The sequence below is a fragment of the Candidatus Amarolinea dominans genome, assembly GCF_016704685.1.
GTDB lineage: Bacteria > Chloroflexota > Anaerolineae > SSC4 > Amarolineaceae > Amarolinea > Amarolinea dominans.
The window spans coordinates 1-57,671 of record NZ_JADIZS010000044.1 but is presented as its reverse complement, the minus strand read 5'-3'; the positions used below and the strand labels follow the sequence as shown (position 1 = coordinate 57,671).

At 63.4% G+C, this 57,671-nt stretch carries 41 protein-coding genes, 5 tRNA genes and 1 pseudogene (1 of these 47 running past the window's edge); 34 read left to right on the top strand and 13 right to left on the bottom strand.

All coding sequences use genetic code 11. The features are described 5' to 3' along the window. The 9 genes from IPF85_RS21545 to IPF85_RS21505 form a co-directional block, all read left to right on the top strand. Window positions 1–98, top strand: the 3' end of a protein-coding gene (locus tag IPF85_RS21545; protein ID WP_343410114.1) for a hypothetical protein. It extends 1,441 nt beyond the left edge of the window; only the last 98 of its 1,539 coding nucleotides appear in the window; its start codon lies beyond the left edge, outside the window; it ends in the stop codon at window positions 96–98. Window positions 99–133: 35 nt separating this feature from the next. After that, window positions 134–1,420: a serine--tRNA ligase gene (gene serS, locus IPF85_RS21540; RefSeq protein ID WP_343410113.1), complete on the top strand. Its 1,287-nt coding sequence runs from the start codon at window positions 134–136 to the stop codon at window positions 1,418–1,420. Window positions 1,421–1,496: 76 nt separating this feature from the next. After that, window positions 1,497–1,587: transfer RNA gene (locus IPF85_RS21535), tRNA-Ser, on the top strand. 11 nt (window positions 1,588–1,598) lie between these two features. Further along, a tRNA-Ser gene (locus tag IPF85_RS21530) sits at window positions 1,599–1,690 on the top strand. Between the two features lie 204 nt (window positions 1,691–1,894). Next, window positions 1,895–3,112 (top strand): YgeY family selenium metabolism-linked hydrolase, encoded by a 1,218-nt coding sequence (locus IPF85_RS21525; RefSeq protein ID WP_343410112.1) that lies wholly within the window; start codon window positions 1,895–1,897, stop codon window positions 3,110–3,112. Window positions 3,113–3,127: 15 nt separating this feature from the next. Beyond that, the gene (locus IPF85_RS21520; RefSeq protein WP_343410111.1) at window positions 3,128–4,108 is read left to right on the top strand and encodes an ornithine carbamoyltransferase; all 981 of its coding nucleotides are present in this window, start codon (window positions 3,128–3,130) and stop codon (window positions 4,106–4,108) included. Between the two features lie 175 nt (window positions 4,109–4,283). Beyond that, window positions 4,284–5,474, top strand: a complete 1,191-nt coding sequence (locus tag IPF85_RS21515) for a hypothetical protein (RefSeq protein ID WP_343410110.1) — start codon at window positions 4,284–4,286, stop codon at window positions 5,472–5,474. Between the two features lie 227 nt (window positions 5,475–5,701). Next, window positions 5,702–9,658 (top strand): hypothetical protein, encoded by a 3,957-nt coding sequence (locus IPF85_RS21510; protein WP_343410109.1) that lies wholly within the window; start codon window positions 5,702–5,704, stop codon window positions 9,656–9,658. A gap of 202 nt (window positions 9,659–9,860) precedes the next feature. After that, window positions 9,861–10,697 (top strand): hypothetical protein, encoded by an 837-nt coding sequence (locus tag IPF85_RS21505; protein WP_343410108.1) that lies wholly within the window; start codon window positions 9,861–9,863, stop codon window positions 10,695–10,697. Window positions 10,698–10,734: 37 nt separating this feature from the next. On the opposite strand, the gene IPF85_RS21500 is transcribed toward IPF85_RS21505, so the two are convergent. Both IPF85_RS21500 and IPF85_RS21495 read right to left on the bottom strand, forming a co-directional pair. Next, window positions 10,735–11,064 (bottom strand): type II toxin-antitoxin system PemK/MazF family toxin, encoded by a 330-nt coding sequence (locus IPF85_RS21500; RefSeq protein WP_343410107.1) that lies wholly within the window; start codon window positions 11,062–11,064, stop codon window positions 10,735–10,737. Next, window positions 11,061–11,321 carry a hypothetical protein gene (locus tag IPF85_RS21495; RefSeq protein WP_343410106.1) on the bottom strand — a complete coding sequence of 87 codons (261 nt, stop codon included), beginning with the start codon at window positions 11,319–11,321 and terminating at the stop codon, window positions 11,061–11,063. Before IPF85_RS21495 ends, IPF85_RS21500 begins: the two co-directional genes overlap by 4 nt. A 207-nt stretch (window positions 11,322–11,528) precedes the next feature. Between IPF85_RS21495 and IPF85_RS21490 the strand changes: the two genes are divergently transcribed. Continuing rightward, window positions 11,529–13,589: a hypothetical protein gene (locus IPF85_RS21490; protein ID WP_343410105.1), complete on the top strand. Its 2,061-nt coding sequence runs from the start codon at window positions 11,529–11,531 to the stop codon at window positions 13,587–13,589. A gap of 34 nt (window positions 13,590–13,623) precedes the next feature. Here IPF85_RS21490 and IPF85_RS21485 read toward each other — a convergent pair whose 3' ends face one another. The 4 genes from IPF85_RS21485 to IPF85_RS21470 form a co-directional block, all read right to left on the bottom strand. Further along, the gene (locus tag IPF85_RS21485; RefSeq protein ID WP_343410104.1) at window positions 13,624–14,754 is read right to left on the bottom strand and encodes a M20 family metallopeptidase; all 1,131 of its coding nucleotides are present in this window, start codon (window positions 14,752–14,754) and stop codon (window positions 13,624–13,626) included. A gap of 177 nt (window positions 14,755–14,931) precedes the next feature. Continuing rightward, window positions 14,932–16,044: an o-succinylbenzoate synthase gene (gene menC, locus IPF85_RS21480; protein ID WP_343410130.1), complete on the bottom strand. Its 1,113-nt coding sequence runs from the start codon at window positions 16,042–16,044 to the stop codon at window positions 14,932–14,934. A 216-nt stretch (window positions 16,045–16,260) separates the two neighbouring features. Next, window positions 16,261–16,698, bottom strand: coding sequence for a polymer-forming cytoskeletal protein (locus tag IPF85_RS21475; protein ID WP_343410129.1), 438 nt, complete (start codon window positions 16,696–16,698; stop codon window positions 16,261–16,263). A gap of 58 nt (window positions 16,699–16,756) precedes the next feature. Next, window positions 16,757–17,734 carry a ribose-phosphate diphosphokinase gene (locus tag IPF85_RS21470; protein ID WP_343410103.1) on the bottom strand — a complete coding sequence of 326 codons (978 nt, stop codon included), beginning with the start codon at window positions 17,732–17,734 and terminating at the stop codon, window positions 16,757–16,759. Window positions 17,735–17,833: 99 nt separating this feature from the next. On the opposite strand from IPF85_RS21470, the gene rdgB reads away from it, so the two are divergent. The 3 genes from rdgB to IPF85_RS21455 all read left to right on the top strand — a co-directional run bounded on the left by rdgB (window position 17,834) and on the right by IPF85_RS21455 (window position 20,692). After that, entirely contained in the window at window positions 17,834–18,466 is a 633-nt protein-coding gene (gene rdgB / locus IPF85_RS21465; protein ID WP_343410102.1) for an RdgB/HAM1 family non-canonical purine NTP pyrophosphatase, read from the top strand. Continuing rightward, complete coding sequence (locus IPF85_RS21460) at window positions 18,459–18,908, top strand: thioesterase family protein (RefSeq protein ID WP_343410101.1); 450 nt, start codon at window positions 18,459–18,461, stop codon at window positions 18,906–18,908. Before rdgB ends, IPF85_RS21460 begins: the two co-directional genes overlap by 8 nt. 104 nt (window positions 18,909–19,012) lie before the next feature. Continuing rightward, window positions 19,013–20,692, top strand: coding sequence for a diguanylate cyclase (locus tag IPF85_RS21455; protein WP_343410100.1), 1,680 nt, complete (start codon window positions 19,013–19,015; stop codon window positions 20,690–20,692). 29 nt (window positions 20,693–20,721) lie between these two features. Here the strand turns inward: IPF85_RS21455 and IPF85_RS21450 are convergent, their stop codons facing one another. Next, the gene (locus IPF85_RS21450; RefSeq protein WP_343410099.1) at window positions 20,722–23,109 is read right to left on the bottom strand and encodes an RCC1 repeat-containing protein; all 2,388 of its coding nucleotides are present in this window, start codon (window positions 23,107–23,109) and stop codon (window positions 20,722–20,724) included. Between the two features lie 302 nt (window positions 23,110–23,411). Here IPF85_RS21450 and IPF85_RS21445 point away from each other — a divergent pair, with 302 nt between their 5' ends. The 11 genes from IPF85_RS21445 to IPF85_RS21395 all read left to right on the top strand — a co-directional run bounded on the left by IPF85_RS21445 (window position 23,412) and on the right by IPF85_RS21395 (window position 41,421). Continuing rightward, a complete protein-coding gene (locus IPF85_RS21445; protein ID WP_343410098.1) occupies window positions 23,412–24,134 on the top strand; it encodes a lysoplasmalogenase in 723 nt (240 codons plus the stop codon). Window positions 24,135–24,218: 84 nt separating this feature from the next. Next, complete coding sequence (uvrC, locus tag IPF85_RS21440; protein ID WP_343410097.1) at window positions 24,219–26,108, top strand: excinuclease ABC subunit UvrC; 1,890 nt, start codon at window positions 24,219–24,221, stop codon at window positions 26,106–26,108. Window positions 26,109–26,112: 4 nt separating this feature from the next. After that, complete coding sequence (locus IPF85_RS21435) at window positions 26,113–27,354, top strand: MFS transporter (RefSeq protein WP_343410096.1); 1,242 nt, start codon at window positions 26,113–26,115, stop codon at window positions 27,352–27,354. A 22-nt stretch (window positions 27,355–27,376) separates the two neighbouring features. Beyond that, window positions 27,377–28,279 carry a DMT family transporter gene (locus IPF85_RS21430; protein ID WP_343410095.1) on the top strand — a complete coding sequence of 301 codons (903 nt, stop codon included), beginning with the start codon at window positions 27,377–27,379 and terminating at the stop codon, window positions 28,277–28,279. A 101-nt stretch (window positions 28,280–28,380) separates the two neighbouring features. Beyond that, complete coding sequence (locus IPF85_RS21425) at window positions 28,381–31,095, top strand: cyclic nucleotide-binding domain-containing protein (protein ID WP_343410094.1); 2,715 nt, start codon at window positions 28,381–28,383, stop codon at window positions 31,093–31,095. Between the two features lie 629 nt (window positions 31,096–31,724). Beyond that, window positions 31,725–37,733, top strand: coding sequence for an RHS repeat-associated core domain-containing protein (locus tag IPF85_RS21420; protein ID WP_343410093.1), 6,009 nt, complete (start codon window positions 31,725–31,727; stop codon window positions 37,731–37,733). Window positions 37,734–37,744: 11 nt separating this feature from the next. Next, window positions 37,745–38,566: a hypothetical protein gene (locus IPF85_RS21415; protein ID WP_343410092.1), complete on the top strand. Its 822-nt coding sequence runs from the start codon at window positions 37,745–37,747 to the stop codon at window positions 38,564–38,566. Window positions 38,567–38,720: 154 nt separating this feature from the next. Then, complete coding sequence (locus IPF85_RS21410; RefSeq protein WP_343410091.1) at window positions 38,721–40,151, top strand: RHS repeat-associated core domain-containing protein; 1,431 nt, start codon at window positions 38,721–38,723, stop codon at window positions 40,149–40,151. Beyond that, a complete protein-coding gene (locus tag IPF85_RS21405; protein ID WP_343410090.1) occupies window positions 40,148–40,639 on the top strand; it encodes a hypothetical protein in 492 nt (163 codons plus the stop codon). The genes IPF85_RS21410 and IPF85_RS21405 overlap by 4 nt, the downstream gene beginning before the upstream one ends. 78 nt (window positions 40,640–40,717) lie before the next feature. Next, complete coding sequence (locus tag IPF85_RS21400) at window positions 40,718–40,849, top strand: hypothetical protein (RefSeq protein ID WP_343410089.1); 132 nt, start codon at window positions 40,718–40,720, stop codon at window positions 40,847–40,849. 203 nt (window positions 40,850–41,052) lie between these two features. Beyond that, window positions 41,053–41,421, top strand: coding sequence for a hypothetical protein (locus IPF85_RS21395; RefSeq protein WP_343410088.1), 369 nt, complete (start codon window positions 41,053–41,055; stop codon window positions 41,419–41,421). A 70-nt stretch (window positions 41,422–41,491) separates the two neighbouring features. On the opposite strand, the gene IPF85_RS21390 is transcribed toward IPF85_RS21395, so the two are convergent. After that, on the bottom strand, window positions 41,492–42,424 hold the full coding sequence (locus tag IPF85_RS21390; protein ID WP_343410087.1) for a DUF4349 domain-containing protein: 933 nt from the start codon (window positions 42,422–42,424) through the stop codon (window positions 41,492–41,494). Window positions 42,425–42,617: 193 nt separating this feature from the next. Further along, window positions 42,618–43,397 (bottom strand): metallophosphoesterase family protein, encoded by a 780-nt coding sequence (locus IPF85_RS21385; RefSeq protein ID WP_343410086.1) that lies wholly within the window; start codon window positions 43,395–43,397, stop codon window positions 42,618–42,620. 230 nt (window positions 43,398–43,627) lie between these two features. Here IPF85_RS21385 and tsaE point away from each other — a divergent pair, with 230 nt between their 5' ends. From tsaE to rimI, 3 genes are read left to right on the top strand one after another with little or no spacing between them, the layout of a single operon-like run. After that, entirely contained in the window at window positions 43,628–44,125 is a 498-nt protein-coding gene (gene tsaE, locus IPF85_RS21380) for a tRNA (adenosine(37)-N6)-threonylcarbamoyltransferase complex ATPase subunit type 1 TsaE (RefSeq protein WP_343410085.1), read from the top strand. After that, a complete protein-coding gene (gene tsaB, locus IPF85_RS21375) occupies window positions 44,122–44,826 on the top strand; it encodes a tRNA (adenosine(37)-N6)-threonylcarbamoyltransferase complex dimerization subunit type 1 TsaB (protein ID WP_343410084.1) in 705 nt (234 codons plus the stop codon). Before tsaE ends, tsaB begins: the two co-directional genes overlap by 4 nt. Further along, window positions 44,813–45,373, top strand: a complete 561-nt coding sequence (gene rimI / locus IPF85_RS21370) for a ribosomal protein S18-alanine N-acetyltransferase (RefSeq protein ID WP_343410083.1) — start codon at window positions 44,813–44,815, stop codon at window positions 45,371–45,373. Before tsaB ends, rimI begins: the two co-directional genes overlap by 14 nt. Here rimI and IPF85_RS21365 read toward each other — a convergent pair. From IPF85_RS21365 to IPF85_RS21350, 4 genes are all read right to left on the bottom strand, one after another. After that, window positions 45,352–46,212, bottom strand: a complete 861-nt coding sequence (locus IPF85_RS21365; protein WP_343410082.1) for a PHP domain-containing protein — start codon at window positions 46,210–46,212, stop codon at window positions 45,352–45,354. The genes rimI and IPF85_RS21365 overlap by 22 nt on opposite strands. 38 nt (window positions 46,213–46,250) lie before the next feature. Then, window positions 46,251–48,239 (bottom strand): alpha-amylase, encoded by a 1,989-nt coding sequence (locus IPF85_RS21360; protein ID WP_343410081.1) that lies wholly within the window; start codon window positions 48,237–48,239, stop codon window positions 46,251–46,253. A gap of 151 nt (window positions 48,240–48,390) precedes the next feature. Next, window positions 48,391–50,181 (bottom strand): SDR family NAD(P)-dependent oxidoreductase, encoded by a 1,791-nt coding sequence (locus tag IPF85_RS21355; protein ID WP_343410080.1) that lies wholly within the window; start codon window positions 50,179–50,181, stop codon window positions 48,391–48,393. 25 nt (window positions 50,182–50,206) lie between these two features. Further along, on the bottom strand, window positions 50,207–51,538 hold the full coding sequence (locus IPF85_RS21350) for a hypothetical protein (protein ID WP_343410079.1): 1,332 nt from the start codon (window positions 51,536–51,538) through the stop codon (window positions 50,207–50,209). Window positions 51,539–51,861: 323 nt separating this feature from the next. Between IPF85_RS21350 and IPF85_RS21345 the strand changes: the two genes are divergently transcribed. The 7 genes and pseudogenes from IPF85_RS21345 to IPF85_RS21315 form a co-directional block, all read left to right on the top strand. Beyond that, window positions 51,862–53,499, top strand: a complete 1,638-nt coding sequence (locus tag IPF85_RS21345) for a DUF5107 domain-containing protein (RefSeq protein ID WP_343410078.1) — start codon at window positions 51,862–51,864, stop codon at window positions 53,497–53,499. After that, a complete protein-coding gene (locus IPF85_RS21340; RefSeq protein WP_343410077.1) occupies window positions 53,496–55,427 on the top strand; it encodes a hypothetical protein in 1,932 nt (643 codons plus the stop codon). The genes IPF85_RS21345 and IPF85_RS21340 overlap by 4 nt, the downstream gene beginning before the upstream one ends. A gap of 68 nt (window positions 55,428–55,495) precedes the next feature. Next, window positions 55,496–55,568 (top strand) — tRNA-Pro (locus IPF85_RS21335). A gap of 6 nt (window positions 55,569–55,574) precedes the next feature. Then, a tRNA-Gly gene (locus IPF85_RS21330) sits at window positions 55,575–55,645 on the top strand. Window positions 55,646–55,663: 18 nt separating this feature from the next. Continuing rightward, window positions 55,664–55,736: transfer RNA gene (locus IPF85_RS21325), tRNA-Ile, on the top strand. 152 nt (window positions 55,737–55,888) lie between these two features. Then, window positions 55,889–57,235, top strand: coding sequence for a CpXC domain-containing protein (locus IPF85_RS21320; protein ID WP_343410076.1), 1,347 nt, complete (start codon window positions 55,889–55,891; stop codon window positions 57,233–57,235). A 116-nt stretch (window positions 57,236–57,351) separates the two neighbouring features. Then, a pseudogene (locus tag IPF85_RS21315) lies at window positions 57,352–57,671 on the top strand (tetratricopeptide repeat protein); the annotation flags it as partial.

The window sequence follows — 57,671 nt, the reverse complement described above, 5'->3', positions numbered from 1 at the left end:
CCTGCTACCTGCCCGCGGCCGATACCAATCAAGATGGCGCGGTGGACATTGATGACGTGCAGCTCGTCAGCGCCTGCTTCGGCTGGGCCTTGCCTTGACGGAGCGGCCAACTCTTGCTAGAATTGGGCCAACTATGTTAGACATCAGATTTGTGCGTGACAACCTGGAGATGGTCAAGCAGGCCATGCAGGATTTACAGGCGCTCGACGTGCCGCTCGACGCGGCCCTGGCGCTGGACGACGAGCGGCGCAAGGTTCTGACGGAACTGGAGACCCTGCGCGCCCGCCGCAACACCGACAGCCGGCGCATCGGCCAACTGCTGCGCGAGGGGCAGCACGAGGCGGCTACGACTCTCAAAGCCGAGCTGGCCGCACTGCCCAATGGTATCGCAGCCCTGGAGGAGCGCCTGGCGCAAATTGACCCGGCCCTGCGCGACGCGTGGCTGCGCATCCCCAACCTGCCGCTGCCACAGGTGCCGGTGGGCAAGGATGAGAGCGAGAACATCGTCACGCGCGTCGAAGGCCAGCCGCGCGCGTTCGATTTCAGCCCGCGGCCGCACTGGGAAATCGGCGAGGCGCTGGGCATCCTGGACTTCGAGCGCGGCGTCAAGCTCTCCGGCTCGCGCTTCTACGTGCTGAAGGGCCTGGGCGCCCGCCTGCAGCGCGCGTTGATTAGCTGGATGCTCGATGTTCACATCATGGATCATGGCTACACCGAAATCTATCCGCCCTATATCGTCAAGGCTGAGTGCCTGGTGGGCACGGGCAACCTGCCCAAGTTTGCTGATAATCTCTACCATGACGCGGAAGAAGACTACTGGCTGATCCCCACGGCCGAGGTGCCGGTGACGAATCTGTATCGCGACGAGATCTTGCCGCCCGGCGCGTTGCCCATCTATCACGTGGCCTACACGCCCTGTTTTCGGCGTGAAAAGATGAGCGCCGGGCGCGACGTGCGCGGCATCAAGCGCGGGCATCAGTTCGACAAGGTGGAAATGGTCAAGTTCGTCGAGCCGGCGCAAGGCGAAGTCGAGCTACAAAAGCTGATAGACAATGCCGAAGACATCGCGCGCCGCTTGCAGATTCCGCACCGCATCATCCAAATGTGTACTGGCGACCTGGCATTTTCTGCAGCCGCCAAGTACGATGTCGAATTGTGGGCGCCCGGCGTCAACGAATGGCTGGAAGTCAGCTCCTGCTCGCTCTTCACCGACTTTCAGGCACGGCGGGCCAACATCCGCTACCGGCCAGACGCCAACAGCAAACCGCAGCACGTCTTCACCCTGAACGGATCGGGCCTGGCGTTGCCGCGTGTGATGATTGCCGTGCTCGAAAATTACCAGCAGGCCGATGGCTCGGTGGTGGTGCCCGACGTTCTGCGCCCGTACATGGGCGGCGCCGAGGTGATCCGTCAGCCATAGCGTCCGCTGAACGGCCAGAATTTTTGACAGTCACCCCCGCGGATGGTATACTGGCGCCGCTTGACAAGAGGTGTCAGGAGGGATGGCCGAGCGGTTGATGGCGGCGGTCTTGAAAACCGTTGTGGCGCTCTGCGTCACCGGGGGTTCGAATCCCTCTCCCTCCGCCAGGTGCCAACCGGGGGAGGTCGCATAGCATGGTCTAGTGCGCCCGCCTGCTAAGTGGGTACACCCGCAAGGGTGTCGCGGGTTCAAATCCCGCCCTCCCCGCCATAGAAAGAGCCAACCTGGATCAGGTTGGCTCTTTTGCTTTGGCCCGGCGACTGCAAGTCGCTGCTACCATTGCGAAGTCCACCTGCGCAGGCTGTGATGCATCCTCATGGTTGACCTTCTTTGATGTTCTTTGACCGGTGACGCGCTTCGTGCTACAATGTAGCATATGTCTGACAAGATTACAAGCAACGAGGTCAATTGATTATGTCAAAAGATCCTTCACAAACCACGGTGACGGAGATTCAGCGGCGCGTGGCTGCGCAGTGGGAACCGATCAGCACCTTCTTCCGTGAGCTGTGCGCCATTCCGAGCATGGCCGGCCAGATCGAGGCGGTTGGCAAACGCATGGCCCAAGAGATGGAGAGCCTGGGGTACGATGAGGTACGCTTCGATAAGATGGGCAACATCATGGGGCGCATCGGCAGCGGCCCGCGCGTCATCGTCTATGACACCCACATTGACACGGTAGGCATTGCCGATCCTGACGCCTGGAAATGGGATCCCTTCCAGGGCAAGATTGAAGACGGCGTCCTCTTCGCCCGCGGCGCCGGCGACGAAAAAGGCTCGGCGCCCGGCATGGTCTATGGCCTGGCCCTGGCCCGCGACCTGGGTCTGCTGGACGGATTTACCTGCTATGTGTTCGGCAACATGGAAGAGGACTGCGATGGCATTGCCCCCAATACCTTCGTCGAAATTGATCCGCAGGTGCGCCCCGATTTTGTCGTCATCGGCGAACCAACCAGGATGAAGGTCTATCGCGGACACAAAGGCCGCGTGGAGATGAAGGTGGTGGCCAAGGGCCGCAGCGCGCACGCCGCGTCCAATCACCTGGGCGACAACGCCATCTACAAACTGCTGCCCGTCATTGCGGCCATTCGCGACATGGAACCGCAGTTGGGCGATGACCCTTTCCTGGGGCATGGCAAGATCACCGTTTCAGACATCAGAGCGCAGACGGCCAGCCTGAACGCGGTGCCCGATGAGGCGACGATCTTCATTGATCGCCGCGTCACCTTTGGCGAATCCAGGGACGAGGCCATCGAGCAGGTGCGGCGCTTGATCCCGGCCGCCAACCAGGCCGCCGGTGATATCAAGGTGGATATGCTCTTCTACGACATCCCAAGTTACACCGGCTTCGTTTACCCCGTGGACAAGTATTACCCGGCCTGGGCGTTGGACGAAAATCACGCGCTGGTGCAGGCCGGCCAGGCGGCGCGCACAGCCCTGGGGCTGCCCGCTGCGCCCACCGGCAAGTGGGACTTCAGCACCAACGGCACCTACTGGATGGGCAAGGCCAACATCCCCAGCATCGGCTTCGGCCCCGGAGATGAAACCACCGCCCACACCGTCAACGACAGCAACCGCCTGGATGACGTGGTCAAGGCCACAGAATTCTACGCCCTACTGCCCGCGCTGCTATAAGGAGATTCCGAGACTATGCAAACCAACTTACGCGGACGTGACTTCATTGGCGACACCGACTGGACGCGTGAAGAGATCGAGACGGCGCTCGACGTGGCTTTTGACTTGAAGCGCATGCGCGCCTTGAACCTTCCCCATGCCTACCTGCGTGACAAAGTGCTGGCGATGCTCTTCTTCTTCACCAGCACGCGCACGCGTGGCTCCTTCGAAGCGGGCATGGCGCAGTTGGGCGGCCATGCCGCGTTCATCGAATCGCAGACCACCCAAATCAGTCACGGCGACACGGCGAAAGAGATCGGCGAAATCTATGGCCGCTACTTCGACGGCATCGCCATCCGCCAGTGTGACTGGAACTACGGCAACAGGTACATCCGCGAGGTGGCCGCAGCCAGCCGCTCCCCGGTGCTCAACATGCAGTGCGATGTCTACCATCCCTTCCAAATCCTGGCCGACCTGATGACCATCATGGAAAAGAAGGGCAAAGACCTGCGGCGCAAGAAGATCGCCGTCTCCTGGGCCTATGCCGCCAGTTACGTCAAGCCCATCTCGGTGCCGCAGTCTCTCATCATCCAGATGAGCCGCTTCGGCATGGATGTGGTCCTGGCGCATCCGCCGGAGTACAGTCTGATGCCGCACCTGCTGCAAGAGGCGCAGGATAATGCCAAACGCTACGGCGGCAGTTTCAGCGTCACGCACGACATGGACGAAGCCTTTACCGGCGCCGATGTGGTCTACCCCAAGAGCTGGGGCTGCCTGCTGACCACCGAGGATGGCGGTCAGGCGGCCGAGATTGCCAAGAAATACACCAGTTGGATCACCGATGACCGCCGCATGGCCCTGGCCCACGACGACGCCATCTACATGCACTGCCTGCCCGCCGATCGTAACATCGAAGTGACCGACAGTGTCATTGACGGCCCGCAGAGCGTGGTCTACGACGAAGCCGAAAATCGCCTGCACGTGCAAAAAGCGGTCATGGCGCTGACCATGCCTTGATGCGGGATTTGACCTGATCTGTGGCCGGCGCCGGGATCAGCAGGGCCACCCACCCCTGACACCCCGGCGATTGCCACCATGCCGGCTGCCTGATCTGGTCCGGAGAAAGTCCGGAGAAAGTCCAAAGAAAGTCCAAAGGAAGCCCAAAGAAAGGAGCAGGAGGAAACATCGCCCTATGAACCGACTCACCACCACTCACAACTGGCGTACACTCCTCGTGGTATTTGTCGCCGGAATGCTCGTCGGCCTGTTCGTCCTGGGCTGGGGATTATTCCCCGTCAAATGGACGAACGCCAACCTGCGTGACCTGCGTGAAGGCGCGCAAAATAACTATCTGGCAGCCGTGGCGGATTCTTATGCCGCCGGTGGCAACTTCGACCTGGCGCAGCAGCGCCTCAAGGAATGGACGCCGGCCGAAGCCCGCACCCGGCTGGACAAGCTGGCCGCGCGCTACGGCGCCGAAGGCCGTATCCAACAAGCGCAGAATGTGCAAAGCCTGGCCGACGCGGTGCAGGCTGCGCCAGCGGCCGCGCCGCCCACCGCCACGCCGACGATCACCACAGGTATCATTCAACGCAACAGCAGCCTGCTCACCCTGCTCTGCCTGCTGTTAGGAGTCCTCGTCATCGGCGCCGGCCTGGGTCTCCTGGCCTGGGTGATCGTCGCACGCCTACAGCAGCCGGCCGCCATACCCGCAGGGGCTTTGCCAACGATCGAACCGCTCCCCACGGGCAATGTCATAGATGGCGAGATAATCGGCGCCTACAGCGCAGACGCGGAACCACCGTCGCGACTTACAGCCACCACGACAAGTTATCGGCCGCCGCCGCCGATCCCCGACACTGTTTCAACCTTGCAGGAGCCTGCGCTACCTGTCGCTGCGCCCGCCAGTCTTGCGCATGAAATGCCGGCCAGCACCACCCTGGTGCCCGGCAAGCGCCTGGCCGAATTCGATGCGGTCTACCACCAGGGCGATACTGATTACGACGAAGCCTTCGTCGTAGATGGAGAGGCAGGCGCCGGTTATCGTGGGGAATGTGGCATGGGTATCGCCAGCGCCCTCGATTCCGATTCCACGCAGGCCACCGCGCTCGAAGTATGGCTCTTCGATAAGAGCGACATTCACACGGTGACCACCGTGCTGATCAGCGACCATGCGCAGGGCAACCCGGCTCTTCACGAGCGCCTGGCCGAAAAAGGTGACATTCTGCCCATTGCGCCCAACCAAATCTTCACCATCCAAGCCAAAACGCTGGCCCTAAAAGCCGAAGTTACCAGCGTGACCTACGCTGAAGGCGCCGGGGAGCCGCGCAGTGTCTTTGAATACGTGACGATTCACCTGACAGTCTACGCCCTCGAAGCCTAGCCATCACAGGGGCGCCCACAGCGGCGCCCCTGTTTTTTTCCTCACGCCGCACGTCCAGCCACCCGCCTCACCGTCTTCGTGACCACAATCCTATTCAGTCGCCCGTGCATAGTGGCTACACTGTTTGTCAGTGCTTGCAGTCCGTTTGACCGCGCCGCCGGGTTTCGCACATCGGCGGGGCGCCACGACCGCAAAGCACGACACGTCACGGTGTTTCACGGGGGATTATGATGTCAACCTTCTTCTTACGTCACAGGCATCGCCTGATCTGGATTCTGGCCCTGGCCGTAATAGCCAGTTTTCCTGGCATCCCCGCGCTGGCAGAATCCGGTCCGCTGGCGACGCCCACCACACCGCCGGCCACCGCCACGCGCACGCCAACCCCCACGCGTACGCCGACTCCCACGCGTACGCCGACCCCCACGCGCACGCCGACTCCCACGCGCACGCCGACGCGCACGCCAACACGGACCCCCACCTCAACCGCCACCCGCGTGCCGCTGGTGGAACCGGTGCTCCTGGAGCCGGAAGATGGCGAGTCTACCAGTGCCCTGACCGATCCGCCCACCGGCAGCCCCACCCTGCGTTGGGCCAGCCAGACCGTGGCCACCCATTATTATGTCCAGTTGAGCAATTCCTCCGGCTTTGCCGTGATTCTGGAAGAGGCCGATACCCTGTCTACTGCCTGGACTCCCACCAAATCCCTGGGCGACGGCATCATCTACTGGCGCGTCAAGGCCGGCAACACCCTCGGCTGGGGACCCTACAGCAGCCCGCGCTTTTTCAGCAAAGACTGGAGCGCCGGCGGTGTGGTGGTGGCCCAGCCACTGGCGCCGGCCGACGGCGCCACCCTGGCCGCCTTCTCGGCGCCAGTCTTTTCCTGGAGCGAGGTGCCCGGCGCGGCGCGCTATCTGTTCCAGGTTGATGGCGACCTCAACTTCGGTTCGGTTGACTACAGTGCGCTGACGCTCAAAGCCGCGCATACGCCCACCGTTCGCCTGGCCAGCGGCCTCTATTACTGGCGCGTCACGCCCATTGATAACCGCGAACACTACGGCGCTCCCAGCCCGCTCGTCTCCTTCCGCCTGGAATGGAATGAAACCCCCAGGCTGCTGGCCCCTGCCGACAATCCCTACCCACCGCTGACCTTTTCCCCCGAATTTCGCTGGACGGCCGTCGCCGGGGCGCGTGAATATCGCCTGGAAGTCAGCACCAGCCCAGACTTCACCACCGTCACGATCTACACCACGCGCAGCGCCGCCTTCACGCCCGATCGCAACCTGGCCAACGACCAGGAATACTACTGGCGCGTGCGCGCGGTGGATGCCCAGTTCAACACCGGGCCGTGGAGTGAGGTGCGCCGTTTTCAGATGCGCTGGAACCTGGCCCCCCGCCTGCTGACACCGCTCAACAACCAGATTGCCCTGGGCCACCCGGTTTTTAGCTGGATGCCGGTGGCCGGCGCGGAAAAGTATCAAATCCAGGTAGATGAGAGCATCGGCTTTGCGGCGCCGATCAAATTCGATGAGCGCATCTACGGCGCCGTCTACGCGCACACGGGCTGGGGCGAAATTATTCTCAATGCCACCTACTACTGGCGCGTGCGGGCCATTGATGCGCGCGGCAACCTATCACCCTGGAGCGAAGTGCGCGGCTTTGATTTCGGCGCCCGTTTTGGCCCCAACCTCATCTTTCCCCCGCACTACGCTGAGTCTGACACCAATCTGGCCGTCACGGCTGACGCGACCCAGGCCACGCCTCTCTTCATCTGGGACACGGTCCACGATGCCGGCGGCGCCCGCCCATACCAGGCGGCCGATCGCTACATGCTGGAAGTGCGCGACGCTCTCGATGGCACGCTGGCCTTTTCGTTGACCACCGCCGGTCATGCCGCGGCGCCAACCACCAACAATCCCTTCTCCGGTCTACTCAATGGGCGCTTGTACAGTTGGACCGTCACCGCCTACGTCGGTTCGACGCGCCTCGGCTTTCCCATGACTTCGCTGGCGCGGCTGGACAGCGCCCGCCAGACGCTGCCTGCCGCCGCCCCCCTGCAGTTGCTTTTTCCAGACGATGGCCGCGAAGCCACCGTGGATGCGCCCATCCTGGGTTGGCAACCGGCGCCCGCGGCCACCAGCTACCGGGTGCAGATTGCCGAAGACCGTGACTTCAGCCGCCTCGTGGACGAAGCCAGCGCACAATTCCTCAACTACGTCCCCTGGCAGGACCGCCAGGCGCGGCTTCCCAACGGCGCCTATTTCTGGCGTGTGCGGCCAGAGCCAGGTGGCGACTGGAGCGAGGTGCGTCATTTCAACATCAGTCACCGTCTGCTCACCGGCAACCGATTCGACTACCCGCTGCCGCAGCCGCTGGTCGGCAGTGAACTCAACCAGGTTGCCAGCGGCAGCAGTCAGGAGTTGAAGGGTCTGTTTGTCGCGCAGGACCGTTACGTAGACGCCAGCCGCCTCAGTTGGGTCATCGCCCTCGACACCCAGTCCTATGGCGCCCTGCAATTTGGCATCTACTTCGACACCAATCATTGCAACGATCCTGACACGGCCGTGTGTCGGGGCGGAGCGGGCGCCACGAGTGACCCGCTCGGCAAAGCCATCAGCACGGACGGCCTCTATCGCCCGGAATACGTCCTCTACGCCCAGCGCAACGGCGGGTTGGCAAACGCAGATTCGACCTATCTCTACACCTGGAACGGCAGCGGATGGGGCGCGGCGCAGAGCCTGGCCAGTATCGGCGGCGCGGTCGCTGATACTGGCGAAGATATCGAAATTCGCCTGCCCTATGTGGCGCTTGGCTCCGGCGACGCCAACTGGATCGGCAGCCTGGCCCTGGCCGCATTTACCAGCGCGGCCGATAGCGCCATTCGGCAGGCGCTGCCCGCGGCCACCGGCAACACCCTGACCCGCTTTGCCTTCACCAGTGACGCGCTGAACCCCATCTACCCATTCGATAGTCCCGGCGAGGGGCTGCTGGCGCAGGTCGCCATGCCCGGCCTGCGCTGGCTGATGCCGGCCTACGACTCGGTAGATGGCTACCAGGTCGAAGTGGCCCGTGATCCTGGATTCACCGATGTCGTCGAAACCTGGGAAACCTGGGAGAGCAACTTCACCCCTAGCCCGCTCTACATGTTCCTGGCCACCAGCTTCACCACCAAGCAAGTCTATGCCAACAACCAGTCCTACTACTGGCGCGTGCGGGTGCGCCATGAGCTGATTCTACCGCCGCCCAGCACCCTCTTCGACTACGGCCCCTGGTCACAGCCAAGCCGTTTCACGCTGGACAGCCTGCCCACCGGCGGACTGACATCGGCGCCCACATTTACCACCCCCACTTTCTCCTGGCAGCGCGTCGAAGGAGCCTCTGGCTACACCTTGCAGGTAGACGACAACAACGATTTCAGTTCACCCCTGGTCAACCAAGCCGTGGACGGGATCTCCTTCACGCCGACGGACACCACCGGGTTCAGCGCCATAGGTGAAGGCACCTATTTCTGGCGTGTCGCCACCCGGCGCTCAGCCTCCGTGCAGGGGCGCTGGAGCGCCACGCAAAGCTTCACGCGCGCCTCGCCTTTTCCACAACCCCTGGCGCCCATCGGCGGCGTTGCCATTTCCAATCTGCCCACCCTGCAATGGGCTCCCATTCTGACGCCCACACTGGAGCCGCGTTTCGCGGTGCCCCGCTACCGCCTCAAGATAGACGATGACCCCAATTTTGGCAGCCCGCTCCAGGTAGACACCTCCTCCAGCTCCTTCACACCGGTCTGGCACCAGCCGTTTCGTGATGGCACCTGGTACTGGAAAGTGGCCTTCCTGGATGCCAACAACCGCGAAGGCCCGTATAGCCCGCGTGAGTCGTTCTACAAGGAGTATCAGGCGCCGCCGCTGCTGTCACCGCTGCCCGGCGCGGTGACCGGCGTCACCCCCACCTTCCGCTGGCAGCCCAGCGCGCCTGCCGCCTATTACCGTGTGCAATACGACCGCAGCGAAACTTTTTCCGCGCCAGTCACTCTCAACACCGACAGCACAACCTGGACACCGACCGGCCTGGTCGTGCCTGGCCACATCTACTGGCGTGTGCAACTGCTCGATTTTGACAACCAGGTTGGCCCCTACACCCGCGGCGATGTCAACCTGGGTGGCAAACAGATCATGCCTTTCATCTCGAAATAGCCGGCAAAATAGCCGGCTGATTGAAAGCTGACCGGTTGAGAGGACACGCGCACGTGCGGCCCGTTGAAATTGCGGCGCGGCATCACCGCTTCTTGATTTTTCGCCCTCGTGGTAGAATCAGCCTCGCCTGGCGCCCCCCGCACGGCCGGCGACCGGTCGCCCAGCGGCGAACCGAGTCCAACCTGAAAACAAAGGACGTCCGATGCCACGCTTTTTCCGTCCCTATCCCGTTCGCTACCGTACCAACCAACCTGCAGCCTGCGCACGCCGGCAGCCCCACGCGGCACAGCCTGTGTGGCGACTGCTGCCACTCCTGAGCGCGGCCCTGGCCCTGTTCCTGCTGACAGGCTGCGGCGCTCCCGGCCCGGCCGCCACCCCCACGCCGACCAAAACCCCAAAACCGCCGGCCACCGCCACCGCGGTGCCGGCGACAGCCACCCCGCTGCCGCTGCCGACCGATACGCCGGTTGCCACGGCCACCCCCGTGTCCACCGACACCCCGCTGCCCACGGCCACGCTCGCGCCCACCGACACCTCCGTACCACCCACCAGCACCCCGGTGCGACCCACCAACACCCCGCGGCCGCGCGCCGTTCCGCCCACCAACACCCCGGCCCCGCCGCCGGTTGCAGACCCCTGCGCGGGCATTGGCGGCGACGGCTGCAAGTTCAAAGTGCGCGGCGGCCCCGGCTTCCAGGACAACGGCGGCGGTGAGCTGAAGATGCAGCTCGCCTTCGTTCACAGCGGCGTGGATGGCGGTCAGCCGCAGGGTGACTATCGCATCCGCCTGTTCAAAGACGGACAGCCGGTGCCCGGTCCGGAGAACGTGCTCAGCACCGCCTTGACCGCCAACCAGGGGCCGCTCGGCAAGTACAACTGGGAGTTTGCCATCCCGGCCGGCCAACTTCCCGGCGGCAACGTCGGCGGCAGCTACAGCATGCACGTCCTGGACGGCAACCGCGAGCGCGACAGCCGCGACTTTACCTTCTCCCTGGGCAACAACCAGGGTTTCGTATGGATCTTATGGGATCAAAGCTAGGAGGAAGTAGTAGAGCACTGCCTGGCGGCAGTTCTGGTTAGTCTGGCAAGTCAAGGGCAGCTCGCAACGCCTGGCTCAGCATACCCATCAGTCTGGGGGTCAACGCACCAATGTAGTCAGTCAGCAGTGATTTGGGCAGGCTCACCAATTCATCACAGTGAATGCTGCTGTCGTGCTTCAAACCTTCAGCAATCCCAATCGGCACCTGTGTTGACAAGCCGTCGTGATTCGAATAAACAGGCGCGCAAATGACTGTGGAGAAACGGGAGTCAATCAAGACCTGTCTGCTCACGACTACGAACACGCGCGACTTCTTGGGGTCGCGCGCCGAGGGATTTGTCACTCGATACAGGTCACCGCGTTTCATAGAGCAACCTGGTAGGTCAGCACGTCCTCAGCTTCTCGATTGAGGTTTTCAGCGCGCTGATTGATGATCTCGAGGTCACGGGCATTTTGTTCTTCGCGTCTGCGTTGTACCAGGAAACTACGCACCGCCTGTTCGATGAAATCAGAACGACTGGTATTGTGCGGACGCAAGCGATCAACGGCACGCAGAAGTTCTTTCGGCAAGAATACGATTGCCCTGGCCCGACCAGGCACATTTGTCATTGTTTGATGAAACATTTATCAATCCCCCATGCCAGGCATTCACGTCACTGCGGACTTTGTACAGGTATTATACCACACTCAGTTCAGGCAGCCATCTCGACAGGACGAAGGCATCACACGGCGCGAGCGCGGGTGTCTCGCCTGCAGCGTTGCCAGGCGCTGGCAATGTCTCATGGTTACACAAGGCGGGAGTGATTTCAACCTATCAGGAGGTACACCACCATGTTACGCCGACTATGGATTCTGTTGATTTTCCTCGGGGCGTTCGCACCTGGCGCCGCGGCCAACGCGCCGCTGCTGCTGACCCTCCCCATCTACACCGACTCGCTCGCCAGCGACTGGCAAAACTGGAGTTGGGGCACAACCCTCAACTTCAACGCGGCCGATCCGGTCAGCGGCCTGCCCGATCGGGCCATCTCCGTGCAGTACACCAACAACTGGGGCGGCCTCAGCCTGCGTCATGAAGCCATTCCCGTCACTGCCTATGACACCCTGCGCTTTGCCATTCACGGCGGCGGCGTGGGCGGCCAGATCATCCAGGTGCTGTTGCAGACCAGCGATGGGGGCGGTGAACAGCCGCCCGTGGCGCTCAATCAGTATCTGCCGCCCGGCGGCGTGCCGGCCAGCGCCTGGGCCGAAGTCGCCATCCCCCTGGCCGATCTCCTGGCCGATCCCGCGCCCAGCTTTGCGCGCATCACCTGGCATAATGACAGCGGCGGCGCCAATGCCGCCTTTTACCTGGACGACATCCGCCTGACCGCGCCCGACCCGGCGCCGCCGCAACTAACCATTCACAGCGCGCAAGGCATCCGCCGTCTGCCGACCGCCCTCTACGGCAGCAACGCCGCGTACTGGAATGGCAACATCCACGCCGACGCCGATCTCGTCGCCAAAGTGGCGGCCAGCGGCATCACCGTGCTGCGCTACCCCGGCGGCAGCAGCTCCGACGAGTACCACTGGGCGCAGTGGGATCCGGGCGCGGCCAACAACGCCTGGGCCATGAACACCACCGAATTCGTCAGCCTGCTGCAGGCCACCAACACGCAGGGCCTGTTCACCGCCAACTTCGGCAGCGGCAGCGCGGCCGAAGCGGCCGCCTGGGTGCAGTTCACCAATGTCACTCACAACTGGAACATTCGCCGCTGGGAAATCGGCAACGAAATCTACGGATCGTGGGAAACGAGTTGGACACACGATGGGACGGCATACATGCAGGGCGACGCCACCCATGACGGCGCCAACGCCTTTTGCGCAGCCATGAAAGCGGTTGATCCGACGATCGAGGTGGGCATCGTCGGCGCGCTCAACGCCACCGAATACAACGGTTGGGGCCTGGCCGTGCTCAGCAACGCCAGCGACTGCATTGACTTCTACGTCATTCATTACTACGCCCTGCCGCCGGGCAACACCAGCTATCAACAACTGCTGCAAGACCCGCCGAGCCACTGGCCCGCCATCCTGGCCGAAGTGCGCACCATGCTGGCAACCTACGCGCCCTCGCGCCATCTCGAGATCGTGGCCGACGAGTACAACGCCTACTACACCGAGCCGGAGGAACTGCAACTGCAGACCGTCAACCTGCTCTTCCTGGCCGACACCCTGGGCCAATTGATCCAGGGCGGCGTCGCCGCGGCCAATCAGTGGGACATCGTCAACGGGCTTTCCAGCAACGGCGGCGACTACGGCCTGCTGCTCAACTGGGACAGCTACCGCCGCACGCCCGGCTATTTCAGCTTTCCCCTGTGGCGCCAGATGGGCGACATGCTCCTCGCGCTGGACAACTCCGCCAACGCAGCCACCACCTTCAGCGCCTACGCGGCCCTGGCCAACGACGGCCTCACTATTCTCGCCATCAACAAGACGGATCAGGCTCTGGCAGCTACACTAAACCTGCAGGACTTTGCGCCCAGCGGCTCTGGCGTGGCCTACGTCGCGGCCGGCGCCAGCCTCAGCGCGACCAGCGTCAGCTACAACGGCAACGCCAGCCCGCCCGTCAACCTGGGCAGCGTACCGCCCCTGCCGGTCAGCGGCGTCGCCTCCACCTTCACCTACAGCTTTGCGCCCTTCAGCGTCACCACGCTGCGCCTGGCCGGCGCGCCCACCTGCGCCTGGTCCGACGTAGACTGTGACGGCGCCACGCAGTTGGACGACATCACCGCCCTGGCCGGGCGCTGGGGCAGCCATGAGGGTGACATTGGCTGGAACGCGCGCTTCGATCATGACGCCGATGGCGCGCTGACCGTGGTAGACGTGCAGGCCGCCGCCGCCCAATGGACGCCGTGAACGGCCGCGTTCACGCCCGTCGAGAACTACCGTTCTACACATTCAACAGCAGTCCCGCCAGAACGGCCGCGCGCGGCGCCAGTTGCCCGATCAAGACATATTCCTCATCGGTATGCGCGCCATCGCCGCACACGCCCAGGCCATCCAGGGTGGGAATGCCCAACGCCGCCGTGAAATTGCCATCGCTGGCGCCGCCCACTGCGCGCTCGACCAGGTCCAGGCCGATCTCCTGGCCCAGGCGCCGCGCCAGCTCGAACAGGCGCACGGTGCCTGGCAGGCGTTCCATCGGCGGCCGTTCCACGCCGCCGCTGATCTGCAGGCTGGCGCCCGGCAGGTGTGGGCGCAGCGCATAGACCTGTTGATTGACCCAGGCTGCATCTTCCAGACGCCACACGCGCGCATCCACCTGCATTTCAGCCGCCGCGGGCACGGTGTTGACCGCGCTGCCGCCCTGAATCAGCCCCACGCTGATGGTGATGCCGCGTTCGTAATCGGTCAGGTCGGTCAGCGCCCGAACCTGGTGCGCCAGCTCCACAATGGCGTTGATGCCCAGCTCGTGCGCGCCGCCCGCGTGCGAGGCGCGGCCCAGCGCCCTGATCGTGAAGGTGCCCACGCCCTTGCGCGCCGTCTTCAACTCACCGCCGTAGAAGGCCGGTTCCAGCACCAGCACCGCCTCGGCCTGGCGCGCCAGCGCCTCGATCAGGGGGCGCGAGTCGGTGCTCGATAGCTCTTCATCGGCCGTGCTCAGCAGGATGACCGGCCGCGGCAAGGGTCGCCCCAGGCTGCGGATGGCCGCCAGGGCCGCGGCCGCCAGCAGGGCGCCGCCCTTCATGTCGTAGGAGCCAGGGCCATAGACGCGACCATCTTCGACGCGCGGCGGATTGCGCGCCAGGCTGCCGATGGGGTGTACCGTGTCATGATGGGCCAGGAGCAAGAGCGGCTTGCCGTCGCCGCCGGCCCAGGTGGCCTGCACCATGCTGCCGTTTACCTGGCCAGGGATGATCTCCACCGCGGCGCCGGCCGCGGCCAGGTGACCGGCCGCCATCTGCGCCATGCGCGTAGTGGCCGCCGGATCGTTGGAAGGGGACTCCAGCGCGCACCAGGCCAGGAGATCGCGAATCAACTGATCCTGGTGCGCGGCAATGTGCTGTAAGAGTTGACGCATGTCAAAGAGATCCTTCCGCGCCCAGGAATTCCAAACAAGGTCAAAATAAGGTCAAATGTAGGCGTTGATCGGACCTGGATTGGAGGCTTCAGCCGGTTTCTTAGCCAGCAAAGCCGCAAACCGCACCGGCTAAAGCCTCGATTCCGGTCACATTTGGAATTCCTGTTCCGCGCCGATTTACGCTGCGCTGAATGTGGCGCTGTGCAGGGTGACGCGCAGCAGCGCCTCGCGGTTGACAATCACCCCCAGACCCGGCGCTGTGGGGACGCTGATCGTGCTGTCCGGGTTCAGGCTGAAGGTCGGCTCGGCAATGTCAGCCGTGTAATAACGGCTGCTGGCCGAGATGTCGCCGGGTAGACGGAAGTTGGGCAGGGAGGCCAGCGCCAGGTTGGCCGCGCGCCCGACCCCTGTTTCCAACATGCCGCCGCACCAGACCGGCACGCCGTGCGCCTGGCACAGGTCATGAATCTGGCGTGCAGGTATCAGGCCGCCGACGCGACCGACTTTGATATTGATGATGCGGCAGGCGCTCAACGCCAGCGCCGCACGCGCATGGAGCAGGGTGTGGATGCTCTCGTCCAGGCAGATGGGTGTCCGCAACTGGCGCTGCAACAGACTATGCTCGTAGATGTCGTCATGATCGAGCGGTTGTTCGATCAACAGCAGGTTGAAATCGTCAAGCTGGCGCAGGCGCTCGCTATCGGCCAGGGTGTAGGCCGAGTTGGCATCAACCTGCAGCAGCACAGCGGGGTAGGCGCGGCGCACCGCTTCGACAAAGGCAATGTCCTTGCCGGGCTTGATCTTGAGCTTGATGCGGCCATAGCCCTGCGCCAGGTAGCCAGCGACGGTATCCACCAGGGCTTCAGGTGTGGCCTGAATGCCCACACTGACGCCCACCGGCACGCTGGTGCGTTCACCGCCCAGGAAAGTCGCCAGCGACTGATCGGCGTCTGCGGCCAGCAGCGCGGCGGCGGCCTGTTCGACGGCCGCCCGCGCCATGTTGTGACCGCGCATCCAGGCCCAGCGCTCGTGCAGCGCCGGCAGGCTATCAAAGGGCTGCGCCAGCACCGCCGGCACGAGGTACTGACTGAGAACGGACCAGGCGGTATCGGTGGTTTCGTAGGAATAGGCGGGCGCATCTCCCGCCACACACTCGCCCCAGCCGGAACCGCTCGGCGTACGCAGCTCAACCAGGATGGCCTGGCGCACGGTCTGCCGGCCAAAGCTGGTTTCGAATGGAGAGACCAGCGGCATCGCAATCAGATGCAGTGCGGCCTGTTCGATCTTGATCATTCTGATTTCCTATTTGCCGAATGAATTCGGGACGAAGGGGCGTTCCGCCGCCAGGTCGGCCGCCGCCGACCAGTATTGCGTCCACGCAGGTGGACGCCCGGCGGAACGCCCTTTAGGCGCGATTTCAATCGCTCTGCCGCCGCCGACCAGTATTGCGTCCACGCAGGGGCACGCCCACCAGGCGCGATTTCAATCGCTCTCTCGACCTGTGTCTTACGCGGCGACCGCGCCGTTGCTCTCAACCACTGGGATCTGTGCTTTGGGTGCGGCCGGGGCTGGAATCAAGAACGGCTGCTGCGGTTCGTCGCCCTGCATCACCAGTTCACCGCGTAGGTAGCCGCCGTCATCCAACAAGAAGGAGTTGACACGCACGATTCCCCAGATACGCCCGCCCTCCAGCAGCTCAACGCGCTCGGCCGTGATGGTGCCTTTGTACGCGCCTGATACCGAAACCACCCTGGCCTGAATATCGGCCATGACACTGGCACTGGCGGTAATAATCACATTCGTGGGCGTGGTAATGCTGCCGCTTTCGATCACGCCGTCAATGCGCACACTGCCATCACAACGCAGGTTGCCACTAAACGTCGCCCGTGCACCGATCAGGGCCTCGATGGCATCAGGTTCCGGTCGCTTTTCTTTTCCAAACACCAAGTTCGTTCTCCTTTCACAACATCACTGATCATTCTGAACTTCTTGCCGTCTGTCGCTACTTGTGGGGCGGCTCGCCCCATTCTTGCGGTGTCAGTTTGAGCAGCGGGCTGATCGTGCGCGCCGCGTGAATGCGCTCGATGGCATCGGCCAACAATGGCGCCAGCGAGAGCACGACCAGCTTGGGGTGCTGCTGCGCGGGGGAGATGTAGATGGTATCGGTCACCACAAGCTCCTTGATGATCGGGCTGTCGAGACGCGCCAGCGCGGTGGGCAGCAGAATCGGATGGGTGATCGCCAGGTAAATCTCCGGCCGGGCGCCAGCCTCCACCAGGGCGTTGAGTTGGGTGAGAATGCTGCCGCCCGCAATCATATCATCAATCACAATCGGCGTCTTGTCCTTCAGATCGCCCACAACGTGTGAGTTCTCGACCTCGCTGTGCGAGAGACGCCGCTTGTGCATCAGCGCCAGCGGCAGCCCCATGACCTCTGCGTAGCGACCGGCCAGCTTGGCGCGTCCCACATCGGGCGCCACGATGATGGGGTTTTCCAGGTCTTTGTTCTCGAAATACTCAATGAACACCTTGCGCGCCGACAGCGGGTCAACCGGGATGTCAAAGAATCCCTGGGTCGCTTCCGCGTGAATATCCACATAGACCACGCGGGTGACGCCCAGCGTTTGCAACATACGCGCCACAACCCGCGCACTGATGGCTTCACGCCCGTGAGCCATGCGCTCCTGCCGGCTGTAGGGGAAGTACGGAACGACGACGGTGATGGTATGGGCCGACGCGCGCCGAAATGCGTCTACGTACAGCAGCAGTTCCATCAGGTTATCGTTGACGGGGGCCGAACAAGGCTGGATGAAGAAAATGTCCTGCCCACGAATGGCTTCGTGGATCTCCACATAGACCTCGCTATCTGGCAGATGCTTGGTCTCACAGGCGCCGAGTGGCATCTGCAGACATTCTGCAATCCGTTCGGCCAGGGGACGATTGGCGGTGCCAGAAAAGAGATGCAAAGGGTGTTGCGGCATACTGTCTTCTTTCTTTTTCACGAACACGATACACGGCTTGCTGTCAGTGCGATTATATGATAGGATAGGTTTCTGGTCAAAGCGGGGGGGAGAGGGAAGATGCGTAAACTGTTAATTGCGACGCACAATCAGGGTAAGGTGCGGGAGTATCGTGAGTTATTGGCCGACCTGCCGGTGGATGTGACCTACCTGGATGAAGTTGGCATCACCACCGAGGTGGCGGAGACGGGCGAGAGTTTTGCCGAAAATGCAGTGCTCAAGGCGCTGGGCTATGCTGAAATGACCGGCCTCTGGACATGGGCCGATGATTCTGGCCTGGAAGTTGACGTGCTCGGCGGCGAGCCTGGCATCTACTCGGCCCGCTACGGTGGCCTGCAGGGCGAGCAGGAGCGTTACAACTACCTGTTGGCCCGCCTGGCAGATGTGCCGGACGCGCAGCGCGCGGCCCGTTTCCGCTGCGTGGTGGCTCTCGCTTTTCCGGACGGCGACGCGTTCACGGCCTCAGGCGCCATCGAAGGCACGATTGCCCATGCCCCACGCGGCAGCAATGGCTTTGGCTATGATCCCATTTTTGAAATCGAACACAGCAATCTGACCCTGGCGGAGATTTCATCAGAATTGAAGAACGCGATCAGCCATCGGGCCAAAGCCGCACGCAGCGCCCGGCGCATCCTGCTGACGCTGCTCGCTGAGTTGGGCGAAGACGACGAGGCTCAAGATCGAGATGCCTGATCTGCTTGCCGATTTCGCGGTCACAGTGACGTTTCCTGTGGCCTGGGGCGAAATGGATGCCCTGGGCCATGTCAACAACATCGTCTATTTTCGTTACTTCGAGAACGGACGCGCTCGCTACCTGTCGCAGGTCGGCTTTTTCGATGTCGCCGCCGGGCGTGCAGCCATTGGCCCCATCCTGGCCTCCATCAACTGCCGTTTTCGTTATGCCCTGACCTTCCCGGACACCGTGACCGTGGGCGTGCGCGTCGTCGCCCTGGGAGCCGACCGCTTCACAGTCCTGCACCGGGTGGTCAGCCAGCGGGCGCAGGTGGTGGCCGCCGAAGGCGAGGGCGTCATCGTCAGTTATGACTATCACCTGGGGCAAAAGACGCCGCTGTCCGAACCGGTGCGTGCGGCCATCCTGGCGCTCGACGCCGCGGCCGGCATCACGTTGACGTGAAAGTCTAGTATGGCTGTTTTGGGGGATGGCGCACGACCTCCACCGCGTTCATAATTGCGCCAGTTGATTTTTTATTTTGTTGCGGTCTTAATCGAGTGATGGTGATGTCTCATTCTTCCGTTTCTCAACGTGGAGACACGTACGCTGTTTACGCGCCCCAGCGGATCGCGCCCTACGTCGAAGATCATTTTGCGGACAGCGAGATGGTCTCGCTGCGGCTGAATCAACTTCAGACCATTCACCACATCACCGACGTGGTCAGCCATGTGGATACCCTCGATGCCGTCTACCAGGAGGCGCTTTTCGGAATGCAGCGCCTCCTGGGAGTTCGTCGGGCCGCGCTGCTCCTGTGTGACGCCGACAGGGTCATGCGTTTTCGCGCCTGGTCAGGAGTGTCGCCTGAATACCGCAGCACGGTCGAAGGTCATTCGCCATGGCCGCCGGATGACCACGATCCCCAGCCGATCCTGGTGTCAGACGCCTGGAAAGAACCGCTGTTGAGGGCGTGGCATGAGCACTTCGTTCGTGAAAACATTCGCGGGGTTGCTTCCTTCCCCCTGCGTTACCAGGGGCGCCTGCTGGGCAAGTTCATGGTCTACTACGACCAGCCACATGACTTCGATACTGTGGAGGTTCGGTTGGCCGAAACCATCGCCAACCAGGTTGCGTTTGCCACGGAGCGCCAGCGCGTGGAGGATGCCCTGCGTCAGGCGAATCAACAACTGACCGCCTGGGTCGCCAAGTTGGAGCAGCGCACGCACGAAATCAGCCTGCTCAACGAAATGGGTGACAAGCTGCAAACCAGCATGACCCTCGATGACGCCTACGCCGTCATTGCCGATTTCACACAGGCTCTGTTTGCCACCGCGCAGGGCGCGCTCTACATCCTCAATCCTGAACACAACCTGATGGAAGCGGTTGTCGCCTGGGGAAACTTGCCGCACGCCGGGCGTCGGTTTCCACCGGACGCCTGCTGGGCGTTGCGTCACGGTCGCGCCTGTGTGATGGATGAATCTCAGCGCGGCCTGTCCTGCCAACACATCAGCACCACCGATAGCCACACCTACTTGTGTGTACCCTTGTTGGCGCAGAATGAAACCCTGGGTATTCTGCACATCGAGCTGAACCCAGGTGCTCCCGCGCTGCTGCATGACGACGAGGGTCAGTTCAACGAGGCTAACGAGAAACTGGCCGTGGCCCTGGCCGACCATGCGGCTTTGGCCCTGGCGAATCTGCGCCTGCGCGAGACACTGCGCAGCCAGGCCATTCGTGACCCGTTAACCGGCCTCTTCAATCGGCGCTACATGGAAGAGACGCTAACGCGCGAGGTGCATCGGGCGGCGCGGCGCGGCACAACCCTGGGCATCATCATGTTGGACATTGACCACTTCAAGCGCTTCAATGATTCATACGGTCATCAGGCCGGCGATGCCCTGCTGCGCGCGCTAGGTAGTTACCTGCAAGAGCGTACACGCGGTGAGGATATCGTTTGTCGCTACGGTGGCGAAGAGTTCACTTTGATTCTGCCGGAAACCCCGCTGTCTGTCCTCGAGCAGCGCGCCGATCAACTGCGCGTCGGGATCACCCGGCTCCAGGTCGAGCATTATCGCGCCATGATTGGCCCGGTGACCCTCTCGGCCGGCGTTGCCATCTTTCCGGATCACGGGCTGACCGGTGATGCTGTGCTGCGAGCCGCCGACACCGCGCTTTACCGGGCCAAGACCGAAGGTCGCAACCGCATCTTCACCGCTGGCGCTGCCGACGCGTCACCAGCGCGCGCCTGACATCTCCCCTGGCTGCGTTCGTCGTCGCGTCAAGACGATGACTGACCAAACTGCCTGGCTACACGTAGAATGTCAACGATATTCACCACGCGGTTGCCGTCCAGGTCGCAGACTGGGCTGTAGAAGCGCCAAACGCCGGCCGCCATGAGGATATCATGGACATCCACCACGCCATTCCCATCCAGGTCCTCGCGCAGGCGGCCGAAGCCCATCACATAGCCGGGAATCCAGCCGGGATTGACGCCCAACTGGCCGAACTCGTTGGACCCCCAACACTTCACGCCGCCGCTCCTGGTCCGCGCACAGGTGTGGTCGTTGCCTGCATCCACGACCGCGCTCAACATGACGCCAACGGCATCCACGGGTGTGATGCGCTGATTTGTGTTGCCGTTGCCCAACTGGCCCATCCAGTTTGCTCCCCAGCATGTGGTGGTCTTGGCGATCGCACACGTGTGCCACCAGCCCGCAGTGACACGGGTGACATCAGTCGTCAGCCCAACGATGCCCACCGGCGCGGAGCGATCCAGGATCGTACCATCGCCCAACTGTCCCTGGTCGTTTCTCCCCCAACACCAGGCGCCGCCGCCGCTCGCCCATGCACAGGTGTGCTCATATCCCGCGTCCACCGCCGCGGCGTCGGTCAGCCCGCTGACATCCATCGGCACCCACTGCCATGTCACAGTGTCATTGCCCAACTGGCCGCGAGAATTGCTCCCCCAGCATTTGACGCCCCCGGTCGTCGTCGAAGCGCAGGAGTGCATCCCGCCCGCACTCACGGTCGCAGCGCCGCTCGTCAGCCCGCTCACGTCCACCGGCGCGCTGCGATTCTCCAGCGTGCCGTCGCCCAACTGGCCGTTGGAGTTGCGGCCCCAGCATTTGACCCCGCCGTCCATCGTCAGGGCGCACGTATGAAAATACCCTGCGCTCACGGCCATGACGTTGTTCAGCCCCACCACATTGACTGGCGTCAGGCGCTGGATAGTCGTCCCATCGCCCAACTGGCCGTATTCGTTTCGTCCCCAGCACTTGACCCCGCCGTTCGTCGTCACAGCACAGGCGTGTGTATTGCCCGTGCTCACGTCCGCAACGCCAGTCGCCAACCCAATCACATCGGTCGGTGTGCTGTGATATCCCTGCGCGCCGTCGCCCAACTGACCGGAATCGTTGCGCCCCCAGCACTTGACGCCGCCGCCTGCGGTCAATGCGCAGGTGTACCATCGGCTCACACTCACGGTTGTTGCACCGCCTGCCAGCCCGGCAACATCCACGGCAATCGTGCGTGGTCCTGCTGAGAAATTGCCCAGTTGGCCGTAGTCATCACCGCCCCAACATTGAATTCTACCGTCAGCGGTCAATGCACAGGTGTGAACCGAACCCGCCTCTACGCTCGCGACGCCGGCAGTCAGCCCGATCACACCCAGCGGTGTCGTACTGAATTGTTGCAAACCGCTCGTGTCGTTGCCCAACTGGCCCGAGATGTTGTCACCCCAACATTTGACCCCATCAGTCGTAGTTTGGGCGCAAGTGTGCTGATAACCCGTTGTGACAACCGCTGCGCCGCTGGTCAGCCCGATCACGCTGACCGGTGTGAGGCGATTGATCGTTGTCCCGTCGCCCAATTGGCCGCTCCAGTTCGCGCCCCAACATTGAATTCCGCCGGCTGTGTTCAGCGCACAGGTGTGTAAAACGCCGCCTTCGACGGCTTCGACGCCGCTGACCAGCCCGACCACACCCACCGGCAAGAGCCGCTGCACGGTCGTGCCGTCGCCCAACTGGCCGAGCGCGTTGTATCCCCAGCACTTCGCGCCGCCGGCCGTCGTCAAGGCACAGGTGTGCGCTCCACCCGCGCTCACGGCCGTCACATCACTCGCCAGCCCAGTCACGTCCACCGGGGTGAGCCGTTCCTCTGTCGTACCATCGCCCAACTGCCCGTGGATGTTATTTCCCCAACACTTCATGCCGCCGGCTGTCGTCAGCGCGCAGGTGTGCTCCCCGCCCGCGCTGATGGCCGTCACGCCGACCGTCAATCCCACCACATCCACCGGCGTGAGCTGCGCCGCGCCCGTGCCGTCGCCCAACTGGCCGAACTCGTTGGATCCCCAACACTTCACACCGCCGGCCGTTGTCAGCGCACAGGTGTGGCCCCGGCCCGCACTCACGGCCACAACACCGCTCATCAGCCCGCTCACATCCACCGGCGCGCCGCGCTGCTCAGTCGTGCCATCACCCAACTGCCCCCGGTCGTTGACCCCCCAACATCTCACCCCGCCGTCAGCGGTGACAGCACAGGTGTGGTCTGCCCCTGCGTTCACAGCCGCGCCAATGGCCGCTGTCGTCGCATCTGCGCCCACAGCGGCCGGCATCATCATGAACGGCAACAACAAGACAACCAGACAACGTACAGCGTGCGCGAACATGATTTACCTCCTCGATCACTCAACCCCGCGAACCGGCACAGATCGTCAAAGTCAGTATAACACTCAGGCGGGGCAAACCCCAAACCTGCAGCGAAAAGCGTCACGGATTGGGAGCACTATTCTTTTTTTTGTCCCTTGAACTCATCTGGAATGAAGGCGCCTCTGCGCGCTCTGTGATCCGCGCTGAAAAATGCGGTGACGTTTGGAATTGCCGCGCACGGCGTCTGTTGTTTGACCTGATGCGCTCGCAAGAGTACAATCCTGACCCGGATCGTGATCATCATTTCAGGAGGACCCATCGTATGACTTTTCCCGTTGCTGGCCCGATGCGCACCTGGCTGCTGGCTTTGCTGGCGCTGTGGGCGCTGTTGCTCTTTGGCGGTTTCATTTTTGGCGCGTCCGGCGCGGACCAATCGCAGCGCATCCCCACCTGGATGCGCATGACTTCCTCGGCCGTTCTGGTGGTGGCCGGCTGGAGTTGGTGGCTGGCGGCCGGCCAGGATAAGGACGTGGCGCTGCTGATTGCCGTGGGCATGACGCTCGGTTTCCTGGGCGACCTGTTCATGGCGAAGCTGCTGCCGGCGTCGCCGCATGTGTTGTGGGGCATGGGCGCGTTCGGTCTGGGGCATGTGGCCTACATCGCGGCCTTCATGCGGCTCGCCACCGTCCTCGGCTTGACGGCCAGCGGGCCGCGCTGGGGCGCCTTGCTCGTGTGGCTGCTGATCGGCCTGGCCGGTTGGTATTTCGTGGTCTTCCGCGGACAGCAGGCCACCGCGCTGCACTGGGCCGCGCTGCCCTACGCCCTGCTGCTGGCGAGCACGGCCGGCCTGGCCAGCGGATTGGCACTGCAGGCGCGTTCCTTCATCCCGCTGGCCCTGGGCGGCGCGCTCTTTCTCACCAGTGACCTCATCCTGGCCGCGCAATTGTTCAACGGCCTGTCATTTTTCCTGGTGGGCAGCGTCGTCTGGCTGACCTACGGCCCGGCGCAGGCGTTGATCGTCTACACCGCCCAGAATCGCCCTTGAGCAGGCCGGTCAGATAGGGGTCGCGTTGCTGAAGGCTTGCTAATCGCTTTGTCAGTCAGCCATGCGCGTGCTACAATCTGCCCCATGTCCATTTCCGACACATTGCAGGCCAAGCTCGACAATCTCCCCACGCGCCCAGGCTGTTATCTGATGAAGACCGCCGAGGGCGCGATCATTTACGTGGGCAAGGCCATCAACCTGCGCGCCCGCGTCCGTTCCTACTTTCAGCAGCAGGCCCTCCACACCACCAAGACCCGGCGTCTGGTGAGCAACATCGCCGATCTGGACTGGATCATCGTTGAAACCGAGCTGGAAGCCCTGGTGCTGGAGAATGAGCTGATCAAGCGCCACCAGCCGCGCTACAACATCCGCCTCAAAGATGACAAGACCTATCCATACATCAAGATTCACTGGGCCGAAGATTACCCCAAAGTGACCATCGTGCGGCGCATGGCGCGTGACGGCGGCCGCTACTTCGGGCCGTACACCTCCGCTTACAATGTCCGTCTCACCCTGGAAGCCCTGCGTCACATCTTCCCCTATCTGACCTGTAACCGCGACATTACCGGCAAGGACGAACGCGCCTGCCTCTACTTTCACATCGGGCGCTGCAACGGTCCGTGCATCGGCGCGGTCAACCGTGACGAATACCGCGCCATGGTGCAGGGCCTGGCCGATTTTCTCAGCGGTAACACCGAGCCGGCCCTGACCACCCTGCGCGGTCAGATGACAGACGCGGCCGAAAACTGGTACTTCGAACGCGCCGCACGCCTGCGCGACCAGATCAAGGCCGCCGAGCAGTTGGTGGAGCGTCAGAAGGTCGTCAGCGGTCAGCAGCAGGATGAAGACCTGATCGCCTTTGCCCAGACCAACGGCGACACCTGCGTACAGGTTTTCTTCGTTCGTCATGGCAAACTGATCGGGCGTGAGTCGTTCGTGTTGGAGGGCGCGGAAGGCGACGAAACCGATGCAGTTCTCAGCGCGTTCCTAACCCAGTTCTACAGCGAGGCCGCCTACGTCCCGCCGGAGATCGTGCTGCCCAAGGACCTGGACGAGCGCCTCATCATCGAGCAGTGGCTGCGTTCGCGCCGCGGCGGCGAGAAGGTGGTGCTCACCGTGCCGCAGGAAGGTCAGCAGCGCGACCTGCTGGAGATGGCGGCCCAGAACGCGGCCGAAACCCTGCACGCCCTGCGCGCCCAGTGGCAGGCCGACAAGAACAAGCAGGTCATTGCCCTGGCCGAATTGGGGCACGCGCTGGGTCTGGCCGACGCGCCCGGCCGCATCGAGTGTTACGACATTTCCACCTTGCAGGGCACCAGCACCGTCGGCGCGATGGTGGTCTTTGCGCAGGGCACCCCCATGAAGAGCGATTACCGCAAATTCAAGATTCGCGGCAAAGGCAGCCTGGGCGCCGGTGAACCTGACGATTTCGCCTCGATGCGCGAGATGCTGCGCCGCCGCTTCCGTCGCGCCGTCGAACCGCCTGCTAATGAGGGCGCGCCCGGCCAGGCGCCTCGTAAGGGCGACCAGATGTGGCAGCGCCTGCCCGACCTGGTGGTCATTGACGGCGGCAAGGGTCAGCTCGGCGTGGCCGTGGAAGTGCTGCGCGAGTTCGACCTCTTCGACCAGGTGCCGGTCATTGGCCTGGCCAAGAGATTCGAGGATGTCTATTTCCCTGAGCAACGTGATCCCCTGGTGCTGCCTCGCGACTCCCAGGCGCTGTTCCTCTTACAGCGCATTCGCGACGAGGCGCACCGTTTTGGCATCACCTTCAATCGTGAGCTGCGCAGCAAGGCAGGCGTGATGTCCGAACTGGACAAGGTGCCTGGCATCGGCCCGCGGCGGCGCAAAGAATTACTCAAGCGTTTCGGCGATCTGGAGACGATCAAGCAGGCGAGCATCGAGGAGTTGGCGGCCGCGCCCGGCATGAACGTGGCCGCGGCCGAGGCAATCAAGGATCATTTTGGGGACTAACGCCGTGCAAAACACTCTGTCACCGTCGTTCGATTTCAGCCGCGTGGGCCGGCGCATCACCGTGACGCTGCTGGCTGCGCAGAGCTTCGGCTCGGCCGGCTTCATTGCGGCTAACACGGTCAACACCCTGGCCGGCGCGCAGTTGAGCGGTTCCCCGGCCCTGGCCGGCGTCCCACCCGCCATCTACCAGCTCGGCGCGGCGCTGGCCGCGTTCGGCTGGGGCTACGGCATGGAGCGGCTGGGGCGACGCGGCGCGCTGGCGCTCGGCCTGATGCTGGGTACGGTCGGCGCCGGTCTGGCCGCGGCTGCGCTCCTGGTTCGCTCATTTCTGCTCTTTTGCCTCGGGCTGGCCCTGCTCGGCGCGGCCAATTCTGCCATGCAGTTGGCGCGCTTTGCCGCGGCCGAGGTCTACCCGCCGCAGGCGCGCGGCCGCGCCATCTCCAACGTGGTGCTTGGCGGCACGGTCGGCGCGGTGGTCGGCCCGCTGCTCGTGGGGCCAACCGGCCGCTGGGCCGCGGCCAACGGCTTGGACGAGCTGGGCGGGCCGTACCTGGCGACCCTGGTGCTCCTGTTCCTGGCTGGCCTGGTCATCTTCTTCTGGCTGCGGCCCGATCCGCGCGACGTGGGCCGCGCCCTGGCTCAGCTCTACCCTGACACGCATGGCGAGTCAGGCAGCCGCCGGCCGCTCTCGCAGCTTCTGCGCCAACGGCCGGTGATCGTGGCCATGGGCGCCATGGTGATCGGGCAGGCGGTCATGGTGATGCTGATGATCATCACCTCGCTGCACATGAAGGGGCATCACCACGAGCTGACCGACATCTCGCTCGTCATCTCATCGCACACCTTCGGCATGTTCGCCTTTTCGGTGCTGTCCGGTCGCCTGGCGGACCGTTGGGGGCGCCGGCCTGTGATTCTGATTGGCGCGACCACGCTGGTGCTGGCCTGTTTGACCGCGCCGCTTTCGCCAGAGGTGCTGCCGCTGGCGGTGTCGCTCTTCTTTCTTGGCTTGGGCTGGAATTTCTGCTACGTGGGCGGTTCATCGCTGCTGGCGGATCAGCTTTCACCGGCGGAGCGGGCGCAGACGCAGGGTTTCAACGATCTGCTCATCGGCCTCTCTGCGGCCGCGGGCAGCCTGGGCAGCGGCGTCGTCTTCGCCGCGCTGGGCTACGGCGCCATGGGGATCGTCGGCGCCGCGCTGGCCGTCATCCCGATCATTCTGGCGCTGTCTCTGCGCCAGAAGACATAACCCATTACGGAGTAGCCGTCAAATGAGCCTGCTTTCTCCCTCAATCGCCCCCGCTTCCGAACGTGTCGCCCGGCCGCCCTGGCAAGCCTACGCCGCGATGATCTTTGGTCTGATCTGCATTGCCACCTCCGGCATTTTCGTGCGCTGGGCCGGGCTGCCGGGGCCGGTGGCCGCCTTCTATCGCACCTTGATTGCCGCCAGCGCCCTGGCAATTCCGTTTGGCCTGCGCGCCCGCCAGATCCAGTGGTCGCGACGCTCGCTGGCGATCGTGGCGGCCGCCGGTGTCTTGTTCGCCTGTGACATGGGCCTGTGGAACACGGCCGTTCAGTACACCTCGGTCGCCAACGCGGTCCTGCTCGGCAACACCGCGCCCATCTGGGTGGGACTGGGCGCCATCCTGCTCTACCGCGAGCGTCTACGGCGCAATTTCTGGCTCGGTCTGGCCCTGGCTTTGAGCGGCGCGGCCATCATCCTGGGCGCCGACGCCCTACGCTCGCCATCGCTCAACCTGGGCAACCTGCTGTCGCTGCTCGTCTCCCTCTTCTACGCCGCTTACATGCTGATCACCCAGCGCGGGCGGGCGCGCTTCGATGCCCTCTCCTATTTTTGGCTGACCACAGTGGTCAGCCTCATCACCCTCTTTTTCATGACTCGCCTGTTTCAGCAATCGCTCGTCGTGCCTGCTGCGACCTTTCCCTTCCTGCTGGGCATGGGGCTGGTGACGCACATCGGCGGTTGGCTGTCGGTCAACTATGCGCAGGGCCATCTTCCCGCCTCGTTGGTCTCGCCCACCATGCTCGGCCAGCCGGTGGTGGCTGCGCTGCTCGCCTTCGTGCTGCTGGGCGAAGCGCTGACGCTGCTGCAGGTCGTTGGCGGCGCGGTCGTCCTGCTCGGCATCTCCCTGGTGCATCGGGCGCGAGGGTGACATGCAAACACACATCTTCGTCATCGTCTGGCGTTTGCTGCTGGCCTGAAAGGCGTTTTAGTGGGACGATGTGGTAAAATGGAGACGGAGGAGGATGACCCATGGCGCCCGACACGATACAAGATGCAGAACAAGTTGACCGCGGAGATGTTGCGACCAAACTCAACAGTTTCGCCGCGCTCAAGGTCATGAGCCCAACCGACTTGAACCAGTTGGCAGACAAGATCATCGTGCGCCCGTTCAAGGAGGGAGATCGGCTCCAGGAGGCGCAAAGCTCCGGCGATTTCCTGTATTTGGTGGAGAGCGGGGCCTTGCGCGAGACCGGCAAGGACTCGGCCGGCACGGTCTGGTGGGAGCGCACGCACAACGTTGGCGCTGCCTTCAGTCGTCAAGCGACCTACGACGGCTTGTTCGAAGAAACCGAGGTCATCGCGCTGCAAGAAGGGCGCCTCTTTGTCATTGCGCCCAGCGACCTGAGCTGGGCCATGGGCCGGCAGCCGGCCCTGCGCCAGGCGCTCATCCGTGAACCGATCGCCGTGCGTCTGCGCGCCATGCCCATGTTAGCGCCTCTCAACGACTCGCAGGTTCGGCGCCTGGCCACCATTGCTCATGTCGTAGAGGCCAACGGTGGCTCGCCCCTGTGCGAGCCGCAGCTCACCGGCGCCGAAACCTGGTTCTGGTTCATTGATTGGGGACAGGTCAGCGTGACCTACCCGTCTGGCGTACCACCAAAGACGCCGCGAGTCATCACCGCGGGCAACGCTTTTCACAACGCGCCCGAGGCCCTGGGGCAGATTCCGCCCGCGGTGGCGCAGGCGCTCTACCGCTGCAAGCTCATTCGCGTGCCGTTCTCTGAAATGCTGGCCCTGGCACGCATCCCCGCCATTTACGCACGGCTGCAACTGCCGCCCATCATCGGCTTTCTGGAAACGGTTGCACCCTTCCAGGGTTTGAACGAAGAGCAATTGCAGACGCTGGCCAGCATCACGGCCTGGGAACACTATCCGGCCGCGCAGACCGTTTCACAGCAGGGCGTGCGCGACAACGCGCTGCGCATCCTGCAGCGCGGCGCGGCCATCATTCGCACGACCGACGCCGATGGCAAGGAACGCCCTCGCGATTACATGGCGCCTGGCCGTTTCTATGGCCAAAGCTCGCTATTCCGCCGGGAGCGCCATGAAACAACGGTGCGCGCGGTGCGACCGGACAGCGTGGGCAGCGCTACTGGCATTCTGACCAGCCCGCAGGGGGAAAGTGACCGTGCGCACGCCAGCGAGCCGGGCGCCACCTGGTTCCGCATCCGTTCCGAGGACTTGATCTATCTTCTCCACAGTGACCCGGGGTTCTGGAAAGATACCCACCTGGAGCAGAAGGTCAAGGCGGAAAAGAAGAAACACCGCAAGTACAAATGGCAGGACGAGGACGAGGTGCTTTGGTATGACGGCCACCGGCACGTGATCGTCCTGCTGCGCTCCTTCCTGATCCCCGCGCTGCCGGTCGTGGGCATGATCCTCCTCAAACTCATCCTGCAAAACTGGGACATCAATCTGACTATCTTGACGGTGGCCCTGGTGAGCGGTATGGTGGCGGCGCCCCTGACGGTCTGGTACGTGGTAGATTACCTCAATGATTACTTTGTGGTGACATCCTTGCGCGTGACCGCGCGCGAACAGGTGGTGCTGGTTTACGAGCGTCGCACCGAAGCGCCCCTGGACCAGGTGCAGGATACCACCCTGCGCACCGACTTTTGGGGCAGCCTGATTGGCTATGGCAATCTGAAGATCAAGACGGCCAGTGCTGCCTCACAGATCGTGTTCGACCATGTGCCGAATCCCGAAAGCGTCCAGGCTCTCATTTCCGAGCAGCGACGGCGCCTGCTTGCCGAAAAATTGGCGGAACAGCGCGAAGGTCTGCGCATGCAACTGGTCAAGGACCTGCGCTTGAGTCTGTTGAGCCAGGTGCCAGACCAGACACTGCCGCCGGGCCTCAAGCCGCCGATCGTGCTGAGCTGGTGGCAAAAGTGGTTAGCGACGCTGGCGAAGGCTCTGCATTTCGTCTTCTTTCCCTTCGAGTTTCTGTTCCTGCGACCTCTCAGTTGGGTGATGCGCATCTTTGCGCAGCGGCGCCTCTCCCCGCGCAACCAGAACCGGGACTTTGGCGCCGGCGTCCTGGCCTCCTGGTGGATTACGCCAGACAAGACGGTGTGGCGCAAGCACTGGTTGATCTTGCTGCAGCGCGTGTGGCAATCGTTTTTGGTCTGGTTGATCGTCACGGCGTTTCTCGTTGCCACCGTGGGACAGTGGCTGCCGTTGCCGTGGCTGCTGCCGGCCATCCTCTGGCTGCCTGCCACCGGGTGGTTCTGGTGGAGATATGAAGACTGGGCCAACGATCTCTATATTGTGACCAATGACAAGGTGATTGATATCGAAGCTAAACCGTTCGGCTTCAGCACACAGCGTCGCGAGGCTGGCCTGGATCGCATTCAGAACGTGACAACCGAACTGCCCACGTTTTGGGCCAATGCATTGAATTACGGCAATGTGGTGATCAAGACGGCCGCGGCTGACGAGGGCTTCACCTTCGACCTGGTGGCCAATCCGCACGCGGTGCAGCGCGAAATCATGAAGCGCCTGTCAGCCTTCCGCGCCTCACGCCAGCAACGTGAAGCCACCGCACAGCGCACCCAGCAAGCCTACGTCTTGGGCGTCTATCATGAGTTGATGGAAGAGGGAGACAAGTACGTCAAGAGCGGCCCGACGGGACAGGCGTCGCCGCAACCGCAGGAAGGTCGCTCCATCCCCCGCGCAGGGCTGTGACGAGATGACATTCTCAGAGGAACACAACACCCTCACCGGTCAACGCTGCGATGTCCATTGGCCCCTGCGAGGGTTGGTGAGTCAAGGAATTTTCACACGAAGCCACAAAGGTGGCCATCTGCGTCTTCGTGTCTTTGTATCTTGGTGTGAGGTCTCTGTCTTGCTCACACAGGGACGCCAAGACACAAAGGAGTAATCCCTGGCGCCTTTGTGACTTGTGACTTTTTCCTCTTGACAGAGCGCCGCGGCCGTGCTATGCTGTGACCAGCTACAAGCTTGTCCCCCGCCTTCCGAGTCGTCTTCCGCCTTCGGAAGTCCCTGGCGAGAGTGCTCTCTCCCGCCTGCGACCTCCTTCAGCAGTCAGGAAAATGTCCCTGACCCCATCCGTTTCGATTGCTGCACGAAAGGAGTCCGTTGTTATGTTACGCCGCTCTTCTACTTTCTCTTTTCTATCTACTACTTTCTCTTTTCTATCTTCTACTTTCTCTCCCCTCTCCTCCCGACATTCTGCTCGCGGCCGGCTCGCGCCGCGCCTGTCGTCGTTGGTTCATCTGTTGGTGGTGTGCAGTCTGCTCTTTTCCACGGCGGCTGCTGCTACCCCCCCCCAGATAAATGCCGCTACTAAACCCATGTCCCCTGATCCCAATTTCGATCTCATTTCCGATCCCGATGCGACGCCCGCGCCTGCGCCGGTGCAGTTGACGCTGGCTGCGGCGCCGACGCAGGTCGAGCCGTCCGGGGTGGTCACCTACACCGTGGTCATCACTAACACCCTGGCCGACCGCGCCCTGAGCGGGCTGGTGGTGAGCGATACCCTGCCGCTGGAATTGGCCTACTGGCCGGCCGGGGAGGGGAATTTCAGCTACCTGGAGGCTGAGCGCCGGCTGGAGTGGGCCATCGGCCAACTGGCGGCGGGTGCGACGCTGACCGGCACGTTCCAGGCGCAGGCGCTGGGCGCGGTCAGCGGGCAGGTCATCACCAACACCGCGGCCATCGTGAGCGAGGAGGTGGGCGCGGGGGTGCAGGCCAGTGCGGCGATCACGATCACCGCGGCGCCCTGCCTGGGCGAGGACTGTGCGCCGACGCCCACGGCCGAGCCGCCGACCGCCACGCCGACGGTCGAGCCGCTGCCCTGCCAAGATGAGGAGTGTACACCGACGCCGACGGCCACGGAAGAGCCGCCGACGGTCACGGCGACGCCGACGGTCACACCGCCGCGTTGCCAGGACGAGGAGTGTACGCCGACGCCGACCGCCACGCCGACGGCGACGCCCACGGCCACACCGTCGCCCTGCCAGGATGATGAGGGGTGTACGCCAACGCCGACGGCCACCTGGACGGCGACGCCTGGGCCGGATGAGGTGTGGTTGACGCCGGGCGAGGGCGGGGTGCTGCTCAGTGCGGATGGACGGGTGCAGGTGGAGGCGCGGCCGGGCGCGGTGAGCCAGCGGACCTTGCTGCGCTATCTGCCGCAGCCGCGGGTGGAGGAAACGCCGGCCTGGCTGACGATGCATTTTGGCCTGGAGGCGCAGGACGAGCAGGGCGCGGCCGTGACAGCGTTCGAGAGCCTGGTCAGCCTGACCTATCGCTTCGCACCGGGCGTGGCGCTGACGGAGACGATCCGCCTGTACCGGTGGGAGGGCGCGGCCGAGGCGTGGCAGGCGCTCGACAGCCAGATGGACGTGACTGACCGGCAGTTGACGGCGCGGCTGGACGGGCCTGGGCTGTTTGGCCTGGGTGCGCCGGCGTCGTTGAGCTACGGTGCGCAGCATCTGCCGACGGTGCATGGGTTCGTGACCGACGAGTGGAGCGGCAACAGCAGCCTGGGCTATCCGCTGGCGCTGCCGCCGGGGCCGGGCGGGCTGGGCTTGAATCTGAGCCTGGGCTATGCGAGCGAGGGGGTGAACAGCATCCGCCAGGGGCTGCAGAGCCTCGATGGTGAAAAAGCAGTCACATTCAATCGCCAGGCGAGTTTCGTGGGCTGGGGGTGGTCGTTGAACGGCCTGGGGCAGGTAACGATGGCGCTGGCGCAAGATGGGACGCCGGCCAGGGCATTCCTGGGTTATGCGGGCGGCGGGTTCGAGCTGAAACAGACGACGAGTGGCTGGCAAACGGAGCCGCAGAGCTTCGTGCGCATTGCGCACGTGGGGAACATAGATGGTGGGAGCAAATGGGAGGTGTGGTCGCCAGACGGCGTCAAGTACACGTTTGGCGGTGTCACGGGCAGCAATGCCACCTGGGCCAACGGTTCAGCCTGGATCATCAAGAGCAGTTGCGGAAAATCGGCTCGGGAGATGCATCTGACAGAGGTGTTGGATACACACGGTAATCGTATCGAGATTACCTATGAGACAGAGCCTCGTAGTGTCACCGGCTGCACCGATGAATATGTGTCAGCGATTCGGCCAACGGTCATTCGATACTTTGCCTTCGGTGAACCCCTGGCTACAGTGCGCATCGAGTTTGGTTACAGCGGGCGTGGTGATATAGGTGTACCAGGCAACGTAGGAGGAACTCGCAACCAAGATATCGAGGCACTCTGGAGTGATTATCGGTTGACCGGGATCACGGTCCTGGTGCGCAGCAGCACAAGCGCATTTGCCACCGTGCGCAGTTATGGCCTGGCGCAGGACTACGACTGGTTCAATGCGACCGACAAGCAAGGGATCATGCGGCTGACGAGCATCACGGAGCAGGGCAAGAATGGGGGTGCGCTGCCGGCGTGGACGTTCGGCTATCGGATTGGCGCGGTGGGGACGCCGAGCGATTGGAAGAACCATACGTTGCTGGAGACGGTCAACAATGGGCAGGGCGGGAGTGTCATCTACAGCTACGCGAATGTGCCCAATATCTGGATGCAGGGATGCGGCGGCAATACCAGCCGCTACCGGGTGAGCCAGATGGAGGTGAGCGACGGGATGGGCGGTGTGCAGCGCACGGTGTACGACCATCAGAACCCGTGGGCGTGGATGACGGGAACGGGATGTGACAACTTCGAGTTTGGCGGCTACAGTTTCGTGCGCAGCCAGGTGCAGGACGGGACCGGGGCTGTGTACCGGGTGATGGAGAACAGCTATCATCAGCGCGACGGCAACGCGCTCGATCCGCGCAAGGGCAAAGTCTATCAGCAAGTGACGAAGTCGAGCGCCGGGGCGACCCTGGCGCAGGTGGGGACGTTGTGGAATAGTGTGACGACGAAGGGTACCAACTGGGTGCGCAGCGAAATCGTGACCAACACGCTGGGGACCAGCAGCCAGGCGACGACGTACGAGTACCTGACGACCAGCCAAAACAATGCGCAGTACGGCAATGTGACGGCAGTGCGCACCTACAGTGACACGGTGGGAACGCTGTACCGTTCGCAGGAAACCTTCTACTTCCCGGCCAACACGAGTGGCGGCGTGTACATCGTGAATCGGCCGGCGCAGGTGCTGTTGAAAAATGCGACGGACGCGTGCAAAGGAGAGACGCGCTATTTCTATGACTACCAATCCGCGTACACCAAGAAGCCGATTAGGGGCGATGTGACGAAGGTGCGGGTGGGGCAGACGAGCTGCGGGGGCAGTTGGGCCGACACGAGTTATGTCTATGATGCGTATGGCAACCAGACCAGCGTGAGCGATCCCCTGGGGCGCGCCACGCTGACGGCCTACGACACGATTACGCAAACCTGGCCGATGCTGTACGTGCTGCCGACCGGGGTGACGCAGCCGGTGGTGGGGACGACCAGTTACGCCTGGGACAAGGTGTTGGGACAGGTGACGAGCGTGACGGATCCGAACCTGGCGACGACCAGCTACAGCTACGATCAGTGGGGGCGGCAGACGGCGGTCATCGAACCGGGCGATGATGCAACCAACCCGACGCTGCGCTTGACTTACACCCATTACGCGGGGTCGGGGTCGCCGTACTGGGTGAAGCAGGAGCAGAAGGAGAGCGGGAGTTCTTACCTGGAGAGCCGCACGTTCTACGACGGCATGGGACGGGTGGTGCAGACGCAGGCCGAGGCGGCGGACAGCAGTCAGAGCATCCTCGTCAACACGCAGTATCAGCCGTTGGGGGTGCTGCGAACGAGCGTACCCTACACCTACACCGCGGCGTTGGGCGGGTACCGGGCGCCAGACTGGACGCAACCACAGGCGGCGTATCAGTATGACAGCCTGGGCCGGGTGACGCAGGTGACGCAGGCGGACGGCACGACGGTCAAGAGTTTCTACCAGAATCGGCAGACCGCGGTGCTGGATGCGCTGAACCGGCAGACGATCTCGGAGACCGATGCGGTGGGGCGGCTGTACCGGGTGCAGCAGTACCTGGTCACGGTCAATGGGCAGCCCGACTGGGGTGCGACGGTGTATGCGCACTCCATCTACACCTACACGGTGAGCGACCAGCTCGAGCAGATGACCGGGCCGGATGAGGCATTGACCACGATGACTTACGATCTGTTGGGGCGCAAGACGCGCATGACAGACCCGGACATGGGCATTTGGAGTTACACCTACGATGCGGCCGGGAATCTCACACGACAGACCGACGCGAGAGGTTGCGTCATCACCTTCAGCTACGATGGCCTCAACCGGGTGAAGGGCAAGACCTACAGCGGGTCGAGTGGATGCAGTGCGACGGCGGTGGGTTACACGTATGACAGCGGCACAACCGGCAAGGGGAGACGCACCGGGATGAGCGACAGCTCCGGCAGCGCGAGTTGGACCTACGACGGCCGCGGACGGGTAACGCAGGAGAGCAAGGCCATCAACGGAACGGGCGGCGGAACCTTCGTGACACAGTGGGGATACGACTCGGCGGATCGGCCGCTGTGGATGAAATACCCCGGCGGCAGTGCGAGTCAGATTGGCGAGCAGGTACACTATGCGTACACGACGCAGGGGTTGCTGAACACAGTGCGCAGCAACGGCAGCACCTACTATGTCGGCAAGACGCAGTACAACGAACGCGGGCAGGTGATGGAACGCTGGCTGGGCAGCACGACCGGGGTGGTGAAACAACTGTACGCCTACATTGCAGCCGAGAACTTCCGGCTGGTGAGCCTGAAGGCGGGCACAGGTGCGACCAACGACAACCTGCAGAACATCAGTTACACCTACGATGATGTGGGCAATATCCTGACGATCACGGATGCGGCGGCGTATGGTGGGAGCCAGGCGCAGAAGTTCACATATGATGCGCTGAACCGCTTGAGCACAGCCTGCACGTTGAGCGGCGCCAACTGCGTCACGGCTGACGGCAACTACGGAGCTTACAAACAGCGCAACTATGCCCACAGTAACGCGGGCAACATCACCAATTTCGAGAGCACAGGCACGAACCTCTACTATCAGATTGGCGCACACAAGCATGCTGTGACCCATGTCAGGGGGACGACGGCAGGCTATCAGAAATACTGGTACGATCAGAATGGTAACGCCACCCGGCGCATCAGCGGCAGCCAGGACATCACGTTGACCTACGATGCGGAGAACCGGCTGACTGCGATGTCCGGGGGCGTCACGGCGAGTTACGTGTACGACGGCGACGGCAACCGGGTCAAGGAGACCATCAGCGGCGTCACGCGGGTCTTCGTGGGGAACACTTACGAAATAGACAACGGCACGGTCAAGAAGTATTATTACGCTGGCGCGATGCGGGTGGCCGAGAGCAGCGGCGGTGTGCTCTACTATCTGCTGACGGATCATCTTGGCTCCACCGCGCTGACGCTGGACAGCAGCGGCGCCCGCGTGACCGAGCTACGCTACTATCCCTTTGGTGCGGCGCGTTACAACGCCAACAACCAGGTGACGACCTACCGTTTCACCGGTCAGCGTTGGGATAGCGGCACGGCGTTGTATTTCTACCAGTCCCGCTGGTACGACCCGCTCATCGGGCGATTTCTGGCCGCGGATACGATCGTTCCTCAGCCGCAAAATCCGCAGAATCTGAACCGGTACAGCTACGTCGGGAATCAACCTCTACGCTTCGTAGATCCCAGCGGCCATGCTGGAGTAGATTTCTGGGGCGGTGGTGGCGACGCTGGCGCAGGCATCGGGTTGGTTGTGGCCCTCATCATGACCCAGGCGCAGGGGGCGGTTTACCAATACGGCCCGGTTGCAGCCGAGATCACCTGGTTGTATGGGAATCAAACCATCGCCGCGGGGGATCAGATCAGCCAGGCTGTACAGAATGCCGGTCAGGGCGGCAATACGGCGGGACCGGGTGGGCTGGACCCGAACGATCCTCGCTTCAAACAGGGGACTGAGCAGGCGGCACAAACGCAAGGAAGCGCGGTCACATCGCGCGGATTGAACGTCTTCTCGCGAGCGGCAGAGTTCGGCATCAAGTCCTACAACCAGTTAAGCAAGATGACAAGCGCTACCGGCTTGCGGGCGCATCATCTGATTGAGCAAAGGTTCGCAGAACGTCTGGGACTGAACACCGGAAGGATGTCCAGCATCGCCTTGACGCCGGAGGAGCATCAAGTCTTCACGAATATGTGGCGGGCAGAGATCGGCCACATCGGTGATCGATCAGCACTCACTACGGCAACCGCCACTCTGCAGGATGTCTGGACGGCGGCTCAACGCATATATGCACAGCACCCAGAGCTCCTTGAGGCTGTAAGGCAGGATTTGTTCGGGCAATAACGGAGGATCTAGTGAAAATATGGCATAGAATTACCTTCGGCAAGCATGAAGGGGTGGAACATGTGATTGATAGCTTGGGTGTCAAGATCACGAAGACGCCGGGCTTCGATGGATACTATATAATCACGTTCGAGATCGATGAGACTGACCCACGCTGGCCCCAGATCGCTGAACTAGTCAGAGACAAGCAGGCGCCTGATTTCTACAATACCACCTTCACGCCACAGGAAATCTACGCTGCCGAGTGGATCCGTCTGATGCCGACCTTCGAGCAGGGTTACCCGCAGCCAAAGGAGGGCTGGGAGCTCGCGACCTACGCGCACGAGTGCCCGCAGTGTGGCGCCGGCTACCGCCAGCAGGCGCCGTTTCACCTGGCCAAGGAGCCGCGCTTGGGCAGACACGACTTCATGTCGTTCTACTGGGCCTATACGGTGTTCGTCACGCCCAATGTCCTCGATGTCTTGGCTGCGCAGGGTATCCGCGGCTACGAACGGTGGGATGCGCTCATCCACCGTACCGGTCAGCCGTCGCAAGTTGTTTCCCAGTTGTTCTTTCCCATCGTGGCTGGGCCAGGCCTGGCCGAGGAAGATAAACTGCAGCCGGAAACCTGTGCCCAGTGCGGCCTCACCAAGTACGGCTACCACAAGCGCGGGTACATGCACATCAAGCGCGCCGCGCTGCGTTCGGACGTAGACGTGCAATTGACACACGAATGGATCGGCAGCGGCGGGCACAGCGGTTTCCGGGAGATCCTGATCTCGAACCGTTTGGCGCGGTTGATCCTGGAAAACAACTGGCGCGGTGTCAGTATCAAACCCGTTGAGCTGATCTGACAATCCCCCTGTGGGATTGGTTTGCGAGCGTCCTCCCAGGAGTGCGTGTAATCCTGGGAGGACGGTCATCCGCGCGGCAATTCCCTTCGAGTCCGCCCGACCTGCCAAGCGGCAAGCGACCTTTACCAGCGGTACGAATGCGGGGATCTACCTGTTGGCGACAGCGGCCACGGGTGCGGAACGCGGGAACAGCTACCGGGTGTGGCAGGATGCAACCCATGTCCGTATCTACGAGAACGCCAGCACCAGCTACCTCCTCGTCGCCAGTTTTCCTGTGAGCAATACGGCCGGGCAGACGCACAGCTACCAGGTGATCTACGATCCGTTGACGGGCAAGGTGCAAGTGTGGCGGGACAACGTCTACCTGGGAAGCTGGACTGACACGACACCGCTCCTCAGCGGGAGCTACCTTTCGCTGCGCACCGATGCGTCCAACGTGCTGTTCGACAATTTGGTGGTGTCGGAGGTAGTGAAGTATTACCAGGCGGGGGGTCAGCGGGTGGCGCTGCGCAAGAACGGTGCGGTGAGCTACCTGTTCGGAGATCATCTGGGCAGCACCAGCGTGACGGCGGACGCGACCGGGGTGCGCACGGGGGAGTTGTGGTACAAGCCGTGGGGGGAGAATCGCGGGACGCCCTATCAGACAACGCCGACGCAGCGGCGCTTCACCGGGCAGGTGCTGGACGAGGTGGCGGGCGGGTTGTATTTTTACAATGCGAGATACTACGACCCGGCGCTGGGGCGATTCATCAGCGCGGATACGATCGTGCCTAGTCCCCAAAATCCGCAAAATCTCAACAGATACAGCTACGTCGGGAACCAACCGACCGCCTATGTTGACCCAACAGGACACGCACACTGCGTGGACACAGATTGTGCAGTCACCTGGCATCCCACCAAACATCGCTATATGATCAGCCCTGGCGCGCCTGGTGTTCGCAGTGTTGCCCAGAGCATTGTCGCTGACTTGGGCGGGGTCAACGATCTCGAAGCAATGGCTGTGATTTCTGACGTGGCGGCTGGCCTCTATCGAACTTGGGACCGTTTCATGCCTGAAATGGGCAAGATATTCACGGGATCGCCCGCTTACGGAACCTTCGGCCTGATAGCGCCAGCTCTCTCAACCATGCTCGGATTGGGGGGCGGCGGCTGTGCCGGCGTCGGTCGAGAACCGCACGATTGCCCAAGCAACACAGTCTACTTTCACGATACTGGCTTCCATTCGAACTTTCAAGATTATCACAACCAACCGTATCATATGTGGGGGTACATCGCCCAAACGGCGACACCCGGAGATATCATCAGTTTCGAACTGAACTTCATCCTATCTCAGTGGGGCAATCTCATACACGAGCAAGTACAAAGCAAGCTCAACTTGGATAGCGGATGGGGCACCAGTTGGCAGGACTGGGTTCTTTCAGAGGCTGGGGTATTGATCGGTTACAAGATTACTTATAATCTGATTACATCCCCTGCGGAGTTGGGTGACACACTCAGACGAGATCTCGGCCCACTTGGTCCTGGCAGCCGTGGTAGGCTTCAGCAACTGGAATCGAACTACGGGAAACTACGAGGTTCACCATGAACAAACAGATTGCTACGGGCCAAACCAGGATGAACGGTATGAGCAGGCGTTTCTTCATTGCCAATCTGGCCTTGTTGCTGGCGATCTCATGCGGATGCACCCTACCGATTTCGATCGCCAGGTTGCGGATGCCAGACTTGTCGAAATACACCACGCCCCTGGACTCGGAAACGATCCAGGATATCTGCATGAACTTCGAGATCAAGGACAACCGTTTGTGCATACAAGATCGGCCCGTGTATGCTCCTGATTTCTTCCCGATTATCCTTTCGACATTCGAACGCGGGGTATCCACGCGTGATGATGTCAAAGCCAAACTAGGGCGTTATGAGTATGGATGTGAACCACCCACTTATGAGCCAAGTTCGGAACTGACCTATTATCGTTGCGCCTACGATCTTAACGGTGATCGAGTATTTTTTGTGGGGATTTGGTACCTGGATAACGATGTTGTCTGGCGCATGACCGGCACAATAGGTGATGATTAGTGATCGCTACGCTTACAGCGAGGTGCGCCCTCATCATACATCACGCTGGTCTGTAGTGCAGAAAACCGGCTGACTGCGATGACCGGGGGCGTCACGGCCAGCTATGTGTACGACGGCGACGGCAACCGGGTCAAGGAGACCATCGGCCCGGTTTTCGGCCACGAATTGCACGAATTGACACGAAAAGACCCTGGAATTCGTGCAAATTAGTGAAATTCGTGGCAGAGAAAGCAAGGCGGATTCTTGCCACGAATTGCACGAATTGACACGAAAGGCCCCTGGAATTCGTGCAAATTAGTGAAATTCGTGGCAGAGAAAGCTGGGCGGATCTTTGCCACGAATTGACACGAAAAGGCCCTGAAATTCGTGCAAATTAGTGTAATTCGTGGCTGATTCCGTCCTGCAACGGCAACATGACCGGGCGCACGGTGGGCGGCGTGGCCTACACCCTGGTCTACGATGCGGAGAACCGCGTGCAGCAGGTGAAGCAGGGAAGCACGGTGCTGGCCAGCTACACTTACGATGCGGACGGCAACCGGGCGAAGGCGGTGATGGGGAGCAGCACGACGGTGTACGTGGGGGCCTACTACGAGAAGACGACGAGCGGCAGCAGCACGACGATCACGAAGTATTACCAGGCGGGCGGTCAGCGGGTGGCGCTGCGGGTCAACGGGGTGGTGCGCTGGCTGGCGACCGATGCGTCTTTTGCGTTAGCGGGATTTGCTCACACAAAGACACGAAGACACAAAGGTGTTCATCTGCGTCTTTGTGTCTTCGTGTGAGTCAAGAAATTTTCACACGAAGCCACGAAGGCGTTTGTCTGTGTCTTCGTGGCTTGCGTCTTCGTGTGAGTTACGAATCGGTTTTCTCGGACGACTCTGCCGCGGGCGGCAACGGCCGCGGGGTGCGGCTGGTGCGGCGGCGCAGCGCTCGGATCGCCAGCGCCAGCAGGACGAACGGCAGGGCCATCAGGATCAGCACGGGCAGCACGTAGATGATCAGCCAGATCACAGCTTCCACCAGGGCTTGCAGGGTCCTGATCAGGCGTGCCGAGGCTTGGCGGAGGGTGACAAGCGGCCGCCAGCCTTCCTCGATCACCGGTGCGTCCAGGGCATCGGGAATCAGCTCGACCTGGATCGTCGCCAGGGAGGTGAGGTTGGACAGAAACTGCATGCGCCCCTTGATCTGCTCGATCTCACCCCGAATCTGCGTGAGCTTCTCGTAAACTTCCAGAATATCGCTTGTCTTGGCGCCGGGCCGCTGGCGCACTTCGGTCAACAGGGCCAACAGCTCGACCTCGGTCGCCTCCAGGTTGCGCAGACGGCTGCCCAGGTCGGTGAACTCCTGGGTCACATCTTCACCAGACAGGCTGTCGCGCAACACGCGCACGGCCATGCCTTTGACCTGATCGAGGAAAGTGGGCAGGTTTTGACCAGGAACCCGCACAGTCAGCGTGCCGCGTAGTTGCTCGCCATCACGGAACAGGTTGGAGTCGGCGATATAGCCCCCCGCGTTCAGCGCCAATGTGCGGATCGCTGTGGCCGTGGCCTCGGTGTCCTTGATCACCATGCTAATCTCAGCACGCTGGATGATCATACGATTTTCCAGGGCTGGCGACATTCCAGCAGCATCACCAGCGGCCACTGCTTCCGTGGCTGCCACCTGCCTCGGCGCTCCGTCTGCGAACTGCTCATTGGGCGAGGACGCCGGGGCCGCGCCTCCGCACGCCACCCAACCCAGGGCCACCACGAGTAACAAAATGCTTGTCAATACTTTGCGTGACATCGTCGAACCTCTCTTTCTTCGCTATCGCACTTCGCTTGCAGATCCATCGCGCCGGCCGCAACAGCCAGGCTCACTGCTTGTGCCCAGGGCAACGGCGGCGCATCATCATCGTATCATTGAATAGGCAATCGCTTAATGTGGACGGCCCGCAAAAAAGAATTGTTCCAGGCGCCGGCGATTGAAATCGCTGCAACTACCAGCCAAACGAGAGGCGATTGATGAGGCGTTCCGGCAGTCCGGCGGCCAACATGCGATGCTGCGTTTCTTCGATCGGATATTCAACCCGCACGTAGGTCCACAGCCGGGTCTCGGTGTCCAACAGGGCGTAACTGGCGCGCGGATCATGGTCACGCGGCTGGCCCACACTGCCCGGATTGACAATCAGACGCACCTGGTCGAACGCCAGGGTGACGTCGGGCGGGCCAGGGGTCAGGCGATGCTGCAGGCAACGCCCGAAGGTCTGCCCATCGCGCCGATCGACGCGATAGCTGAACATAGTCGGCACGTGGGTGTGGCCTACCAGGCAGCAGCGAAAATCGGGCATTTCTTCGAAGTTCTCACGCGCAATGCGCGGCGACAGGACGTATTCCCACACCGGATCACGGGGGCTGCCATGCACCAGCATGAACGGCCCGCGCTGCACCGCCTGCCCAGGGAGGGTGTCCAGGTAGGCGCGTGTTTCGTCGGTCAACTGCGCGCGTGTCCACAGCACGGCCTTCTGCGCCTCGGGATTGAAATCTTCGACGTTGATCTCTTTGCCCAGCACGGCGTAGTCATGATTGCCGGCCAGGCGCACCGTCAACTGTGGTTCCAACGCAGCCAGGCGTTCGATGCAGGCGTTGGGGTCCGGCCCGTAGCCCACCACGTCACCCAGGCACCAAATTTCGTCGTAGCCGCGGCCCTGTGCATCCTTGAGAACCGTCTCCAACGCGGCCAGGTTACCGTGAATATCAGAAATGACTAAAACCTTCATACTGTTTGCGCTTTTCTCACCGCTTGCCTCACTGTGGCGGGCGGCGCCCCATTCTGTGTCTGAATTTGTCCCGCGCTTGCATTAGACCTTTTCGGGAATAAGCCAGGTTGTAGTCCGACGCCGTTCTTCCCGATCAGGTCTATTATACCCAGGTCACGCCAGATTACCAATGCACTGCGGGCTGTGCTACAATCGCCCTCATCAAGCACTTGTTTCGACCGGAGTTTGCCTTGTCTGACGAATCGCTCACCGTTGCAACCCACACGTGGATCAGCCACAGCCCGGCCGCGACCTTTGCCCTGGGCCAACAGATAGGACGCCTGGCGCAGCCGGGCGATGTGCTGGCGCTCAGCGGCGACCTGGGGGCCGGCAAAACCGCCCTGGTGCAGGGCATCGGCGCCGGCCTGGGCATTGCCGACCAGATCACCAGCCCCACCTTCACCCTCGTGGGCGAATATGACGGCCGTCTGCATCTCTACCATGTGGATGTCTACCGCCTGGTCGCCGCGCCGGCCGAAGCACTGGCCTTTGGCCTGGATGACTTGCTGGGCGCTGACGGGCTGACCGTGATCGAATGGGCCAACCTGGTCGCCACCCTGCTGCCGGCCGATCGCCTGGAGGTGCAGCTCACCTGGCTGGATGACCTGACGCGGCGCCTGGTCTTCACCGCCCACGGCGCCCGGCACGCCGCGCTGCTGCATGACCTGGCCGCGGAGATGACCCCATGACTACACCCCTGCTGCTGGCGCTCGATACCTGCACCGACCTGGCCAGTATTGCCCTGTATGACGGGGAACAGGTGCTGAGCGAAATGACGTGGCACTCCAACCGGCGTCATACCGTGGAACTGCTACCCCAGGTTGTCGCCATGCTCACGCAGGCCGGCCTGACCGCCGCCGACGTGCGCGGGGTTGCGGTGGCAATTGGCCCTGGCTCCTTCACCGGCACACGGGTGGCCCTGGCGCTGGCCAAAGGGATGGCAACCGCCAACGACCTGCCGTTGTTTGGCATCGCCACGCTCGACGCCATTGCCTATGCACACCATGCCCAGGCATGGCCGGTGACCGCCCTGGTGCAGGCCGGCCGCGGTCGCGTCTGTTGGGGGCACTACATCCAGGCTGCCCGACCGGGCGCGTGGCAGCAGGTCAGCCCCTTTGCCATCAGCAGCATCGAAGCCGTGGCCGCAGCCATCCACGCGCCCACCCTTTTTGCCGGCGATCTGCTGGCCAGCACGCGCGCCGTCCTGACTGCACAACTGGGCGCGCACGCGCACTTCGCCTCACCCGCGCTGACCGTGCGGCGGGCCAGTCTCCTGGCCGAACTGGCCTGGCTGCGCGCTTCCTGGCCGGCGCCACCGATGACATCACCACCCTGGCGCCCATCTACTTGCACGATCTGCCTGCAGGCCCCGGCGCATGACATCACCTGACGCCCTGTTCCCCGTCGTTGCCATGCAACTGAGCGATCTCGATGCGATCATGGAGATCGAGCCGATCCTGTTCACTGGCGATCCGTGGCCGCGCAGCATGTACGAGCATGAGATCGTGCGCAACGAGCTGTCATTCTACCGGGTGATTCATGGTCAGGCGCCGGCGCAGCCGCCTGTCCTGGCCTATGCCGGTGTGTGGATGCTCTACGATACCGCGCATGTATCCACCATCGGCACGCATCCGGCCTGGCAGCGCCGCGGCCTGAGCACCTGGCTGCTGCTGCACCTCATCGAAGAGTCGCTGCGTCGCGGCGCTGTCGAAATGACATTAGAAGTGCGCAAGTCCAATCTGGCTGCCCAGGCCCTCTACCATCACTTCGGCTTCGAGAAGGTGGGGCGGCGCCGGCGCTACTACCGCGATACCGGCGAGGACGCCCTGCTGATGACCCTGACCGCGCTCGATGCGGACGCCGTGCGCCAGGCGCTGACGGACATCCGCCAGCGCAGCATCGCCCATCTGCGTCGTCAGATGGGCGTTGACGACTGACGCCGCGCCTTCAGGGCTGTCACCGCACGCTCCGGCACATAGACACTGCCCAACTCCGCGCGGTCGGCACGCGGACCGTGGAAATCGGTGCCGCCGGTGGCCACCAGGCCGTAGCGCTGCGCCGCGGCCAGAAGCTGCTGCACCTGGCCCTGGGTATAATTGGGATAGTAGCACTCCAGCCCCACCAGCCCAGCTGCGATCATGTCTGGCAGCGTCTGCTCCAGGTTCACCTCCACGATCGGATCGCCGGTGAAACGGGCAATGATCGGATGCGCCAGCACCGGCAGCCCGCCCACGCGCTTGATCGTCTGCACGGCTTCCACCGGCGTGAAGCGCATGCGCTCCACATAGGCCGGGCCGTCGCGGCCGATGTAAAGGGTAAACGCCTCATTCATGGAGTTGACATGTCCGGCTTCTAACAGGGCGCGGGCAATGTGCGGCCGGCCGATGGGCGCATCGCCGGCAATCTCCTGCACGCGCTGCCAGGAGATGGGCACACCCAGCGCGCTCAGCCGCCGCGTGATTTCCTCGCCGCGGCGCTCGCGGCCCGCGCGCAACCGGCGCAGCTCGGCCTGAAACGGCGCGTCGGTGACATCAATGAAATAGCCCAACACATGAATCTCACCGCCAGGCACATCGGTATTGATCTCGATCCCCGGCAGCACTTCGATGCCGGCCGCCGCGCCGGCCGTCAGGGCTTCGGCCACGCCATCGGTGGTGTCGTGATCGGTCACGGCAATCGTCTTCAAGCCAAATTCCAACGCACGCGCCACCAGTTGGCTGGGGGTCAGCGTGCCGTCGGAGGCCGTGGTGTGACAATGCAGGTCAACATAGTTCATTTTCGTAACATCTCCGTAACACTGAGTTGATCCGGCTCTCAGGCCAATTCGAACCAAACAGCCTGGCCGGGCTGCAAAACCAGGCGCAGGCGCTGCTCGGCATCAAGCGGATAGGCCGCGCCGTCCAGTTGATCCACCAGGACAGCGGGCACGCCGGGTAGCGTCAGCTCGACCGCCTGGGGATTGAAGTAGTCGCTGTTTGCCAGCACGATGAGGCGCGGCGTATGCTGCCGCGTCGAGCGCAGGATGGCAAAGACGACAGGGTTGGCAGGCAACTGGCCGAAGGCGAAAGTGTCCGGGTCGAGATCTGCGATGACAGGCGCCAGGCGGGCGCGGGTCAACAGAACCTGGCGCATCCAGGCTGCCAGGTGAGTCGCATGGCCGGCCGCGGCCGGCGCCGGGTTTTCCCAGGGGTAGGCGGCTGCGCTGAAAAGGGCCAGCGTTGACGCGGGATAGCGCGCCTGTTCGGCGGGTGAGAAGCCGATGCCCGTGTTGAGCGGTTCGGTGGCGCCCAGCTCGAAGCCGCCATGCAGCACCGGCATGGCCGGCAAGGCGGCGCAGATCGCCCAGGCAAAGCGGACATAGGCCAGGCCGCCAGGGCGTTTGGCCGCGCGCATCGTGTCATGCGTCTCCGGCGTCGCGAAGAAGGGGAGTGGGACGCCGGTCTGCGCCATCTGCGCCAGGAAGTGCGCGGCGCTGAGCTGGTCGTGCAGACTGGTGGGAAAGCTGCCCAGGGTGGCGTTGTAGCCCTCGGCCAGGCTGTTGAGCGGCGAACCGAAGTTTTCATCCCAGAAGGCAAAATCGGGCTTGATGGTCCGCGCCGCGGCCACCATGGCGGCCTTCAGCGCGCTGGGCAGGGCATGACCCATGTCAATCATGACGCCGTCAATGTCGAACGTATCCTGATAATGCGGGATGATGCCGACGATGCGCTGCCACAGCGGCAGCACCGCTTGCTCCGGCCGGGCCAGGCGGCTGTCGTACAGGCGGACCGCGTTGTAGGCGATGTAGTTGAAATCGGGATGATCGTAGAGGCGCAGGTAGGTCACATCGGTCCAGGGTGGCTGCATGTCGCCCGGCCAGTCTGAAAAGGCGCTGGGCACGCGCACGATGCGGCCATCGGCCAGGCGCCCAAACCAACGGCCATCAATCATTTCGATCTGATCGGGTGCGGGCGGCGGGGTGAAAAAGGCCTGGTGCGGGGCCGGCGGCGGCGGCAGGCGGTCGAAGCGGCCCTCGTTCGCCTCGGCGAAGATGAAAGCGAGTTCCTCCGGTGAAAAGATGGGCGCGCCATAGGCAAGGGTCGCGTCGGCGGGCGACATACCAGGCTGGCGGGCAGGCACGCGGTCGTCAATCCAGTAGAACCACTCCGGATGCTCGGCCACCCAGTCGGCGTCGCGCGCGGCCGTGCGAAAGACGAATTCGAGCACCACGCGCATGCCCAGGTGGTGCGCCGCTTCCACGAACGCCTTGAATTCCGTCTCGACGCCTAAATCGAGCCGCGGTTCGCCCAGGTTATCGTCCAGACGGTAGGGGTTGCGGATGGCATAGGGTGAACCAAGATTGCCCTTGTGGCCGTCCTTGCCCACGGCGGTGACCGGCAGCAGATAGACGGTGTTGATGCCCAGCCAGCGCAGCCAGGGCAGGAGGGCGATGCACTTGAGGAAGGTGCCGGTCTCGCGCCAGCCCTGGCTGTTGAGCGGCAGGGCCAGCGTACCATCGCCATCATGATCGAAGGCGGCTGCGGCACGGGGAAACAGGTTGTAGGCGACCGCGTTCTGGCTCCAACCGCCCCCGGCCGGGCCAACAACCAGCGGCTGCGCAGGCTGTTGCGCAATGGCCTCGATCGTGTCCAGGAAAAAACGCAGGGGGTTGACCTGGCGCCGCGTGGCCGGCCCGGCGGGGTCGAGCCACAGGCCGGGCACGGCATAGGCAGCGGCCTGATCGCCTTGCCCAAATAACAGTTCGCCTAGCCGTTGATGGACCTGGGCCAGGGCAGGTAGTGTAGCATCAGGTAAGGTTGACATCATGCTTTCATCGAATCATTGAATCATCGAATCGAATGGTCAGTTCTGGGGCGCAACATTGTACCATCGAGATGCAGGATTCAACCAAAACGGCAAGCCCGCGCTGCGGCGGCGCGCTTCTCGAAACTTGCGGTCGCCCTCGCTGTCGGCCTCACGCGGCCGGTTGGCGCCGCAGCAAGACGGGGCCAAGGCGGTCAAGGAGCCAGCCGAACAGCGGCTCAACCCACTGCACCATGCCCCACCAGGCAGGGATATACACCACGCGTCGCGGATGGCGCAAGGTGGCGATCACGCGCTGCGCAACTTTCTCTGGAGTCACGGCCGCCAGGCGTTCTCCAGGGATGCGTCGGCCTGCCGGTTGGTGAGCCGCGCGGTCGTAGAACTCCGTCTGCACACGGCCGAGGCGCATCAGGCTGACATGCACGGCCGTGCCGCGTAGCTCGCGGTGGAGCGCCGTAGAAAAGCTATCCACGAAAGATTTGGTGGCGCTGTAGAGGGCTGCGCCCTGTTCGGGCAGGTTCCCGGCGATCGAGCCCATGTTGATGATATGTCCTGCACCGCGGGTTTGCATGTCATGCAACACCAGCAGCGTCAGGTGCGTCAGCGCCGTCATATTGGTCTGGATCATCGCCCGCGCCACGGGCCAGGGCATATCAGCGCCATAGCCATACCAGCCAAAACCGGCGCTGTTCACCAGGACATCCACGGGGCCGGCAACGGCGGTTGCCTCATGCAATACCCGCAGCCGCTCCAGTTCATCGGTCAGGTCGGCGGCGATCATCCAGGCTTCACCGCCGTCGCGACGGATCTCGTCCACCAGCCGCTCCAGCCGATCGCCGCCGCGCCGCGCGACCAGGACAACTTTCAGCCCCGCGCGCGCAAGCTGGCGGGCCGAGGCCGCGCCGATGCCGCTTGAAGCGCCTGTCACCAACGCAACCTGGCCGTGACACGCCAGGCGGACGGTTGTCTGGCGTTGCCAATGAGGCGAGCGCTTGAGCAACGCACGGCGTACCAGCGGACGGAAGAGACGGACGAAATGCCGGCGGACGCCGAGCAAGTGGGACAGATCGCGCACATAATCATCGAGGTCACGCGTCTGAAAGCGCAGCAGGCGCTGACTCTCCGCGGTGTCCAGCCAATCGGTGCCGAACGGCGCGGTCGCAAAGGCTTCTGGGGGTAGCTGGCCCGCACCCATCGCGTCCAGGATCGGTTGGATCATGCCCTGGTAGGTAAACTGACAGCGTGGCCCGCCGCCGATGAGCAGGGTTTTGCCCCAGATGTCGTCGCTGCTCACGGCGTTCGCCAGCGCCAGCCCCACGTCGCGCGTGTGAATGTACTCGATGCGGTTGTTCAACGGTACATCGAACATGCCCGGGTCGAGCTTGAGGGCCAGGGGCAGGGTGGCGGCCAGGCGTAAGATGGCCCATGACAAGCCCGACGCCCGGATCATCTCCTCGCAGGCGACCTTGTGGCATGCGTAGTGCTCGAAAGGCTGCACGGGGTCGGTCACCGTGCGCGGGGGCGGCAGATGCTGGGTGCGGCCGTAGACGTGGAGCGAGGAGGTGAAGACCAATTTTGGGGGATGGGGCTGCGCTTGCAACGCTTCGATCAGGTTGCGCGTGCCACCGACGTTGACGGCTTCAGCCCAATCGGGCCGCAGCTCTGATTCGATACCGGTGTGTGACATTTTGGGGATGATGAACGCGACATGGAGCACTGCATCCACGCCGGTTGCGGCGGCCGCGACGTTCTGGCGATGGCGCAGATCGCCCCACAGCACTTCGACGCGTCCGGCTGCGATGTGGTGGCGGTAACGCCGCACGGTTCGCCGGTTGGTGGTTGTCTCCAGATCAAAGCAACGGACCGTGTGTCCCTGGCGCAGCAATTCGTCGAGCGTGCTGATGCCCACGTTGCCGAAAGCGCCGGTAAGTAAAACCTTCATCCCAGTGTCTCCTTCGGTGTGTCTGTCAAATGACGGGAAGTGAGGGCTGGCGGTCTGCGTCTTGCCAGGCCGCGCCCCAGAAACCCAGAACGGTCCAGGTGAGCAGGCGGCCCTGGGTGGCCTGGAAGGGGTAAAAATCAAAGAGGCCGATCACGATCAGGGCCAGCAGCGCGGCCGTGAGGCCCAGGAGGGAGGCCGGCGGGGTGCGCTGTTTGATCCAGGCCGCCAACGGGGCCAGCATGAGCCACAGCCAGAGCAGTCCGCCCAGGGGGCCGAGTTCAACCAGGGCCAGGAGAGGCGCCATATGCACCGGCTGCGGCGCGTAGGCGCCGAGGAGATCTTGATTGCCAACCAGCGTCAGGCGGGTGAACTGCGCCAGACCGATGCCGGGCCAGGGCGCGGTGGTCAGGCGGCGCCAGGCAATGGCCAGCGTGGCGCCACGCTCAGCGATGGAACGCACCTCGGCGCCGGCGCCGGTCAAGCCCAGGCGGCTGGCGAGGATGGGCCAGGTGACGATGCCAAAAACGAGACCGAGGCCAAGCAGGGGCAGGACGATGCGGCGCACGAAACGGCGACGCCTGGCCGGCGGCTGCCCCCACAGGGCACGGCCGCCAATCAGCAGGACGCCCAGCGCAACGCCGATCCAGGTGGCGCGGGAAAAGGTGACGGCCAGCCCGGCCGCGGTCAATGCCAGCCCTGCGTACCAGGCCCAGCGCAGGCGCACGTTGCTTGTGCTGACCGTGGCCAACGCCCACAGGAAGGCCACCGCCAGACAGCCGGCCAGGATGTTCGGGTGCTGAGTCAGGCCATAGGGGCGCAGCCAGCGCACCCCGGCGGCGTAGATCACACTGACGCCTGGCATTTGCTGGCTGAGCGGCACTTCGCCCACGAAGCTCAGCCCAACGGCGTGCTGGACAGCGGCCTGCGCCAGCGCGATGATCGCCTGCAGCGAGCTGCCTGCCAGTAACAGTGCCGGCGCGGCGCGGCGCAGCCAGGGTGAGCCGGCAATCACCAGCGCCCACAGCGTCACCAGGCTGAGGCGCGCCGATTGGTAAAGCGCGAGGTCACGATCGGCAGAGACGGGAACCAGGGCGAAGGCCAGGAGCGGCAAGGCCAGCAGCGGCCACAGCATCCAGCCCGGCAGCGCAGACAGATCAGGCTTGGTCAACAGCCAGGCCATCACCGCGACCAGCAGCAGGGCATCGGTGGCGTAGAGCGAGAAATCGGTCAGTTCGTGGAACAGAATTCCTTCGAACGGGCGGCGCACCACGATCCAATGCCACCACCAGGGCAGCATCAACAGCACCAGGGCGCCAACGCCGTTGCGCACGGAAAGGAGAAGGTTGCGAATGGACAAGATGACCTCACACGCAGGGTGCGGCGGTTGCCGCGTGGCGTAGAATGAGAAATCAAGGCAACGCGATTTTATACTGCAGGCGGGCACGAATTGCGCCTGTTTCCGTAGGCGGAAGGGTGAAGTCTATTCCCGCTTGCAGTATATCACACTGGCGGCAGATCGGGAACTCGCAGCAGAAATGAAAATGATCCCCGCGCTTGGCAAGTCGGGCAATTGTGACTATAATCGTTGATATGCGCAGACGATGGTTCGCCCTGGAAGATGAGAGCCAAAAAACTCCTGGCTGGACGCCTGTTGGCAGCCGTTGGGCGTCTGTCCCCGCGATGACAGCCTGGTTGGCTGCGGCCGGCCGGCGTCTGGTGATGGCTGGCCTGGCGCTTGCCGTGCTCAGCGCATGTCAACAGGCAACGCCCGCGCCTCCAGGCCCGGCCGGCGCGGGCGTCACAGCCCCTGCCACCGAGGTTGTGCCCAGCGCAACACCCGCGCCGCCCACAGCGACGCCCGCCCCGCCCACAGCAACGCCCGCGCCGCCCACGGAGACGCCCATTCCGCCCACGGCGACGCCCATTCCGCCCACGGCGACGCCCGTCCCGCCCCCGGTCACGCCTGCCCCGCCCGCGCCGGCGGCGACGGTCAGCGTGTACGAGCGGCAGATCACGTTCGGCGCCTATCCCTACGCGGCGTTTCAGCGCAAAGTGACCGACCCCCTGTTCAACTGGACGTGGCCCATGCTGGACCGGGCGGCCTACGCGGCGACCGCGCCACAGCCAACCCCGCAGACCTGGCGCGAGATCGTGCTGGAAAATGAGTTCCTGCGCCTGGGTGTGCTGCCCGATTTGGGCGGCCGGCTGATCGAATGTTTCTACAAGCCCACGCAGCACCAGGTTTTCTATCGCAATCCGGTGCTCAAGCCATCGCCCTGGGGGCCGCCTGGCCGCGATGGGTTGGAGGCTGGCTGGCTGGCGGCCGGCGGCGTCGAATGGGGCCTGCCGGTGGAAGAGCATGGCTACGCGTGGGGCAGCCCGTGGGGCTTCGACACCCCGCAGCCCAGCCCGGATGAGGCGACGATCACCATCTTTCAGGAGTCGCAGGGCCGTTTGCAGATCAGCGTGGACATCACGCTACGCGCGGGCGAGGCGGCGTTTTCCGTGCGCACCCGGTTGACCAACCCAACCGACCAGCCGGTGACGTTCAAGTATTGGGTGAACGCGATGCTGGCTCCTGGGGGGGGCAATCGCCCTGGCCCTGAACTGCGCCTGATTCTGCCCGCCTCCGAGGTGACAGTGCATTCGACCGGCGATACGTCCCTGCCCGCCGCGGATCAGGCCATGACCTGGCCCGTTTACCAGGGACGCGATCTGAGCCGCCTGGGCAATTGGCGCCAGTACCTGGGATTTTTTGCCAGGCCCGCGGCCGGCGCCAGCTTTGCCGGCGTCTACGACCTGGCCGCGGACGAGGGGCTGGTGCGCGTCTTCCCGGCCGATGTCATGCGCGGGGTCAAGTTCTTCGGCCTGGGGTGGAGCGATCCGCTGCCTGCCAGCCTTTACACCGATGACGGTTCCGGCTACCTGGAAATGCACGGCGGCCTGGCGCCGACCTTTGCCGACAGCGTCAGCCTGCGCGCCGGGGAGACCCTCTACTGGGAGGAGACCTGGTTCCCGGTGGCCGGCATTGGCACGTTCGTGTACGCCAACCAGGACGGCGCCGTCAATCTGCGGGCCACGGCGCAGGGTTTGCAGGTGGCGTTCTTTCCGGTGCGTCATTTGCGCGGCACGCTGACTGTATCGGTGGCCGGCGCGGCCATTGCCAGCCAGCCGGTGACGCTCAGCCCGGCGCAACCGTTCGATCAGGTGATCGCGGCGCCGGGAGATGTGCCGGCCCGCGCCGTGGTGTCCGTCCAACTGCTGGACGCCGACGGCGCGGCTATTCTTCAATTCGAGCAGGAGATGACACTGCGGTGACATCGCTCAAGAGAGATTCCAAGACCGATCCTCGCCCGGCCACGCTGGCGCCGGGTACAGCGAACCCAGTGCAGCCCCTGACGCCAGGGCCGAACGGACAGCACCCGGCGCCGCTGCCGGTGACACGTCCGCGGACACGCCTGGTCGCGCGCCGCTGGCGCGGACCGGGTTGGCGTTGGCTCACCGTGTACAGCCTGGTGCTGATTTTGGGCCTGGTCGGCGTGCTGCTGGCCGGCATAGGTGGCGTGCGCGAGGGGCTGGAGCAGCGCGCGGCGATCCAGGCCACGGCGGTGACCAATCATTACCAGCGCGGGCTGGCGCATGCGCAGGCGGGCGAGAGTGCGCTGGCGCTGGCTGAATTCGAGATGGTGCTGCGCCTGCGCCCCGATCATCTGGAGGCGCGGGCGGCCATGCTGCGCGTGATGGCAACCACGGCCACGCCGCAGCCGACTTCACCACCGGCGCCGACCCCCACGCCGCCGCCGGTGAGCACGCCGTACACCCTGGATGTCCTGCTCGGTGAAGCGCAGTCATTGTACGATCAAAAGGAATGGACACAGGCCGCTGAACGCCTGGAACGGATCCGGGCCACGGATGCCGCCTATGAAACCGACACCGTGACGAACCTGCTGTACAAAATTTACTACAACACCGGTTCTGACCTGATTGCGGCGGGCCGGCTGGAAGAGGGAATCCGCCAGATCGAACGGGCGCTGGCGTTGCGGCCGGACGACAAGGCCGCCCTGGAGCAAATACAGTTGGCCACGGCCTACCTGCAGGCTATGGGCTATTGGCAGGCCAACTGGCAAAAGGCGGTCAGCGCTTTCGCTGAGCTGTACAAACAGCGGCCCAATTACCTGGATGTGGAAGTCCGCCTGGCCAACGCGGCCATTGCCTACGGCGATGCGATGGCTCAGCGTGGCGCCTGGTGCGACGCGGTGACCCAGTACGCCATCGCCCTGCAAGTGCGACCCAGCGCGGCCCTGCGCGCCACGCGCGACGCGGCCAACAGCCAGTGTAGCAGTCAAGCCAGCACCGCGGCCACGCCTACCGGCGCGGCCAACACAGACGCGACGCCGCCCGCCCCTGCCGGCGCCGCGCCGGGAACGCCGGCCGGCGCCCTGGCCGCCGGACGCATCTATTTTTCGACCTGGGACAGCGAGCGCAACAACTTCGTGCTCTACCGCGTGACGGCCGCGCCGGGCGCGAAGCCGGAAGCGCTGCTCACGAACGTGCGCCAGCCACGCGCCGCGCCGGGGGGTACCCGCCTGGCGGTGCGCAATGCCAGCGGTAGCGAAATTGGGCTGGCCACCATCACTGCCACGGGCGAAACGCTGCGCCGCGTGACCACCTTTGCCGAAGATGGGATTGCCACCTGGTCGCCCGACGGCCTGGAATGGGTCTTCGCCTCCAACCGTGAGGGTGACCGGCGCTGGCGCCTCTACCATGCCTGGGCCGAAGGCACCGAAGCGACGGAGTACATCGTTTTTGGCCGCAGCCCGGCCTGGTACCCCGGCAAGAACATCGCCTATGACGGCTGTGACGACGAGGGCAACCGCTGTGGCTTGTGGCAAATGACCCCGGATCGCGGCCAGCGCACGCCGCTGACCGACGTGGCCGGCGACACCTCCCCGGCCTGGGCGCCCGGCGGCAGCCGCCTGGCCTTCATGTCCAGCCAACGCAGCGGCAACTGGGACATCTTCGTGCGCAACATGGGGACCGGCAAGATCAGCGCGGTGGCCGCCAGCCCGGGCATCGAAGGGCTGCCCACCTGGTCGCCTGACGGTGCGTGGATCGCGTTCATCTCCAATCGCGAGGGAAGTTGGGGTCTCTACATCACGCAGCCAGGCGCCGCGCCCGTGCGCCTGCTGACCCTGCCCGGCACCCTGCCAGACTGGATGGATGAGCAGATTACCTGGGGGCCGTGATTTGCATTCACCATTGACGCCTGTGCGTTTGCTTGCTGTCCATTTTTGCAGTATACTAAGCGCCTGTTCGGGGCGTAGCGCAGTTGGCAGCGCACAGCGTTTGGGACGCTGGGGTCGGAGGTTCAAATCCTCTCGCCCCGACTGCTTGCGGGTGTAGTTTAGTGGTAGAACACCAGCCTTCCAAGTTGGCTGTGAGGGTCCGATTCCCTCCACCCGCTCTCGATACGGAGAGCCACGGGTCCCTAGCTCAGCGGTTAGAGCGGCCGGCTCATAACCGGTTGGTCCTCAGTTCGAATCTGGGGGGACCCATCCATTGACAAGGACGAACGACCCATGGGGTCGTCGTCCTTTTTTTGTGCCAGCCCGCCGAAACCCAAACCCAGCTGCCAGCCCTGAAATTGACAGGCCCACCGTCCTATTTTATACTCCGCGTGGCGGGCCGATCCCCGCCGGAGGTAACGATGACCCACTCTGTCGCTCAATCCACCACGCTGACCTGCCCGGCCTGCCGGCGACCCTTTCCCGCCGAGGTCTGGCTGATCGTTGACACGGCCGAGCGGCCCGATCTGCTCGCCCGCATTCAGGATGGCAGCCTGCACGCCATCCCCTGCCCGCACTGCCGTCACGCCGGCGCGGTGGACGCGCCGTTGCTCCTCTACCGGCCCGGCCAGACGCCGCCGATCCTCTTCTCGCCGGCGGAACGAACCAGCACCGAGCAGGATCAGGAGCACGCCCGCGGCCTGCTGGGCCTGCTCCACGACCGCTTGGGGTCAGAATGGCAGGACACCTGGCTGGCGCAGGGCCTGAACGCCGTACCGCGGCAGCTGCTGCCGACCGCTTTGAGCGGCGATCCGGAAGCAGCCTTGCGCGAGTTGCAGGATGACCTGCAGTCCGAGATCGAACGACTGCAGCGGCAAGACCCGACAGCCAATGAACGCCTGCAAGCAGCGGCCCGCGAGGCGCAGGAAGCCATGTCTAATCCCTTCTGGGCGAGTCTCCAGGCGCTTCTGCAGGCCGACTCCATGGCGTCCCTCTTGCACGTGGCGCAAGATCACCCCGCGTTGTTGACCGACGAGTCCGCCGCGCGCATCGCGGAAGCCGCGGCCAATGCCCGGCGTCAGGGCGCCGAACAGGCCGCCAACGACCTGGAACAGCGTTATCAACTGCTGCGCAACACGCAGCGCGCCGCTCAGGAGGCCGGCCTCTCACCAGAGCAAACGCTCGCCGCCACCACGGTGCTGGAACAAGGCCTGCACGATACCCCCGATCTGGCCGGCGTTTCCGCCTTGGGGCAGACGATCCAGACCTTCGTCAACGCCCGCACCTGGGATGACTCGCAGCAGATCGTCGAACAGCACCCTGAGCTGCTCAGTGATAAGGCCGATGTCCTGTTCGGCCAACTCATCGCCGCCGCCCAGGCGTCGCAAGTTGACGGCGGCGCAGCCGAGCTGGAAGAACACCGCGACCTGCTGCGCCGCTGCCGGGAAGTGGGCATCCCGCGCGCCTTTGCCGAGAAGGTGCTGCCGCCGGAAGCGTTGGCCGAGGCCGAACGCCTGGGCCTGGCGCCGGAAGAATTCCTGGCCGCGGCACGTGCTGCCCAGGATATGCCGCCGGCCCTGCGTGAGGTGTTGGCCGAGCTGGCCGCCAATGGGGCCGAAATCCACTCTGCGGAAGACCTGGAGCGCGCCCTGGCCAGCCGGCCCGATCTGCAAGCAAAGCTGGAGGCTGCCGCTCCTGCCAGGGGCGCCGACATGCCATCTGAATTACAGCCTATTCTTGAGCAACTCTCTCAACCAGCGCATTACTGACATGCCCCGCCGGTGTCGACCTTTGTCGCCATGCACTTTCCTCGCAGCGGGAATCAAATGCCCTGCCTGCGGGCGCCTCCACCGAACTGGGCAACAGCCTGGCTCAGAATCCCCTCGGCGACCGGGCGGAGAACCTGGAGCAGGCCATCGCCGCCTACCGCCAGGCGCTGGAGGTGCTGACCCGCCAGGCCATGCCGGTCGAGTGGGCGACCGTCATGATGAACCTGGCGAACGCCTACAAGAACCGCATTCGGGGCGACCGGGCGGAGAACCTGGAGCAGGCCATCGCCGCCTACCGCCAGGCGCTGGAGGTGATGACCCGCCAGGCCATGCCGGTCGAGTGGGCGACCGTCATGATGAACCTGGCGAACGCCTACTCTGACCGCATTCGGGGCGACCGGGCGGAGAACCTGGAGCAGGCCATCGCCGCCTACCG

Excerpts from the sequence above, each read along its gene's own strand:
- IPF85_RS21360 (WP_343410081.1), bottom strand. The coding sequence starts at position 48,239 with ATGTCAACCTTACCTGATGCTACACTACCTGCCCTGGCCCAGGTCCAT.
- IPF85_RS21470 (WP_343410103.1), bottom strand. The coding sequence starts at position 17,734 with ATGCCGCAACACCCTTTGCATCTCTTTTCTGGCACCGCCAATCGTCCC.
- IPF85_RS21365 (WP_343410082.1), bottom strand. The coding sequence starts at position 46,212 with ATGAACTATGTTGACCTGCATTGTCACACCACGGCCTCCGACGGCACG.
- IPF85_RS21520 (WP_343410111.1), top strand. The coding sequence starts at position 3,128 with ATGCAAACCAACTTACGCGGACGTGACTTCATTGGCGACACCGACTGG.
- IPF85_RS21385 (WP_343410086.1), bottom strand. The coding sequence starts at position 43,397 with ATGAAGGTTTTAGTCATTTCTGATATTCACGGTAACCTGGCCGCGTTG.
- IPF85_RS21355 (WP_343410080.1), bottom strand. The coding sequence starts at position 50,181 with ATGAAGGTTTTACTTACCGGCGCTTTCGGCAACGTGGGCATCAGCACG.
- IPF85_RS21390 (WP_343410087.1), bottom strand. The coding sequence starts at position 42,424 with ATGTCACGCAAAGTATTGACAAGCATTTTGTTACTCGTGGTGGCCCTG.
- IPF85_RS21505 (WP_343410108.1), top strand. The coding sequence starts at position 9,861 with ATGCCACGCTTTTTCCGTCCCTATCCCGTTCGCTACCGTACCAACCAA.
- IPF85_RS21510 (WP_343410109.1), top strand. The coding sequence starts at position 5,702 with ATGATGTCAACCTTCTTCTTACGTCACAGGCATCGCCTGATCTGGATT.
- IPF85_RS21405 (WP_343410090.1), top strand. The coding sequence starts at position 40,148 with ATGAACAAACAGATTGCTACGGGCCAAACCAGGATGAACGGTATGAGC.
- IPF85_RS21515 (WP_343410110.1), top strand. The coding sequence starts at position 4,284 with ATGAACCGACTCACCACCACTCACAACTGGCGTACACTCCTCGTGGTA.
- IPF85_RS21450 (WP_343410099.1), bottom strand. The coding sequence starts at position 23,109 with ATGTTCGCGCACGCTGTACGTTGTCTGGTTGTCTTGTTGTTGCCGTTC.
- IPF85_RS21345 (WP_343410078.1), top strand. The coding sequence starts at position 51,862 with ATGACAGCCTGGTTGGCTGCGGCCGGCCGGCGTCTGGTGATGGCTGGC.
- rdgB (WP_343410102.1), top strand. The coding sequence starts at position 17,834 with ATGCGTAAACTGTTAATTGCGACGCACAATCAGGGTAAGGTGCGGGAG.
- IPF85_RS21485 (WP_343410104.1), bottom strand. The coding sequence starts at position 14,754 with ATGCGTCAACTCTTACAGCACATTGCCGCGCACCAGGATCAGTTGATT.
- IPF85_RS21525 (WP_343410112.1), top strand. The coding sequence starts at position 1,895 with ATGTCAAAAGATCCTTCACAAACCACGGTGACGGAGATTCAGCGGCGC.
- IPF85_RS21320 (WP_343410076.1), top strand. The coding sequence starts at position 55,889 with ATGACCCACTCTGTCGCTCAATCCACCACGCTGACCTGCCCGGCCTGC.
- tsaB (WP_343410084.1), top strand. The coding sequence starts at position 44,122 with ATGACTACACCCCTGCTGCTGGCGCTCGATACCTGCACCGACCTGGCC.
- IPF85_RS21400 (WP_343410089.1), top strand. The coding sequence starts at position 40,718 with ATGACCGGGGGCGTCACGGCCAGCTATGTGTACGACGGCGACGGCAAC.
- uvrC (WP_343410097.1), top strand. The coding sequence starts at position 24,219 with ATGTCCATTTCCGACACATTGCAGGCCAAGCTCGACAATCTCCCCACG.
- IPF85_RS21460 (WP_343410101.1), top strand. The coding sequence starts at position 18,459 with ATGCCTGATCTGCTTGCCGATTTCGCGGTCACAGTGACGTTTCCTGTG.
- IPF85_RS21500 (WP_343410107.1), bottom strand. The coding sequence starts at position 11,064 with ATGAAACGCGGTGACCTGTATCGAGTGACAAATCCCTCGGCGCGCGAC.
- IPF85_RS21455 (WP_343410100.1), top strand. The coding sequence starts at position 19,013 with ATGTCTCATTCTTCCGTTTCTCAACGTGGAGACACGTACGCTGTTTAC.
- IPF85_RS21495 (WP_343410106.1), bottom strand. The coding sequence starts at position 11,321 with ATGTTTCATCAAACAATGACAAATGTGCCTGGTCGGGCCAGGGCAATC.
- serS (WP_343410113.1), top strand. The coding sequence starts at position 134 with ATGTTAGACATCAGATTTGTGCGTGACAACCTGGAGATGGTCAAGCAG.
- IPF85_RS21430 (WP_343410095.1), top strand. The coding sequence starts at position 27,377 with ATGAGCCTGCTTTCTCCCTCAATCGCCCCCGCTTCCGAACGTGTCGCC.
- IPF85_RS21490 (WP_343410105.1), top strand. The coding sequence starts at position 11,529 with ATGTTACGCCGACTATGGATTCTGTTGATTTTCCTCGGGGCGTTCGCA.
- IPF85_RS21425 (WP_343410094.1), top strand. The coding sequence starts at position 28,381 with ATGGCGCCCGACACGATACAAGATGCAGAACAAGTTGACCGCGGAGAT.
- IPF85_RS21395 (WP_343410088.1), top strand. The coding sequence starts at position 41,053 with ATGACCGGGCGCACGGTGGGCGGCGTGGCCTACACCCTGGTCTACGAT.
- rimI (WP_343410083.1), top strand. The coding sequence starts at position 44,813 with ATGACATCACCTGACGCCCTGTTCCCCGTCGTTGCCATGCAACTGAGC.
- IPF85_RS21420 (WP_343410093.1), top strand. The coding sequence starts at position 31,725 with ATGTCCCCTGATCCCAATTTCGATCTCATTTCCGATCCCGATGCGACG.
- IPF85_RS21445 (WP_343410098.1), top strand. The coding sequence starts at position 23,412 with ATGACTTTTCCCGTTGCTGGCCCGATGCGCACCTGGCTGCTGGCTTTG.